The following is a 57,671-nucleotide window of genomic DNA, read 5'->3' on the forward strand; positions in this document are numbered from 1 at the left end:
ATTGCTTAAAGAAAATGAGCTAATCGGACAGATTCAACAACTCCGCGATCAGATCGATGTAGAGTTTATGAAGGCCCAAGGTGGTGAAGGTGAAAATACACCCGACGAGGCCTTATTAGCCGACTATCAGCAACAGCTCAAAACATTAACTGCGGACTTGGAAGTTATCCAGGGGGATACCCCGTTAATGCAGCCAGCTGTTGATGAACAGGCTATTGCCGCAGTAGTTGCCAACTGGACTGGAATTCCTGTCGGTAAGATGGTTAGCGATGAAATCATTGCTGTGAAGACTTTGGCAGAGCGCCTTAATAAGCGTGTTATTGGCCAACCTCATGCTATTGAGGCTGTATCTCAGGCAATTCGCACTTCTCGAGCAGGCTTGACAGACCCGCGTAAACCGGTGGGTGTGTTTATGTTCTGTGGTACCAGTGGTGTAGGTAAAACAGAGACTGCCCTTGCCTTGGCTGACGAGCTGTTTGGTGGAGAGCAAAATATCACGACCATCAATATGGCTGAATTCAAGGAAGAGCATAAAGTATCTATGCTGTTGGGCTCTCCTCCCGGCTATGTAGGCTACGGAGAGGGCGGAGTTCTTACCGAAGCTGCACGCCGTAAGCCTTATTCAGTAATCTTATTGGATGAGATGGAAAAAGCTCACCCAGGTGTACAGGATGTTTTCTATAACCTGTTTGACAAGGGGACTATTAAAGACGGTGAAGGAAGGGATATCGACTTCAAGAATACCGTAATAATTATGACCTCCAATGCAGGGGAGGATGCAATTAGAGCTATCTTCAATCAGGTAGAAGAAAAGCCCGAGCCGGATGTATTGATGGATAATATCCGCCCACATCTGCTACAAAAATTCAAGCCTGCTTTCCTCGGTCGAGCAAATGTGATTGCTTATTACCCTCTCGATGATGAGAATCTGGTAGAGATTTGCAGAATCAATATGCGTAAGATTGAAAAGCGCGTTCACGAGCATTACGGAGCTTCCTTTAGCTATGACGAGGATGTTTTGATTAACATCGTTGCTCGTTGCCACGAAGCTGATACAGGTGCTCGTAATATTGAAGTTATTCTGAACAAAACATTATTGCCGGAATTGGCTAGTGAATGTTTGGATAAAATGGCGCGCGGTGAAGAAGTGAAAGCAATTAAAGTATCCGCAACGGAAGAAGGGGACTTTAGTTACACTGTAGAATAGAGAATTGTATATAAGCCCGGCAGTGATATTAATAAAAAATCATTGCTGGGCTTGGTACCACTAATAACCATATAGATACAACAGGTCTTAAGAAATAATTACTGGTTTGGTCTTCCTGCCCTCATTACTAAGTCAGAAACAGCGCGGTGCATACGTAGAAATACCATACGAATAAAGGAAACCGTGATATCAGTACCTTCAACAATAGTAAGTCCGATCAGTTGTGCCAGCCTACGGATAAGTCGCAAAATCCAAAAAGAGATATCCTTACTAATCTGGTAAGCTTTGTGTAGAAATATTGCAAGTCTATCTAGAAGTGTAAAGGTTGTCCCGCCGGTCACGATTAAAGAAATTCCTGCAAGATGAGTGATCTTCTTGAGCACCCAAAGCAATGCCTCCCCAGCTATCCATGCCGTATTCATAGTTAGTGAGAGAATACCATCAGATCTTAACCATGCTTCAACACTTTTTTCTAGGCTACCTTTAGGTTTTCTGAGTTTTACATCATTCCAATCCAGACCTGTTCCGTTTGGAGAAACAGACTTTATATAAGTCTTACTGCTATGGTTTGTTCCTGGGTTGAGGCTTGGGGTTGGCAGTTCAAAGTCTCCAGTCCCACCATTTGGAACGTGGATAAATGGCCAAGTAGGCACCATAGGAACAGGATCAGCACGATGATAAACGCGATAAATATTCTCAGCCTTCAGTTTCCTTTTGCAGCCACTGGCAAAGTGATCAAGTCCCACTCGAGGGCTGCCAAATGTATACAGCTTTACAGATTTACCTGTATGTGATGAAAGCCAGTCTGCAGCAAGAGTTGCTAATGCACCACCAAGACTATGTCCAACGCAATGGATCGTATGAATGTCTTTTGGAAGATTTCGAGCAAAGTTTTCCAGTTTAGGTAAAAAAGACTCAAAAGTATAAAAAAAACCTTGATGGACAGCCCCCCCAGTATGAAATCTTTTCACACCAGCATTTAGGTCAGTTAATACATCATATAGGCTATCAGTACCTAGTATGCTTACAAAAGCTTGTCCTTTATATTGTTTTTTTCCCGAAAGTACTATGCCTCTTGTGTCTGTACTTTTTATTAGGACAAGAGCGCCGGCTTCCCCATTGAATTTGCTTGACAATTCTTCATCAATTTCAAAATCATCTTTATAGGCATCAAAGAAAAGTTCCCGGGTATTAGGTTCTTTAACAAGATATGTGTCAGCAGCAAGTTTAGCGCTGTATTTTGGGCTGAGCATAGTGTTGTCATCCTTGTTTCTAAGTTTAGGTAAATTTGCAGGAGGTTTTTAAATATGAATCAAAAACCTCTTCTAGTTGTAATTCGTCTGAAAGTTCACAGGTTAAGTTAAAGGGCTTTCCATCAAGTTCTGAGTTCTCTTCCGGGTGTCTTTTTGCGTATACCCAGATTTTGTAGGAATGATCATTATGCTCAACTGTGATTTTCTGGGCAGACACAAACTCAACTGGCAATACCTGAGTTAAAGAGCTAGCAAATTTGGATGGAAGAATTGCTACTCCATCCTCATCGGATGTAAATGTATCTATCCATTCTTTTTGCCATTGTATGGAGCGTGTGATCTTAGCCCCTGATACAGGCTCGCCATTTAGTGTTAACTTGATTTTCATTTCTGAAAATGTACAAGCTTTAAAGGGGTTGAATGAAGCCATAGCGTTAGTCCCTCCAGGTGATATGGCAATTAATAAAAAAGATATTAAAAATAATTTAAATTTATGTTTCTTTTGCATGGTAAAAACCCTCTGGCCATTTTGGCTAAAGTGATTATTTTCTGGTTGGTTGTAATCTTTACTTATATTTCGGTCCTAGGCTAAGTTCTTTAATAAAGAGTCATCGAAAATATATTGTTAATGAAAATTTATTGTGTGAAATATTTTAATTAGTGATCCGTAGGTTATATAAACATATTGTTTATATTTGATTGGTAATTCTGTGCTATTTTTAGCTGAATAAAGTTGTTTAATGTTTCCGGTTCTTAGGTAGGTTTTCCTAAGCCTATGCAAGACATGCGTTAATGTACGAGTAACGATTTTTGGATTTAAAATAATTGTGCTAGATAGCTAGCTTTACCATTGCGGTCGGCTAAATATCCTAATAAAAGAGGGCGTCACTTTTAGTACACAGAAATATTGTCTTGTGTACTAGGGCCTATATTTTAAGCCGTTATCTTTATTCAGCAGATATGGTGTGGCAGAGAGATGCCCACTCGATAAGAGTGGACTTGTGTGAGTACTCTTAAGCATAGATATGGGATGATCTTAATTGGATAACACCAGTTTCCAATTTTATCTATGCCGACACACCGTACTTAGTTAGTACGCGGGATGGCCCTATTTTATCCGCCTATCAATACTGTAGGGCAACCAATAACTATTTTTCCACCATGCCCTGTGGTGTCTCCCATTCTTGCTGCAGGTTTCTTTTGCAGCATTACCGTTGTACTTCCCATGGCGACCGTATCGGGCGGTCCAACACAGGTACAAGTGCTACCTACGGTTGCTGAAGGTATCCCACCGATGATAACGGTGGGTGCTCCTGGGCTTACTACTGGGCCACCCACATGAGGTACTGTGCCGGTGACCATTGGGCATACATGCATATCACCAATACGGGAAGCTGGCTTACCCATAGTTTATCCCTCAACCCTACCGTTTCCGCCTCGTGCTAGATCGAGACCTTGCTCCATATAGCGCATGAACCTTTTATTTGGATCGACTGGGTCAGATAGCACGGCAGCAAGGGTAACACTGCCTGCGACTGCATGAGCATAAAGGTGTTCTGGCGGCTCTACTACCGGCTCACCTTCGGCTGCTAAGCTCCCATGACACCAACTCGCTGCCGTAGCTGCCCAGCTCGCTGGAGTTTTATGTTTTGTTTTATCGCCGAATAGTTTGCAGCGTAAGCGGGCTTCCTCACTGGGCTTTTTTGCCCAAGTCTCAGCTGCATTAAGCGCATTCACATTGTCATCGTCAGTTTGAGGGCCTTGGATATCTCGGGCCGCGAGGCAAGCCCACCACACGGCTTCCCGCTTTGGTAGGCCATGAGCAAGCAACTTGATCGCGTCTGGAAATAGGCCTGCTTCCACAAGGCGGTTTATGCTGACTTCTGGTGCTGTATCCGGTACCAGATGATCTTCTGCCTCGTCACTAACTTCAAAATTCTTAAGTAGCTCATCTGCGGTGAGAGCTTCTACTTTAATGAGGTCTGTCATTGATATATCCCCATCAGTTAATCATGGTTACGCCGCCTTTCAGGGTCAGCATTCCGCCACCTTTAACTTCTGCAGTAGCGTCGCCCTTACAGGAAAGCATTGTTCCTTTGATGGTGATACCAGCTGGAGTCAGTTTAATACTGCTACCGCCGACTTTTAATTCAATGGATGCTTTGGAGGAAATCTTAATTGCGCCCATTGCATCAGTAGTTTGAGAACCCTTACTGACCTTGAGTGTGTGATTTCCTGACCCGATAGTGACAACTTGATTACCTTTACTGACATTGAGTTTCTGATCACCTTTTGAGATGGTGACAACTTCACTGCCGTCGGTAACCGTAATAGTCCGGTCTTGTTTAACCTCAAGGGTTTGTTTGTTTTCTATCTTCCCTGTTTGATCATTATGGACGACAAAGTTATGGTCTTTGCCGGCTTCCATATAAAGCTCTTCGCTTCCGCCTTTATCATCAAACCGAAGTTCGTTAAAGGCGCTACCTTCATATTCAGTTTTCCAGCCACTTTGTGTCGCAGTGTAATTGGGGCCCGGATTATCACCGTTATACACGGCTCCGGTTATCAGCGGTCTATCCGGATCACCATTAATATAAGTAACAATAACTTCTTGATTGACTCTGGGGACAAAGTTTGCACCCCAGTTTTTTCCGGCAAATGACTGCATCACCCGTACCCAACAGCTGTTCTGTTGCGAATTCCATGGGAATTTCACTTTGATTTGGGTGTAGGGGTCTTGTGAACTGTCAGAAGTGGTGGCCTTAACTTCAAGAACGCGTGCGACTTGCGGAGAGTGTACCTTCTTCGCAAAAATATTTGGCTCAGGTCTTGGAGTTACTGATGATGGGATGCAACTGAAAGTATTGTGGAAATGTGTTTCCGCACTATTGCCGTCTGTAGCAGAGATATGTACGGAAGTAATCAGGTACTTCCCTTTTTCTGACGATAATGTGTGGTCAAAATTAAAGCGGCCGCCAGCTGTGAATGAGGGGCAGTCACTGCGCCCATGGCTCATATCAAATAAAGCTTCTTGCGCTTCCATTGAACGCTCGGCGAGAGCCTTATGGTAGCTATCTGTGAATTTGTGCTTATTTTCACCGTCAGCCTGGAAATGGTTTAGCCCATAAAGGCCGCGCATGTAATTACTGACATCATTCAGTTGGCTGGTAGTTTTAACTTGCTGTTTATTATCTTTTGTTGCGGTGAACTCACAATAATCTTTCAGTTCAAATCCGCCACCATGATAATTGAAATTTCGCTGCCAGCTACTTACAGTATTTTTTGTCGGATGACTGCCGCTCCCATCGTACTCTATCTGTTCGCTTTCACAGTCATAGAAGTCCTGGCTATCATCACAAAGTACAAGTTCGTGTTGCCCATTTGAGTGCTTGAAGTAATAGGAGATACCTTCTTCAGCCATAAGGCGATTGATGAATTCAAAATCGCTTTCATCAAACTGCACGCAATATTCACGAGTTATGTATTCAGCATTTAATTTAACGCTTAGCTTTATAACTTTGCTGTACTCGCCCAAAACTTCTTCAAGAATCTGTTTAGCAGATTTCTTTTCAAAAATTCTGTTGGAGCCCCCGAGGCTGGTAAACCAAAGGCCAGGTTGAATTGTGGCGCTATAACTTCGCACTCCCTCAGCGTTAACATCGCGCAGAGACAGTTGAGTAACGTAACCATTGATATAGCGAGGAGTTTCTGAGTGGTGTACAGAAACGGTAACAGCTTTGCCGACGATATCTTTCTGGCTAATTGCATGGTCATCGGATAGGAGCTGAAGTTCAAAGCGGAAGAGTTTGGATATGTGCTCTTCGCCTTGCAGGCTGGTAGCGATTACCGCATCCGTGCCGAGCGGGCTGTCGACTTTAATCAGTCTTCTATCTTGATTTAATGTAGTCATGGGCAGCCCCTACTATCCCTACGGTGCCTTGGAGAATAGTACTAGTTATTATACATTCAGTTATTTAGCTGAAAACTCAATAAGCGCTCAGCTAAATAACTGCTAAATAATGGTCTGCAGAATTTCCTGCAGACCATTGTATATGCAGATCAGATTCTGCTGGCTTACAGCGGCTTGGCTGTTTCCAGGTCGTATCCAACACGCATATTTTTGGGGTTCTTGTTGGTCTTGTCTGCGTGGTTGAGGTCCGCTTCGATTTTAGCGTAGCTCAGGGATACAGACTCAGCCGGAGCGCCACCAGCGGAAGCACCGATGCTGTAGGAGGAAATCAGGGTGTTTTCCAGTTTGTAAACAGCGTACTTCTCTACAGAGTTAGCACCGGTTTGTACTACGTGGATCTCAACGGTAACACCTTCGTCACCGGTTACAGAAGATTTGAACAGACCGCCGGAAGCAGCGTCGATGCGCTTGGTGAAGCTTACTTCGCTCAGGCTTGGGCGAGAAGCTTCGCGGTTTGACATGGCGCCAGCTTCCATGGTAATGCCGCGGCCAACACCGAAGTTGAAGCTGTCAATTTCGATCCAGTCCTCGTAGCCGGAAGCAGTAACATTGCCTTTGATGGCTTTGTTGTTGTAGTTCATGTAGATAGCCATGGGATGTCCCTCATTAGTTGGCGTGTGATGTTGGTGGTTAATCCCTTACCACCGCGATTCGCAGTAGTTCAGGTGGTCGTCGCGGTGGCAACTGTGATGATTTAAACAAAGAGAAAGCTAAAAACAAACTAATTTTCGAGTTATTTAATCGACTCTGGCACTAATTTCGAGAGGCAATTTTATGCTGTTACGATTTATGCCCGTTTGCCCTAATTGACTCTGACACTAATTTAATATCGCTAAAAAGTAACAAACCTCTAATGGGGATAAATAAGTGGTTTGAGTCATGGATATTGATTGACAGTCAAATATCTATTTGAAAGCATTTACTGGTATTTTTTTGATAAGCTTGCTTTGTAATAATATGTAATTCAGCCATATAGCGAAGTGATACTCAGTGTTTTCGGGGGCTGGATCAAAATAATAGTTTGATGGCGTGTTAAGGCAAATTTATTTGAATATTGATTCATTGTTGCCACATAGGCTGTTCGATATACTTCGCACCCTACTTTATTGCCTTGCCCATTAGATCAATAACAAAGTTTTTGCGGATTTGGATGTGTCGTAATGGTTTCCCATGGAGGCGGAATTGAACGATAAGACGCGTATTGTTCGGCCGAGTGACACTCCGCCGGGCTCAGGCCAATCAACCAGCGGGCTGACAGAAGATGGTGATATCACCGTTGTTGTGCAGCAGGATAAGACTGGAGCAAATGATCACCCCCCGGTTAAAGGTGCCCAACCGGTAATCCCTTCGGCTGCTGCCAGCTTTAGCTCAGATGCTACTGTCTTTGCGCCTTCCCCTAATTCTAATCGGATGGGAAGTGGGGCTGGGGCCAATGAAGTTTTGGGTGGGGTTTCTGCCGATTCGGCAGTAATACCTGAACCCTTTGAAGCTTCCGGCTCAAATGCAGTGACCAAAACTGTAATCAAAGGTCGATTTGAGCTTGACAAACTCCTGGGTGTTGGGGGAATGGGGGCAGTTTACAAAGCCCTTGACCGCCGTAAATTAGAAGCCAGTGACAGCGAGCCCTATGTCGCTATCAAGCTGCTTAATGATGATTTCCAAAAGCACCCCGATGCTTTTATTTCTCTCCAGCGGGAAGCGCGCAAGTCACAAACGCTTGCTCACCCTAATATCGTAACGGTTTACGATTTTGACCGCGATGGAGATCGCGTATTTATGACAATGGAGTTCCTTGAGGGTGCTCCATTGGACAAGTTGTTGCGCGATCATGCCGATGTTGGGTTGGAGCCCGAGCGTGCCCGCTCGGTATTTTGGGATATCTCCCAGGCCCTGATATATGCCCACTCCCATAAAATTGTTCACTCGGACTTTAAGCCAGGCAATATCTTTGTAACCAATAAAAAAGGTGCAAAAGTATTTGACTTCGGTATTGCCCGAGCTGTTTCTGAAGGGGGAATTGCAAATAAAGCTGGCGAAACGACAGTATTTGACGCTGGCACTCTTGGAGCCCTAACTCCGGCATATGCGAGCCTTGAGATGCTCAAGGGAGCCGAACCGGCACCGAGTGATGATGTATTTGCGTTAGGTTGTGTTGCCTACGAGCTCTTCTGCGGGCGCCACCCTTATGACAAGACACCTGCCGATAAAGCCATGGAGCAGGGCCTACGGCCCAAGCGAATCAAAGGGCTTAATCGCAGGCAGTGGCGCGCACTTGAGTCAGCGCTTGAGCTAAAACGAGAAAACCGCACTAGTACTGTAGAAAAGTTTGTACAGGCGTTCTTTGTCAGCCATACCTGGAAGTGGGTACTAGGCAGTGCGTTTGTCATTTTGTTGGGCGGTGCTGTAGTGGGCTATGGACACCTTCAGCAGCAAAATGCTGTAGAGCAAGAGCGAGTCAGAATCGAGCTCGAGCGCAAGCACGAACAGGAGCTATTGGCCAGGCGTATTGCTGATAAGAAAGAGGCTATCACCCGGTTGATTGGCCTGAGTATTTTGACTCCAGCCTGGGAGCGAGATCTTCAACTGGAGTTGGAGGAGTATTCTGAGCTGAACCCTGCGGATAAAGAGTTCTTGGATGCCTCCCGTCGCCAGGTATCAGAGCTTTTCCTGGCTGCTGCAACCGGTCAGTTAAACCTGGGTAACCTCGATCAGGCCGATGTCATGCTGGCGGGGGTTGCCAACTGGTATGGTGAGTCTAAAGAAGCTGAGGCTATCAAAACTCAGCTGGCGAATGATAGAGAGAACCTGCGCGCTCGCCTTGAAGCGGAGCGGATCGCTGAAGAGCGTGAAGCCGAGCGTATCCGCCTGGCGGAAGAGCGGGCGGAGCGTCGCCGCCTGGCTGCGCAAAAGCAACAGCAGATTGATGCTGTGCTCGATGATATGGAAGTAGCACTCACCTGCAGCTTTTCCATGAGTGCCACTGCGATAGGTTCACAGTTGTCCAGCCTGGCAAAGCTGGACAGTGCAAAAGCCTTGAAGATCCGCCCAGTGGTGGGCGAAGAGCTGGTAAATTGCGCATCCAATCTTGGAACCAAGGATCCGATTCAGACGGAAGCCCTGGTTGATCAATTCAGGGCTCTACTGCCCGCATACCAACCATTGAAAGACTTTAAGCTGGATTTTTGTGGGCACCTGGTTCCAGGCAGCGGTCGGCGTGGTGATCGCTACACCTGTCGTGACCGTCTTGCGGATGGCAGCAAGGGGCCGGCAATGGTGGTGATTAAAGGTTTGAGTGGCAGGCCACTGGCTGTGGGTAAATATGAGGTGAGCAGTACTGAGTTGGCTCAATTCTGCCGCATTGCTGGTCAGTGCGGAGAGCAGACTCCAGAAACAACGGACTTGCCGGTAAATAACTTATCCCTGGCAACTGCAGAGGCTTATTTAAGTTGGCTCAGTGATGAGACCGGCTACCGCTACCGCCTACCTTCTGAGCAGGAGTGGTTTGCTGCTGCAAGTGCCAGGGGGGAAGACGAAGTAGCGGATCGAAACTGTCATTTGAAGTATGGCGGTATTGAAAAAGGTGCTGAGTTAGTACCTGCCCGAGCTGGCTCCTCTAACGGATTTGGGTTACTTAATGCTGTAGGTAATGTCCAGGAGTGGGGATTAGGCACAGAGGGCGAGTTGCTCGCTTTGGGAGGTAGCCGCATTGATCCAATGAGCCGTTGTCTGGCAACAACCAAGAAGCTTCATAATGGCCAGCCCGATGAGTTTACCGGTTTCCGTGTCGTTAGAGATGTTAACTAGATTAAACAATTACCAGCGAATATCGATACGATAGTTGAGTTGGTTAGATTAAAGATTAAGAGATTAAAACTGGGGGAAATATGCTTGGGCTAGGAAAAAGTAAGTTGGCATTATTTATAGGTGCTGGCTTTCTTGTATCGCAAGTGCCGGCTTTTGCCCAGGAAGATGGATCTAATTTTCGCAACCGAGTGCGGGAAGCCTTTAATCAGGATACATCTACTATTAATGAAGTGGATGTAACCCAAGACTTTCTTCAGCGTACTTATGAATCTGAAGACCCCAACTTAAATACAGAAATTCCTGAAATCTCCCAGAGAAATCAGGGGCCGCGGATTACTGTAAAAGAATTTAAGTTTCATCGTTTAGAAGAATATCCCGAATTTGGTATTTCCCGAGAAACCGTAGAGGAAATGGCAGAGGAACTACGGGCTAAATTCATGAAAGAGGATCAAATCCTCGCTAGCGGTTATACCGTAGACAACCTGGAAGAGCTGGCAATATTGCTGGGTAATATGAATGCTCAATTTAATCCTGGTGGCTTGGGGCCTGCTGAGCTTAAGAAGCTGGTAAGTGTAATTGAAAAACAAAATAAAGAGAGGGGCTTAAGTTATGGCGATCTCGAAGAGATTGCTGCTGAACTGACAAGCTTCTATCGTCGGCAAGGGCTGTTTTTGGCCCAAGTGCAAATTCCCGCTCAAGATGTGGAAAATGGAGTGGTCACTCTTACGGTACAAGAGGGGCTTCTAGGGCAGGTTGTTGCCGAAGATAACGAAGAGTACACAGACGAAAAGCTGGCAGAGCCCTTTGAAGACCAGCGTGGCCATCTGGTAAATCATGAGAATATCGAGGAAGGGTTATATTTACTTAATGACCTGCCAGGATTAAACGTTACCGGCTACTTTAGTGCGGGTGACAACCCTGGTGAAACCAAGCTTAATTTAAAAGTTCGTGAGTCGGATTCCTGGCGCGCTTCATTTAGGGCCGATAATCACGGTTCTCTCTATACCGGTAGTGAAAGGGTTTATGCGACTGTTGACTGGTTGAACCCCCTAGGGATCGGTGATGCTTTAACTTTAGGGTACTTAAAGTCAAACCCAGGGTCTAACAGCTATTATGGCTCTGATCTCGGGCAGTTCAGATACAGCTTCCCTCTGTTCGGCCCTCGCACCCGCCTGGAAATATCGGCAGATCACAATGACTTTAATCTTTTTGATGAAGAAGATGAAGGTAACGTAATTAACTTGCTTGAAATTTCAGGTGTGAACAAAAGTTATGCGCTGTCTTTAGATCATAAGTTTCGACGCTCTAGGGATTTTAACTTCACCGGATCCTTCGGTCTGACAGAAAAGAAATCAGATCTTGAGGGTATTATTGAGTTTACCAGTGACCACGTTTATGGCGGGGAAGTTGGCATCTATATGGATAGCCTTTCTAATGGCTTCCTTTCAATGCTGAATATAGTAAGTGCTACCGCACAGTACGGTGAGCATCAAAATACGGTTGAACCGGGAAGGGGAGATGACTTCAATAAGCTGGCCATTAACACCAGTTCTCTCATCTTCCTGCCTATGCCTTTTACCGATGACCACTCAAGGCTGATAGTAAAAGGAAGAGCCCAATATAGTGAGAGCAACCTGCCTGGATTTGAGCAATTGTCACTGGGTGGAGCCAGTGGTGTGCGTGCTTTCTCCGCAAGAGATTTTTCTGCAGATATGGGTGCAGTTGTTTCCGCAGAGTGGTATGTAAACTTCCCTGAATTTATGAACCCCATCCTGTTTAATCAGCGTTTAAATGACATTTTCCAAGTAGCACTGATTGCCGATGTTGGATATGGCTATGTGAATAACTATGAGGATACCGTGGAGGATGACTGGGCTCGATTCTCCGGTGGCGGAATGCTGTTTAAGATGAATTGGAGTGACAGTTTCTCGAGTAAAGTCTCTGTTGCTTGGCCAATTATGTCTAGCTCCTCGATAGTAAATACTGGAGTTGGTGAAGACGAGCCCACCGTCTACGCTGACTTTTCGATTTTTTATAACTGAATAATTACTGTTTCCTGAATACTTAAAAGTAGCAAGGTTCCTCTTCGCAAGGTGCTGGTATGAAAGCCAAAAATAAAAAGCTTGAGTTAAGAAAATTAGCAAGTGCCATTAAGGTGTCAAGTTTTGCCTATGCCGGCCTGTTTGCAGGGCTGATTAGTCCCATGGTTCATGCTGGACCTGAAGGCGGAGTGGTAACCGGCGGTATCGGCACTATTGATGTTGACGGGGCTACAACCACAGTCGACCAGGTAACAGACCTGTTATCAATCGACTGGGATTCTTTTAATTTAAGTGAAGAAGAGCTGGTCCAATTCCTGCAGCCAGACTCGTCTTCTATCGTGCTTAACCGAATCTTGGACCAGGATGTCACTACCATCCAAGGTGCGATAGAGGCCAATGGCCACGTTATCCTGGTGAACCCGCGAGGAGTTCTTTTTACTGAGACAGCCACGGTTAATGTCGGCGCCATAACCGCGTCCGGGCTCGATATGAGTCCAGAAGACTTTATGAATGGTGATTTTGCCTTTAAAGGCGAGTCGGGTTCTTCAGGGGTTGTTGTTAACCGAGGTGTGATTAATGCATCCAGCGCGGTTCTGGTAGGTAAGCAGGTTACAAATGCCTCTACCGGCTTGATCAGCGCTGAACTCGTCAGCCTGGCAGCAGCCGATGAAGCCTTATTAACTTTTGATGCCGATGGAATGATTGGCGTTAAGGTCACCAAAGAGGTTATGGAGAATGACCTCGGCCTAGATAGTGCTGTGCTAAATGAAGGGGCCATCGAAGGCGCTCAGGTTTTGATGGAAGCCAGCGTTTCCGGTGACCTGTTTACTGCTGCAGTAAATAATGAAGGCACAGTAACTGCACGCGGTATTGATACCAGCGGGGGCAAAATCCGCCTGTTTGGCTCGGGTTCCGGAGTTGTGAATAGCGGAACTTTGGATGCATCCGGCAGTGCCGGTGGTGAGGTTGTCCTGGAGGGCGATTTTGCCGAGCACAGCGGAGATATTTCAGTAGCAGCTGACTCTGGCAGTGGCGGTTACGTTGCTGTTTTGGGTGATGAAGTTGTTGTCAGCGGGAATATTGATGCCCGCGGCACTTCTGCCGGTGGCGAAGTTCTTATCGGCGGTGACTACCGGGGGAGTAACGAGGATATTCGCAATGCCGAAACCACCACGGTTACGGCGGAATCTACAATCGATGCCAGTGGTGTCGGCGATTCTGATGGTGGTACCGTTATTGTTTGGGCCGATGAAACCACCAATTTTGGCGGTACGATTCTCGCCGAGTCAGGCAAGGATGGTGGTGATGGAGGGCTGATAGAAACTTCCGGTAAGCGTTATCTGATCCTGGATAATGATAGCTTGTCTGTCTCCACTTTGAGTTACGGCGATGGAGAGTCAGGTCTTTGGTTATTAGATCCAGAGTGGATGGAAATCCTGGAGGATTGCACAGGTGTAGTAAGCAACTGTACAGAAACTGGAACATTAACTGGTGCTTTGGCTGGTGGATCAATCACCATAGAGCTATCTGACTCCGATGTTGCTTCGGAGGGTATTTTTGTTGGTGGCGACTTAGCATGGAGTAGTGGAAAGTCATTAACGTTAGCGTCTTTTAATGGTGTAAAAGTCGGTGAGGATGTCAGTATTAATGCCACTAATAATGGCAGTAATCTCATTGTTAATACAGGCGGAGCTTTTACTAATTTAGGCTCAATCAGTGTTAATGTATTCGAATTGTCTGTTGGATATTTCGAATCGAGTGATATGTCAGTTATTATCCAAGCTGATGCAACAGACAATATTTTGGGTGATATTACTGTAGCTGATTACGGCACTATTACAGGCAACAGTGATGCAGACTCTTTTTTATTTTCAGATGGTGATGATGCAATAAGCATTACTGGAGATAACAGTTTTACCCTCAATGCAATCTCCTTCTCGGGTATTGAAGAGGTCGATCTGGGAGGTGGTGAAAATAGTATCACAGCAATCAACACTGCGACCCTTACTGACACAGATAACAAGGCCGTAACGAACTTAATCACGTTTAGCAATATTAGCAGTATGGCTGCTGATAGCCTTGAAGGCTCTGATTCAGCCGATAGCTTCGAGGTGACCGGTGATAACAGTCTAACTGCTAATGGTATCAGCTTTAGTGATGTGGACACGGTTGATGCAGGAGGTGAAGGAACAGGCAGTGATGAAGTCACAGGCACCAGTGGCGAAAAGTGGACCCTGACCGCTAGGGATAACGAAGCGATAAATAGCGGGATTACTTTCAGCGATGTGGAAAGCCTAGTTACCGTCAATGCCAACCTTGAGGGTACTACCAGTGCAGAAGAGTTCGTCCTAACCTCCGACGGAGATGTTGAAGTCAATGAGATGACGATTTCCGGCATGTCAGCGGTGGTTGGTAACGGTAATGACAGCCTGGATGCCACCAACTTTGACGATGGCCTGACTCTAACAGGGAATAACAATGAAGTCAGCGCCGACACCTTAGTTTTTTCCGGTATTACGGATGCCGAGACCACAAAACTGACCGGTACCAGCGATGCGGATAGTTTCACCGTCACCGGTAATAATGCCTTGGATGCTGCAGATATCAGCTTTACTAGCGTGGCTACGGTCGATGCTGGGGATGCGGGAACAGGTAGTGACAGCGTTTCCGCGATCGGCACCGTGACCCTGACCGACAATGACTATGAAGCTGAAACGAATTTAATTACGTTTAGTGATATTGAAAGTGTCACTGCTGATAGCCTTGAAGGTTCTGACTCAGCAGATACCTTTATCATAACCGGTGATAATAGCCTGACCGCCAATAGCATCAGCTTTAGTAGTGTAGATACCGTCGATGCTGGAGATGAAGGAACAGGCAGTGATAGCGTTACTGCGATCAGCACAGTGACCCTGACCGATAGTGACTATGAGGCGACTTCAAGCTCCATAACCTTTAGCGATATTGAAAGTGTTACTGCTGCTGGCAGCCTTGTAGGCTCTGTAAATGACGATACTTTTGTAGTGGTGAGCGATACAGAAGTCACAGCCAATGGAATCAGTGTGACTGGGTTTGGCACCTCGATTGATGCAGGAAGCGGTGATGATAGTGTTACTGGCGCTAGTGGTGAAGACTGGACCCTGACGTCCAACGATGAAGAAGCCAAAAATAGCGATATTACTTTCACCGAGGTTGAAATCCTGGTTGCCACCAGCGCTAACCTTCAAGGCACTGCCGGTGTAGAAGATTTCGTCCTGACCTCCACAGGTGATGTCGAAGTGAATGACATGACGGTTTCCGGCATGTCAGAGGTGTATGGCAACGACGGCGATGACAGCCTGGATGCCACGGACTTTTCCAATGGCCTGACGCTCACCGATACAGATAATAAAGTCACCGCCGACACCCTGGCGTTTTACAACATTACGGATGCAGTGACCTTAACGCTGACCGGCACCAGTGACGACGAAAGTTTCACCGTGAACGGGGACAATGCAGTCACGGCAAATGGTATTGCCTTTACCAAGGTTGACGATGTTACCACAGGCGGCGGTAGCGATACGGTGACTGGTGCCAGTGGAGCGGATTGGACTCTGACGTCCAACGATAAGGAAGCCGAAAGTAGCGAAATTACTTTCAGCGGTGTAGAAACCCTGGTTGCCACCAGCGCTAACCTTCAAGGCACTGCCGGTGTAGAAGATTTCGTCCTGACCTCCACAGGTGATGTCGAAGTGAATGGCATGACGGTTTCCGGCATGTCAGAGGTGTATGGCAACGACGGCGATGACAGCCTGGATGCCACGGACTTTGCCAATGGCCTGACGCTCACCGATACAGATAATAAAGTCACCGCCGACACCTTGGCGTTTTACAACATTACGGATGCAGTGACCTTAACGTTGACCGGCACCAGTGACGACGAAAGTTTCACCGTGAACGGGGACAATGCAGTCACGGCAAATGGTATTGCCTTTACCAAGGTTGACGATGTTGCCACAGGCGGCGGTAGCGATACGGTGACTGGTGCCAGTGGAGCGGATTGGACTCTGACGTCCAACGATAAGGAAGCCGAAAGTAGCGAAATTACTTTCACCGGTGTAGAAACCCTGGTTGCCACCAGCGCTAACCTTCAAGGCACTGCCGGTGTAGAAGATTTCGTCCTGACCTCCACAGGTGATGTCGAAGTGAATGGCATGACGGTTTCCGGCATGTCAGAGGTGTATGGCAACGACGGCGATGACAGCCTGGATGCCACGGACTTTTCCAATGGCCTGACGCTCACCGATACAGATAATAAAGTCACCGCCGACACCCTGGCGTTTTACAACATTACGGATGCAGCGACCTCCGCGCTGACTGGTACCAGTGACGCGGATAGTTTCACAATCACTGGTGATAAGGCTCTGGATGCTGCAGGTATCAGCTTCACAGAGGTAGATACGGTCGATGCTGGAGATGAAGGAACTGGCAGTGACAGCGTTACCGCGATCAGCACAGTGGCCCTGACCGACACTGACTATGAAGCGATTTCAAACTTAATAACTTTCAGTGATATTGAGAGTGTCAGCGGAGGTAACCTGGTGGCTTCATCAGGGGACGATACGTTTGAGGTAACAGGGTTTGAAGCCTTAAAGGCGAATCAGATTGCATTCAGCGATATTGATAGTGTTGATGCCATGGGTGGCACAGACGATGTAACTGGGGCCAGCGGTGAAGACTGGCTACTAGGAAGCAGTGCTAAGGAAGGGACTAATAACGGCATCACCTTTACCGGTGTAGAAATTCTGGTAGCCAGCAACGCTAACCTTCAAGGCACTGCCGGTGTAGAAGATTTCGTCCTGACCTCCACAGGTGATGTCGAAGTGAATGGCATGACGGTTTCCGGCATGTCAGAGGTGTATGGCAACGACGGCGATGACAGCCTGGATGCCACGGACTTTGTCAATGGCCTGACGCTTACCGATACCAACAACAAAGTCACCGCCGACACCCTGGCATTTTACAACATTACGGATGCAGTGACCTCCGCGCTGACTGGTACCAGTGACGCGGATAGTTTCACAATCACTGGTGATAAGGCTCTGGATACTGCAGGTATCAGCTTCACAGAGGTAGATACGGTCGATGCAGGAGGTGCAGGAACAGGCAGCGATAGCGTTACTGCGATCAGCACAGTGACCCTGACCGATAGTGACTATGAGGCGACTTCAAGCTCCATAACCTTTAGCGATATTGAAAGTGTTACTGCTGCTGGCAGCCTTGTAGGCTCTGTAAATGACGATACTTTTGTAGTGGTGAGCGATACAGAAGTCACAGCCAATGGAATCAGTGTGACTGGGTTTGGCACCTCGATTGATGCAGGAAGCGGTGATGATAGTGTTACTGGCGCTAGTGGTGAAGACTGGACCCTGACGTCCAACGATGAAGAAGCCAAAAATAGCGATATTACTTTCACCGAGGTTGAAATCCTGGTTGCCACCAGCGCTAACCTTCAAGGCACTGCCGGTGTAGAAGATTTCGTCCTGACCTCCACAGGTGATGTCGAAGTGAATGGCATGACGGTTTCCGGCATGTCAGAAGTGTATGGCAACGACGGCGATGACAGCCTGGATGCCACGGACTTTGCCAATGGCCTGACGCTCACCGATACAGATAATAAAGTCACCGCCGACACCCTGGCGTTTTACAACATTACGGATGCAGTGACCTTAACGCTGACCGGCACCAGTGACGACGAAAGTTTCACCGTGAACGGGGACAATGCAGTCACGGCAAATGGTATTGCCTTTACCAAGGTTGACGATGTTGCCACAGGCGGCGGTAGTGATACGGTGACTGGTGCCAGTGGAGCGGATTGGACTCTGACGTCCAACGATAAGGAAGCCGAAAGTAGCGAAATTACTTTCAGCGGTGTAGAAACCCTGGTTGCCACCAGCGCTAACCTTCAAGGCACTGCCGGTGTAGAAGATTTCGTCCTGACCTCCACAGGTGATGTCGAAGTGAATGGCATGACGGTTTCCGGCATGTCAGAGGTGTATGGCAACGACGGCGATGACAGCCTGGATGCCACGGACTTTTCCAATGGCCTGACGCTCACCGATACAGATAATAAAGTCACCGCCGACACCCTGGCGTTTTACAACATTACGGATGCAGTGACCTTAACGTTGACCGGCACCAGTGACGACGAAAGTTTCACCGTGAACGGGGACAATGCAGTCACGGCAAATGGTATTGCCTTTACCAAGGTTGACGATGTTGCCACAGGCGGCGGTAGCGATACGGTGACTGGTGCCAGTGGAGCGGATTGGACTCTGACGTCCAACGATAAGGAAGCCGAAAGTAGCGAAATTAGCTTTACCGGTGTAGAAACCCTGGTTGCCACCAGCGCTAACCTTCAAGGCACTGCCGGTGTAGAAGATTTCGTCCTGACCTCCACAGGTGATGTCGAAGTGAATGGCATGACGGTTTCCGGCATGTCAGAGGTGTATGGCAACGACGGCGATGACAGCCTGGATGCCACGGACTTTTCCAATGGCCTGACGCTCACCGATACAGATAATAAAGTCACCGCCGACACCCTGGCGTTTTACAACATTACGGATGCAGCGACCTCCGCGCTGACTGGTACCAGTGACGCGGATAGTTTCACAATCACTGGTGATAAGGCTCTGGATGCTGCAGGTATCAGCTTCACAGAGGTAGATACGGTCGATGCTGGAGATGAAGGAACTGGCAGTGACAGCGTTACCGCGATCAGCACAGTGGCCCTCACCGACACTGACTATGAAGCGATTTCAAACTTAATAACTTTCAGTGATATTGAGAGTGTCAGCGGAGGTAACCTGGTGGCTTCATCAGGGGACGATACGTTTGAGGTAACAGGGTTTGAAGCCTTAAAGGCGAATCAGATTGCATTCAGCGATATTGATAGTGTTGATGCCATGGGTGGCACAGACGATGTAACTGGGGCCAGCGGTGAAGACTGGCTACTAGGAAGCAGTGCTAAGGAAGGGACTAATAACGGCATCACCTTTACCGGTGTAGAAATTCTGGTAGCCAGCAACGCTAACCTTCAAGGCACTGCCGGTGTAGAAGATTTCGTCCTGACCTCCACAGGTGATGTCGAAGTGAATGGCATGACGGTTTCCGGCATGTCAGAGGTGTATGGCAACGACGGCGATGACAGCCTGGATGCCACGGACTTTGTCAATGGCCTGACGCTTACCGATACCAACAACAAAGTCACCGCCGACACCCTGGCATTTTACAACATTACGGATGCAGTGACCTCCGCGCTGACTGGTACCAGTGACGCGGATAGTTTCACAATCACTGGTGATAAGGCTCTGGATGCTGCAGGTATCAGCTTCACAGAGGTAGATACGGTCGATGCAGGAGGTGCAGGAACAGGCAGCGATAGCGTTACTGCGATCAGCACAGTGACCCTGACCGATAGTGACTATGAGGCGACTTCAAGCTCCATAACCTTTAGCGATATTGAAAGTGTTACTGCTGCTGGCAGCCTTGTAGGCTCTGTAAATGACGATACTTTTGTAGTGGTGAGCGATACAGAAGTCACAGCCAATGGAATCAGTGTGACTGGGTTTGGCACCTCGATTGATGCAGGAAGCGGTGATGATAGTGTTACTGGCGCTAGTGGTGAAGACTGGACCCTGACGTCTAACGATGAAGAAGCCAAAAATAGCGATATTACTTTCACCGAGGTTGAAATCCTGGTTGCCACCAGCGCTAACCTTCAAGGCACTGCCGGTGTAGAAGATTTCGTCCTGACCTCCACAGGTGATGTCGAAGTGAATGACATGACGGTTTCCGGCATGTCAGAGGTGTATGGCAACGACGGCGATGACAGCCTGGATGCCACGGACTTTTCCAATGGCCTGACGCTCACCGATACAGATAATAAAGTCACCGCCGACACCCTGGCGTTTTACAACATTACGGATGCAGTGACCTTAACGCTGACCGGCACCAGTGACGACGAAAGTTTCACCGTGAACGGGGACAATGCAGTCACGGCAAATGGTATTGCCTTTACCAAGGTTGACGATGTTACCACAGGCGGCGGTAGTGATACGGTGACTGGTGCCAGTGGAGAGGATTGGACTCTGACGTCCAACGATAAGGAAGCCGAAAGTAGCGAAATTACTTTCACCGGTGTAGAAACCCTGGTTGCCACCAGCGCTAACCTGCAAGGCACTGCCGGTGTAGAAGATTTCGTCCTGACCTCCACAGGTGATGTCGAAGTGAATGGCATGACGGTTTCCGGCATGTCAGAGGTGTATGGCAACGACGGCGATGACAGCCTGGATGCCACGGACTTTGCCAATGGCCTGACGCTCACCGATACAGATAATAAAGTCACCGCCGACACCCTGGCGTTTTACAACATTACGGATGCAGCGACCTTAACGCTGACCGGCACCAGTGACGACGAAAGTTTCACCGTGAACGGGGACAATGCAGTCACGGCAAATGGTATTGCCTTTACCAAGGTTGACGATGTTGCCACAGGCGGCGGTAGCGATACGGTGACTGGTGCCAGTGGAGCGGATTGGACTCTGACGTCCAACGATAAGGAAGCCGAAAGTAGCGAAATTACTTTCAGCGGTGTAGAAACCCTGGTTGCCACCAGCGCTAACCTTCAAGGCACTGCCGGTGTAGAAGATTTCGTCCTGACCTCCACAGGTGATGTCGAAGTGAATGGCATGACGGTTTCCGGCATGTCAGAGGTGTATGGCAACGACGGCGATGACAGCCTGGATGCCACGGACTTTTCCAATGGCCTGACGCTCACCGATACAGATAATAAAGTCACCGCCGACACCCTGGCGTTTTACAACATTACGGATGCAGCGACCTCCGCGCTGACTGGTACCAGTGACGCGGATAGTTTCACAATCACTGGTGATAAGGCTCTGGATGCTGCAGGTATCAGCTTCACAGAGGTAGATATGGTCGATGCTGGAGATGAAGGAACTGGCAGTGACAGCGTTACCGCGATCAGCACAGTGGCCCTGACCGACACTGACTATGAAGCGATTTCAAACTTAATAACTTTCAGTGATATTGAGAGTGTCAGCGGAGGTAACCTGGTGGCTTCATCAGGGGACGATACGTTTGAGGTAACAGGGTTTGAAGCCTTAAAGGCGAATCAGATTGCATTCAGCGATATTGATAGTGTTGATGCCATGGGTGGCACAGACGATGTAACTGGGGCCAGCGGTGAAGACTGGCTACTAGGAAGCAGTGCTAAGGAAGCGACTAATAACGGCATCACCTTTACCGGTGTAGAAATTCTGGTAGCCAGCAACGCTAACCTTCAAGGCACTGCCGGTGTAGAAGATTTCGTCCTGACCTCCACAGGTGATGTCGAAGTGAATGGCATGACGGTTTCCGGCATGTCAGAGGTGTATGGCAACGACGGCGATGACAGCCTGGATGCCACGGACTTTGTCAATGGCCTGACGCTTACCGATACAGATAATAAAGTCACCGCCGACACCCTGGCATTTTACAACATTACGGATGCAGTGACCTCCGCGCTGACTGGTACCAGTGACGCGGATAGTTTCACAATCACTGGTGATAAGGCTCTGGATACTGCAGGTATCAGCTTCACAGAGGTAGATACGGTCGATGCAGGAGGTGCAGGAACAGGCAGCGATAGCGTTACTGCGATCAGCACAGTGACCCTGACCGATAGTGACTATGAGGCGACTTCAAGCTCCATAACCTTTAGCGATATTGAAAGTGTTACTGCTGCTGGCAGCCTTGTAGGCTCTGTAAATGACGATACTTTTGTAGTGGTGAGCGATACAGAAGTCACAGCCAATGGAATCAGTGTGACTGGGTTTGGCACCTCGATTGATGCAGGAAGCGGTGATGATAGTGTTACTGGCGCTAGTGGTGAAGACTGGACCCTGACGTCCAACGATGAAGAAGCCAAAAATAGCGATATTACTTTCACCGAGGTTGAAATCCTGGTTGCCACCAGCGCTAACCTTCAAGGCACTGCCGGTGTAGAAGATTTCGTCCTGACCTCCACAGGTGATGTCGAAGTGAATGGCATGACGGTTTCCGGCATGTCAGAAGTGTATGGCAACGACGGCGATGACAGCCTGGATGCCACGGACTTTGCCAATGGCCTGACGCTCACCGATACAGATAATAAAGTCACCGCCGACACCCTGGCGTTTTACAACATTACGGATGCAGCGACCTTAACGCTGACCGGCACCAGTGACGACGAAAGTTTCACCGTGAACGGGGACAATGCAGTCACGGCAAATGGTATTGCCTTTACCAAGGTTGACGATGTTGCCACAGGCGGCGGTAGCGATACGGTGACTGGTGCCAGTGGAGCGGATTGGACTCTGACGTCCAACGATAAGGAAGCCGAAAGTAGCGAAATTACTTTCACCGGTGTAGAAACCCTGGTTGCCACCAGCGCTAACCTGCAAGGCACTGCCGGTGTAGAAGATTTCGTCCTGACCTCCACAGGTGATGTCGAAGTGAATGGCATGACGGTTTCCGGCATGTCAGAGGTGTATGGCAACGACGGCGATGACAGCCTGGATGCCACGGACTTTGCCAATGGCCTGACGCTCACCGATACAGATAATAAAGTCACCGCCGACACCCTGGCGTTTTACAACATTACGGATGCAGCGACCTTAACGCTGACCGGCACCAGTGACGACGAAAGTTTCACCGTGAACGGGGACAATGCAGTCACGGCAAATGGTATTGCCTTTACCAAGGTTGACGATGTTGCCACAGGCGGCGGTAGCGATACGGTGACTGGTGCCAGTGGAGCGGATTGGACTCTGACGTCCAACGATAAGGAAGCCGAAAGTAGCGAAATTACTTTCAGCGGTGTAGAAACCCTGGTTGCCACCAGCGCTAACCTTCAAGGCACTGCCGGTGTAGAAGATTTCGTCCTGACCTCCACAGGTGATGTCGAAGTGAATGGCATGACGGTTTCCGGCATGTCAGAGGTGTATGGCAACGACGGCGATGACAGCCTGGATGCCACGGACTTTGCCAATGGCCTGACGCTCACCGATACAGATAATAAAGTCACCGCCGACACCCTGGCGTTTTACAACATTACGGATGCAGCGACCTTAACGCTGACCGGCACCAGTGACGACGAAAGTTTCACCGTGAACGGGGACAATGCAGTCACGGCAAATGGTATTGCCTTTACCAAGGTTGACGATGTTGCCACAGGCGGCGGTAGCGATACGGTGACTGGTGCCAGTGGAGCGGATTGGACTCTGACGTCCAACGATAAGGAAGCCGAAAGTAGCGAAATTACTTTCAGCGGTGTAGAAACCCTGGTTGCCACCAGCGCTAACCTTCAAGGCACTGCCGGTGTAGAAGATTTCGTCCTGACCTCCACAGGTGATGTCGAAGTGAATGGCATGACGGTTTCCGGCATGTCAGAGGTGTATGGCAACGACGGCGATGACAGCCTGGATGCCACGGACTTTGCCAATGGCCTGACGCTCACCGATACAGATAATAAAGTCACCGCCGACACCCTGGCGTTTTACAACATTACGGATGCAGCGACCTTAACGCTGACCGGCACCAGTGACGACGAAAGTTTCACCGTGAACGGGGACAATGCAGTCACGGCAAATGGTATTGCCTTTACCAAGGTTGACGATGTTGCCACAGGCGGCGGTAGCGATACGGTGACTGGTGCCAGTGGAGCGGATTGGACTCTGACGTCCAACGATAAGGAAGCCGAAAGTAGCGAAATTACTTTCAGCGGTGTAGAAACCCTGGTTGCCACCAGCGCTAACCTTCAAGGCACTGCCGGTGTAGAAGATTTCGTCCTGACCTCCACAGGTGATGTCGAAGTGAATGGCATGACGGTTTCCGGCATGTCAGAGGTGTATGGCAACGACGGCGATGACAGCCTGGATGCCACGGACTTTGCCAATGGCCTGACGCTCACCGATACAGATAATAAAGTCACCGCCGACACCCTGGCGTTTTACAACATTACGGATGCAGCGACCTTAACGCTGACCGGCACCAGTGACGACGAAAGTTTCACCGTGAACGGGGATAATGCAGTCACGGCAAATGGTATTGCCTTTACCAAGGTTGACGATGTTGCCACAGGCGGCGGTAGCGATACGGTGACTGGTGCCAGTGGAGCGGATTGGACTCTGACGTCCAACGATGAAGAAGCCAAAAATAGCGATATTACTTTCACCGAGGTTGAAATCCTGGTTGCCACCAGCGCTAACCTTCAAGGCACTGCCGGTGTAGAAGATTTCGTCCTGACCTCCACAGGTGATGTCGAAGTGAATGGCATGACGGTTTCCGGCATGTCAGAAGTGTATGGCAACGACGGCGATGACAGCCTGGATGCCACGGACTTTGCCAATGGCCTGACGCTCACCGATACAGATAATAAAGTCACCGCCGACACCCTGGCGTTTTACAACATTACGGATGCAGTGACCTTAACGCTGACCGGCACCAGTGACGACGAAAGTTTCACCGTGAACGGGGACAATGCAGTCACGGCAAATGGTATTGCCTTTACCAAGGTTGACGATGTTGCCACAGGCGGCGGTAGTGATACGGTGACTGGTGCCAGTGGAGCGGATTGGACTCTGACGTCCAACGATAAGGAAGCCGAAAGTAGCGAAATTACTTTCAGCGGTGTAGAAACCCTGGTTGCCACCAGCGCTAACCTTCAAGGCACTGCCGGTGTAGAAGATTTCGTCCTGACCTCCACAGGTGATGTCGAAGTGAATGGCATGACGGTTTCCGGCATGTCAGAGGTGTATGGCAACGACGGCGATGACAGCCTGGATGCCACGGACTTTGCCAATGGCCTGACGCTCACCGATACAGATAATAAAGTCACCGCCGACACCCTGGCGTTTTACAACATTACGGATGCAGTGACCTTAACGCTGACCGGCACCAGTGACGACGAAAGTTTCACCGTGAACGGGGACAATGCAGTCACGGCAAATGGTATTGCCTTTACCAAGGTTGACGATGTTGCCACAGGCGGCGGTAGTGATACGGTGACTGGTGCCAGTGGAGCGGATTGGACTCTGACGTCCAACGATAAGGAAGCCGAAAGTAGCGAAATTACTTTCACCGAGGTTGAAATCCTGGTTGCCACCAGCGCTAACCTTCAAGGCACTGCCGGTGTAGAAGATTTCGTCCTGACCTCCACAGGTGATGTCGAAGTGAATGGCATGACGGTTTCCGGCATGTCAGAGGTGTATGGCAACGACGGCGATGACAGCCTGGATGCCACGGACTTTGCCAATGGCCTGACGCTCACCGATACAGATAATAAAGTCACCGCCGACACCCTGGCGTTTTACAACATTACGGATGCAGTGACCTTAACGTTGACCGGCACCAGTGACGACGAAAGTTTCACCGTGAACGGGGACAATGCAGTCACGGCAAATGGTATTGCCTTTACCAAGGTTGACGATGTTGCCACAGGCGGCGGTAGCGATACGGTGACTGGTGCCAGTGGAGCGGATTGGACTCTGACGTCCAACGATAAGGAAGCCGAAAGTAGCGAAATTACTTTCACCGGTGTAGAAACCCTGGTTGCCACCAGCGCTAACCTTCAAGGCACTGCCGGTGTAGAAGATTTCGTCCTGACCTCCACAGGTGATGTCGAAGTGAATGACATGACGGTTTCCGGCATGTCAGAGGTGTATGGCAACGACGGCGATGACAGCCTGGATGCCACGGACTTTGCCAATGGCCTGACGCTCACCGATACAGATAATAAAGTCACCGCCGACACCCTGGCGTTTTACAACATTACGGATGCAGCGACCTCCGCGCTGACTGGTACCAGTGACGCGGATAGTTTCACAATCACTGGTGATAAGGCTCTGGATGCTGCAGGTATCAGCTTCACAGAGGTAGATACGGTCGATGCTGGAGATGAAGGAACTGGCAGTGACAGCGTTACCGCGATCAGCACAGTGGCCCTGACCGACACTGACTATGAAGCGATTTCAAACTTAATAACTTTCAGTGATATTGAGAGTGTCAGCGGAGGTAACCTGGTGGCTTCATCAGGGGACGATACGTTTGAGGTAACAGGGTTTGAAGCCTTAAAGGCGAATCAGATTGCATTCAGCGATATTGATAGTGTTGATGCCATGGGTGGCACAGACGATGTAACTGGGGCCAGCGGTGAAGACTGGCTACTAGGAAGCAGTGCTAAGGAAGCGACTAATAACGGCATCACCTTTACCGGTGTAGAAATTCTGGTAGCCAGCAACGCTAACCTTCAAGGCACTGCCGGTGTAGAAGATTTCGTCCTGACCTCCACAGGTGATGTCGAAGTGAATGGCATGACGGTTTCCGGCATGTCAGAGGTGTATGGCAACGACGGCGATGACAGCCTGGATGCCACGGACTTTGTCAATGGCCTGACGCTTACCGATACAGATAATAAAGTCACCGCCGACACCCTGGCGTTTTACAACATTACGGATGCAGCGACCTTAACGCTGACCGGCACCAGTGACGACGAAAGTTTCACCGTGAACGGGGACAATGCAGTCACGGCAAATGGTATTGCCTTTACCAAGGTTGACGATGTTGCCACAGGCGGCGGTAGCGATACGGTGACTGGTGCCAGTGGAGCGGATTGGACTCTGACGTCCAACGATAAGGAAGCCGAAAGTAGCGAAATTACTTTCACCGGTGTAGAAACCCTGGTTGCCACCAGCGCTAACCTTCAAGGCACTGCCGGTGTAGAAGATTTCGTCCTGACCTCCACAGGTGATGTCGAAGTGAATGGCATGACGGTTTCCGGCATGTCAGAGGTGTATGGCAACGACGGCGATGACAGCCTGGATGCCACGGACTTTGCCAATGGCCTGACGCTCACCGATACAGATAATAAAGTCACCGCCGACACCCTGGCGTTTTACAACATTACGGATGCAGCGACCTTAACGCTGACCGGCACCAGTGACGACGAAAGTTTCACCGTGAACGGGGACAATGCAGTCACGGCAAATGGTATTGCCTTTACCAAGGTTGACGATGTTGCCACAGGCGGCGGTAGCGATACGGTGACTGGTGCCAGTGGAGCGGATTGGACTCTGACGTCCAACGATAAGGAAGCCGAAAGTAGCGAAATTACTTTCACCGGTGTAGAAACCCTGGTTGCCACCAGCGCTAACCTGCAAGGCACTGCCGGTGTAGAAGATTTCGTCCTGACCTCCACAGGTGATGTCGAAGTGAATGGCATGACGGTTTCCGGCATGTCAGAGGTGTATGGCAACGACGGCGATGACAGCCTGGATGCCACGGACTTTGCCAATGGCCTGACGCTCACCGATACAGATAATAAAGTCACCGCCGACACCCTGGCGTTTTACAACATTACGGATGCAGCGACCTTAACGCTGACCGGCACCAGTGACGACGAAAGTTTCACCGTGAACGGGGACAATGCAGTCACGGCAAATGGTATTGCCTTTACCAAGGTTGACGATGTTGCCACAGGCGGCGGTAGCGATACGGTGACTGGTGCCAGTGGAGCGGATTGGACTCTGACGTCCAACGATAAGGAAGCCGAAAGTAGCGAAATTACTTTCAGCGGTGTAGAAACCCTGGTTGCCACCAGCGCTAACCTTCAAGGCACTGCCGGTGTAGAAGATTTCGTCCTGACCTCCACAGGTGATGTCGAAGTGAATGGCATGACGGTTTCCGGCATGTCAGAAGTGTATGGCAACGACGGCGATGACAGCCTGGATGCCACGGACTTTGCCAATGGCCTGACGCTCACCGATACAGATAATAAAGTCACCGCCGACACCCTGGCGTTTTACAACATTACGGATGCAGCGACCTTAACGCTGACCGGCACCAGTGACGACGAAAGTTTCACCGTGAACGGGGACAATGCAGTCACGGCAAATGGTATTGCCTTTACCAAGGTTGACGATGTTGCCACAGGCGGCGGTAGCGATACGGTGACTGGTGCCAGTGGAGCGGATTGGACTCTGACGTCCAACGATAAGGAAGCCGAAAGTAGCGAAATTACTTTCACCGGTGTAGAAACCCTGGTTGCCACCAGCGCTAACCTGCAAGGCACTGCCGGTGTAGAAGATTTCGTCCTGACCTCCACAGGTGATGTCGAAGTGAATGGCATGACGGTTTCCGGCATGTCAGAGGTGTATGGCAACGACGGCGATGACAGCCTGGATGCCACGGACTTTGCCAATGGCCTGACGCTCACCGATACAGATAATAAAGTCACCGCCGACACCCTGGCGTTTTACAACATTACGGATGCAGCGACCTTAACGCTGACCGGCACCAGTGACGACGAAAGTTTCACCGTGAACGGGGACAATGCAGTCACGGCAAATGGTATTGCCTTTACCAAGGTTGACGATGTTGCCACAGGCGGCGGTAGCGATACGGTGACTGGTGCCAGTGGAGCGGATTGGACTCTGACGTCCAACGATAAGGAAGCCGAAAGTAGCGAAATTACTTTCAGCGGTGTAGAAACCCTGGTTGCCACCAGCGCTAACCTTCAAGGCACTGCCGGTGTAGAAGATTTCGTCCTGACCTCCACAGGTGATGTCGAAGTGAATGGCATGACGGTTTCCGGCATGTCAGAGGTGTATGGCAACGACGGCGATGACAGCCTGGATGCCACGGACTTTGCCAATGGCCTGACGCTCACCGATACAGATAATAAAGTCACCGCCGACACCCTGGCGTTTTACAACATTACGGATGCAGCGACCTTAACGCTGACCGGCACCAGTGACGACGAAAGTTTCACCGTGAACGGGGACAATGCAGTCACGGCAAATGGTATTGCCTTTACCAAGGTTGACGATGTTGCCACAGGCGGCGGTAGCGATACGGTGACTGGTGCCAGTGGAGCGGATTGGACTCTGACGTCCAACGATAAGGAAGCCGAAAGTAGCGAAATTACTTTCAGCGGTGTAGAAACCCTGGTTGCCACCAGCGCTAACCTTCAAGGCACTGCCGGTGTAGAAGATTTCGTCCTGACCTCCACAGGTGATGTCGAAGTGAATGGCATGACGGTTTCCGGCATGTCAGAGGTGTATGGCAACGACGGCGATGACAGCCTGGATGCCACGGACTTTGCCAATGGCCTGACGCTCACCGATACAGATAATAAAGTCACCGCCGACACCCTGGCGTTTTACAACATTACGGATGCAGCGACCTTAACGCTGACCGGCACCAGTGACGACGAAAGTTTCACCGTGAACGGGGACAATGCAGTCACGGCAAATGGTATTGCCTTTACCAAGGTTGACGATGTTGCCACAGGCGGCGGTAGCGATACGGTGACTGGTGCCAGTGGAGCGGATTGGACTCTGACGTCCAACGATAAGGAAGCCGAAAGTAGCGAAATTACTTTCAGCGGTGTAGAAACCCTGGTTGCCACCAGCGCTAACCTTCAAGGCACTGCCGGTGTAGAAGATTTCGTCCTGACCTCCACAGGTGATGTCGAAGTGAATGGCATGACCGTATCCGGCATGTCTGCAGTCGATGGTAATGGCGGTGACGACAGCTTGGATGCCAGTGCCTACAGCGATGGGCTTTCTTTAACTGGTGTTGATAATCAAGTCGATGCCGGCTCACTGTCTTTCTATAGCATTTCCAGTGCGGCCACTTCTATCCTGACAAACACCCATGATTCTGCTCAGTTCGAATTGCAGGGTGACCAGGCATTAGCAACGGCAGGTATCAGTTTTACTGGCCTTGAAGAAGTGAATACTTCGGGCAGTAATGACACCTTGGTGGCTACAGACAGTGATGATAACTTTACCCTCAATTCCGATGGTGATATCAGCGTTGCAGGCATCGACTTCAGTGGGCTGGAAACTGTGGATGGCGCAGGTGGTAGCGATACGGTTAGTGCAGATGGAGCTACCTGGACCTCGACCAGCTCCGGTACCTCCCTTGTTGAAGGCAGTGTGGAGGCTGAAGTTAATGGCCTGACCGTCTACTTTGATAACCTCGAACTCGTAGAGGGGGCGGGAAGTTATACTGGCCAGGATATCGATGGTGAATATGAGTTTAGTGCTCTGGATACCATGACGATTGGCGGAGTAACTTTTGCCGACCTGGATAGTGTTGCTGCGGGTTCTGGCACAGATACCGTTTATGGTGCAGATATTGATGCTGTCTGGGATATCAATGACTCTGAACACACTGTTTCCAGTGGTGGAGCATCACTCACGATTACTGGTATCGAGTCTATTACTGCCGGTTCAGGTGCTGATGAGTTTAATTTAAATGGTGGTGAACTCGCAGGGATTGATACTGGAGCTGGCAGCGATACCGTCACCTTCTCTGGCACTGTGATTGACAGTATTTCCCTTGGTGCTGGCAATGATTTCTTGACGGTAGAAACTGATATTGGCCAGGAGGTAGAGCTTGCTGGTGGTGACGGATCTGATGATTTCCAATACAACTTGTCCGGTACGACCTGGGAGCTTTATAGCAGTGGCAATCAGGTAGGTAACTTCAGTTTTGCTGGTTTCGAATACCTGGACAACACCTCTGACAGTATTACCGTCCTGACCGATCTGGCATTTGATTTTGAAGATGGTGGAAGTAGATCTGAAAGCTTCAATAAAAATGGTGCCGGGCTCCAGTTCAGCGATATGCGGCTGGGCTACGATGGCGAGGGCGATATTTATGTTACCAGCAACTCAACAGATACTATCGGTGGCAGCCTGACCGCTGATCGTGCCGAATTGGTTGTTGGTGGCGATGTAGATATTGAGACAGATGTGAGTGTCTTGGCTGTTGCCACCTCGGGTGCGGATATCAATATCAGTGTGCAGGCTGCAGGGGATCTCGTTATCGATGAGATCGATGCAGGGCGGGGCACAGTTTCCTTGGCCAGCTCCAGCTTTGGCACCCTGACTGCTGAAACTTATGGAGATACCCATATCACAGCATCCGCTGTGACCTTGGGAACGGAAACTGAGCTGTGGACCATCATTGGTGAGGCGACTAACCCTCTCCGCATGGATGTCACCAATACAGTGGATATCTATTCCGTCAGTTACTATGAGCCTGACTTTATTGGCCAGATCCCGACGGTTACCAGCACTGGTGACGAGCTGCAGTCAGTTGCCGGTGCTCAGGCATCCCAGGGCCTCAAGTCAGCAGTTCAAAATGCGGTAGAGGATTTCAGCCATGTGGACCCCGCGATCTTTAGCGCTGTGAAGCCCTACAGTAGTGGCGTCGATGCAGTGAACTCCCCTGAGATGCGTCTCAGGTCTGGGGAATTGAGCCCGGCTGTAGCTTCAGCTGCTGAGGAGGTTGAAGCTGCACCTAAGTTTGACGCTGAACTCGAACTGGGCACCAGCGATGCGCCCAGCGACATTACTGTAGATCTTGGGGAGTTTAATGGAGGTAGTGCAGGACACTAAAGTAAACTCCCTTTGCAAAAAAGCCGGTCTTTAGGGGCCGGCTTTTTTTATGTCCGGAATTTTTTTGGCTGGGTTTTAGAAGGAAAGAGTTAAAAGCGAGGGCTGGAAAATTAAATCACCCAAACGAAAAAAGGCCGACTCTTGCGAGTCAGCCTTTTTGGAATTGGTGCCCAGGAGAGGACTTGAACCTCCACGACCGTAAGGTCACTAGCACCTGAAGCTAGCGCGTCTACCAATTCCGCCACCTGGGCAAATCAACGTGTGCTCCGTTGAGGACGCGAACTATAGAGATCTGCCCCCCCTGTGTCAACGGCTGCGTTGCGCTTTTTTCATCATTTTTTTCTTAGGTCGGGAAAATTGGCGAAATCGCTTATAATGCGTGCAGTAGCGGCGAATTATTGACCAGGAATCCACCACCAACGCCGCCTTTCTTTATGGCCGGATAATCTCCGGAGGTTGCCAAACTTGGCAACTGCCCAACAACGGATGCTGTTTTGACTCAAAAAAATACCTCAGACCCCTTCAATATTGACCCTCATGCCCAGCGCGAGGCGGAGAAATATGAAAAGCCCGTGCCCAGTCGGGAGTACTTGTTACAAGTTCTTGAGAATCAGGCGGAACCTGTGCCCTGGGAAGCGGTGGCCGATTTACTGGAAATAGCCGATGAGGATCGTCGCGAAGGGGTAAGGCGCCGTTTGATCGCCATGTCCCGGGATGGGCAGATTGCCAGCAACCGCGCCGGTGATTTTGGTGTACTGGATAAAATGAGCCTGATACGCGGCCGGGTTATGGGGCACCGGGATGGCTTTGGTTTTGTTATCCCCAGTGATGGTGGCACCGATCTATTTTTATCCCATCGACAGATGCGTAAAGTCTTTGATGGTGACGAGGTATTAGTGCGGGAAACCCCCGGAGGTTTTCGCGGTAAACGCGAGGGCGCTGTTGTCAGGGTGATCAAGCACAATACCGAGCAGCTGGCCGGGCGCCTGTACCGGGAAAACGGCATTTGTTTTGTGCGCCCGGATAATCCGCGCATTAATCTGGATATTATGGTGGCCTCTGAGGACACCGCCGGAGCTGATCACGGCCAGTATGTTGTAGTAAAAATAGTTACCCAACCGGGCCGGGATAAAGTGCCGCAAGGTAAGGTTAGCGAAATTCTCGGTGACCACCTTGCACCGGGTATGGAGATCGATGTTGCGATCCGCAACCACGGAATTCCCCACACCTGGCCCAGTGCACTGACGGCTGAGGTCAATGAAATCGCCGATGAAGTACTTGAGGATCACAAAAAATCCCGGGTGGATCTTCGCCAGCTGCCGCTGGTTACTATTGATGGTGAAGACGCGCGGGATTTTGATGATGCGGTCTACTGCGAACTTTTACCCGACGGCAACTGGAAATTACTGGTAGCCATTGCCGATGTTTCTCACTATGTGCGCCCGGGTAGTGCGTTGGATGAGGAGGCGCACGGCCGTGGAAACTCGGTTTATTTTCCGGATTTCGTTGTACCCATGTTGCCGGAGAAATTGTCCAACGGCCTTTGCTCCCTAAACCCCGATGTTGATCGGCTGTGTATGGTGTGCGAAATGCACATCAACCGAAGCGGTGAAATTCAGGACTATCGTTTCTTTGAGGCGGTTATGCGCAGCCACGCGCGCCTGACTTACACCCAGGTAGGGCAAATACTCGATGAGCGGGATAACCGCGACAGTGGTGCCCGCAAGCAATTTGCGACCCTGACTCCGCACCTGGACAACCTGCACGATCTTTACCAGGCGTTGCGCGAAGCGCGGGAGCGCCGGGGTGCTATTGATTTTGAAACGACTGAGACCCGGATAATATTTGACGCCCAGCGAAAAATTGAGCGGATTATCCCGGTGGTGCGCAACGATGCTCACAAGCTGATCGAAGAGTGTATGCTCGCGGCCAATGTCTGCGCGGCGAGTCTGATGGAGCTATCGGAACTGCCCGCACTCTACCGGGTGCACGATGCACCCAAAGAGGAAAAGCTCAGTAATTTGCGCGAGTACCTGGGTGAATTGGGGCTGCGCCTTCCCGGTGGTGGTGAGCCACAGCCCAAAGATTTCCAGGACCTGATGGAGCAGATCGAGGGCCGTGCAGATGCGCATATTATTCAGGTGATGCTGCTGCGTTCTATGAACCAAGCGGTTTACCAGCCGGAGAATCGCGGACACTTCGGTTTGGATTACCCGGCCTATGCCCATTTCACCTCCCCGATTCGCCGCTATCCGGATTTGCTCCTGCACCGGGCGTTGCGCTGGTTGATACGCAACGGCAGTGCCAACCAAGCTGCGGTGGTAAAAAAAGTTCACTCGGTGCCCGGTGCCAAACCGATAGCTCGCGAGCAGATTTTGCCCTACGACATGCCGGCCATGTTGCAACTTGGGGAGCAGTGTTCCCTGACCGAGCGGCGTGCCGATGATGCGACCCGGGATGTGCTCAGCTGGCTAAAATGTGAATACCTGCAGGATCATGTGGGTGAAACCTATTCCGGTGTTATCAGTGCGGTAACCGGCTTTGGATTATTTGTGGAGTTGGATGATCTCTACGTGGAGGGGCTGATTCATGTCACCGCCCTACCCAAAGACTATTACCGCTTTGAGCAGGCGCACCAGCGTCTTATCGGGGAGCGCAGTGGCAAGCGTTACCATTTGGGTGACTCTGTCACCGTGCAGGTTGCACGGGTGGATCTCGAAGAGCGCAAGGTGGATTTCACCTTGAATGAACTGGTCCCACGCGCCAAGCGTGAGTCGAAGAAAAAGAAAGAGAGTACGCGGGTGAGTGCCCGGGCAATGGAAATGGCAGTAGAACATCAGTTGGAACGCGAGCGCCGGGGCCGCGATAAAAAAGAAAAGCCCAGCAATACCAGTGCTAACCCCTGGGCCAAGCATACAGAGACCACAGCCAAGCCCTCGCCTTTCCGCAAGCGCAAGGTAGGCTCAGATGAGGCTGTGCCAGTAGAGACCAGTGTTGAAGCCCCTGTAGCAAAACCGGAAAAAGAGCTGCTCAATAGGCGAGGTGAAGGCGGGCAAGGCGAAGATGCCCAACCCAAACGCAAGATTAAAAAGCGTACCCCGACACGCAAGGGCGGAAAGCGGCCTGCAGTGGCGGCTCGTAAAGCCGCGCAAAAGGCTGAAAAGACCAAAACCCGTTCGGGTAAATTAAAAAAGAAGAAAAAGGTTTCTTCTAGCAGTAAAAAGAAAAAGTGATCGAGGAATAAATTGAGTCAGGAAGTTATCTATGGCCTGCACGCGGTGCAGGCCCTCCTAAAAGGTTCTCCGCAGAATGTATCGGAGCTTCTATTACTGCGTGGCCGCAAGGATCAGCGCCTGCAAAAAATAATCCAGCAGGCGGAAAAAAATGATATTGCTGTGCGCTTTATTGACCGGAGAGCGCTGGATGAAAAGGTTGAGGATGGCGCTAACCACCAGGGTGTTGTTGCCATCTGTTCTGGCAAAACAAAGGTACACGATGAAAAATTCCTGTTCGACCTGCTAAAACAACTGGATCAGCGCGGCGAAGTGCCTTTCTTATTGGTGCTGGATGGCGTCACTGACCCCCATAATCTGGGAGCCTGCCTGCGCTCGGCAGAGGCTGCCGGAGTCCATGCGGTGATTGCACCAAAAGATAAATCCGCCGGACTGACACCAACAGCCCGAAAAGTGGCCTGCGGCGCTGCCGAAGTATTGCCCTTTGTTACCGTGACTAACCTGGCTCGCGCATTACAGCAGCTGCAACAGGCGGGAGTGTGGATATATGGCGCAGCCGGTGAGGCGAAACAGGATGTATACCAAAGCCAATTAACTGGCCCCCTGGCGCTGGTTATGGGGGCCGAGGGCAGTGGCTTGCGGCGCCTGACTAGGGAACACTGCGATCATTTGATCAAAATTCCTATGGCGGGAGAGGTAAGTAGCTTAAATGTTTCTGTTGCCACGGGTGTTTGCCTGTTTGAGGCTGTGCGTCAGCGCAACGGCTAAGGGGCCTGTATGACCTGTACTGGCTGGGGAGAATTTATCTCTGGGCGTACAGGTCGGTGCTTATTATATCCATAACGTTATTTCCAGATAGCCTCTGACGGGCTATCGATAAGTTCCCCTAATTCTTCCTGTCACTAAATCGAATTGCAAAAAGCAAAGTTTTGCAACGTTGCTGCGATAATAGCTTTCGCTATATTTTTAATCTGCAGTAATAATTTGGTTTTAGTATGGAGCATCGGGTTTTTGCTTTATTCTCATATTCGATGGCTTTGTTTAATCAAAGCAACCATAAAGCCAGTTACAATTAACTTGTTGCCGTTAAAGCGCGGAAGTGTCCTCTAAATAATTGGACCTAAAGCCCACTTGATCTGCTGGCGCGAATGATCATTTAAGTTTTATCGGTCTTGTAAGGTAACCGTTTTTTTGTAGTGTTTAGAACGATGAGAGTTTAAATATAAGTAATTGGATATGTTGCAATTGCTGATGATAAAAATCCCTAGCAGAGCTATAAACTCAAAAGTGGATTTAAGGGTGTCTGCTGATTGAAAAGATAAGTATATCTTCACCGAGTTTTAGGTCTGGTTCATTTTAATTAGTACTCATGTATCTAAATGTTTTGTTCGTTTTTATTTAAATAATATTAGGTCTTATTCATTGGTGAGTCGTATTTTAATACCTTTATAGATTTGGAGTCGGCTGAAATATTTGTAATTTGAAGGCCATTTGAATTGCTATATGGTACTTGGCTTTTTATTATGTCGGCTTTACTGGAGGGGGGTTTATATGAACGGAGTTACGGGCCAATATCAATCTTGGCATTTGCACATTTTGCACATTTTGCACATTTTACGTTTCGGGTTATTCACGCTCACTATTGGCCTGCTCAGTGCTTGTGGCGGAGGGGGTAGCAGTAGTAATAACGGCAACAGTGATGGTGATGGCAGTGGTAGTGGTGGGACAGATACCGTAACGCTGGAAAGTGTAGGGCTGGAACAAGATAGCACCAATGAATACCAGTATTTCTTAACGGCCTATTACAGTGACGACTCTTCTGCCGATGTTACTGAGGATGCGGACTGGTCTGTGAGTGATAGTAATCTGGCCACTGTTGATGCTGGGGTAATCACACAACTGAAAGCAGGCTCACTCACCCTAACAGCAGTTTATGAAGGGATGAGTTCAGAAGTAGATATTGAGTTGCCCGTCCTTCTTGAAAGTTTGCAGATGAGTAGGGATTCCACTAATTTTGATCAATATTATCTCACGGCCCACTATAACGATGACACCTCAGTGGATGTTACCGAAGAGGCCGAGTGGTCGATCAGTGAAACCAGTTTGGCAACCGTAGAGCTTGGCCTTATTACCGCCCTGCAGAGTGGCTCAGCAACTCTGAGCGCCTCATTTGAGGGCGAAATTGCGGAAATGGAGATTGAGCACCTTGTCTATGTGCGTGAGGTTGTTTCCACAGCATTTAGTTTTGTAGCTTTAAAAAATAATGGCTCGGTCGTGTCATGGCCTGATGACGGTTTTGCTGCGCATACTTTTGATGCGGTGAGTGCCAACTTGACCGGCGGTGTAGTAGAAATTTTTACTACAGAGGGTGCTTTTGCTGCATTGAAATCTGATGGTTCTGTTATTACTTGGGGGGGGACTTATGGTGGGGACAGTAGCTCCGTGAGTGCCTACTTGGCGGATGGTGTCGTTAAGGTTTATCCAAGCGCGAAGGCATTCGCTGCATTGAAGTCTGATGGATCTATTGTGACTTGGGGGGATAGTAATTGGGGAGGTGATAGCAGTGATGTTAGTGCTCAGTTAGCCAGTGGAGTTGAGGCTGTCTATGCAACTAAATCAGCTTTTGCTGCGCAAAAATCGGATGGTTCCTTAGTGACCTGGGGGGATTCTTCTGACGGAGGCGATAGCAGTGCTGTAAGTGAAGAAATTTCCAGTGATGTGGATACTGTTTATTCAACAAGCACATCTTTTGCCGCACTCAAGTCCGATGGTTCGGTTGTCACTTGGGGGTCTTCTGCCACTGGTGGGGATAGTAGTGCGGTAAGCACAGAAATCTCCAGTGATGTGGAAACTGTTTTTTCATCAAGATCAGTATTTGTCGCACTCAAGTCAGATGGCTCTGCTGTGGTTTGGGGAGGTAGTAATTGGGGTGGCGATAGCAGTGAGGTTAGTGCAGAAATTGCCAGCGGTGTTGTGGAGGTCTTTGGGAGTGGCGGGGCTTTTGCTGCCCTGAAATCTGATGGTTCGGTTGTTACCTGGGGCAATGCTGACTGGGGTGGTGATAGCAGTAGTGTGAGTGACCAGCTTGTGAGTGATGTAGATACCATCTCTGCATCGAGCCGTGCTTTTGCTGCTGTTAAATCCGATGGTTCTGTTGTCACCTGGGGGGATAGTGAATTTGGAGGCGATAGTAGCGAGGTCAGCTCTGAGTTAACTGGTAATGTAGAAGCGGTCTACTCCCTTAATGAGGGCTTTGCGGCATTAACGACGAGTGGATCTTTAATCACCTGGGGTGGGGGCAGAACTGATAGCAGTAGTGTTAGTGAACAACTGGAGAGTGGTGTATTAACAGTTTCTGCATTGGTAGAAGATTTTACAATTTACATTCCTTCCAGGGGTGATGGAGCCTTTGTGGTGCTAAAAGACGACAAGTCTGTCGTAACCTGGGGCGATGAGCTTAATGGAGGTGATAGCAGTGGTATCGACTTTTATTAAGTGATAAGTATATCGGCAAGAGCGAGAAATATTTATCCATCGCTGATGTAAATACCACTTGTTGACCTGGTAGATATTGCAGCGTAGGTAAATCTTGAGCCGTCAATCAAAGCAAGTCTTGGTTGTCGGCTCTTACCTTAATAAATGCGTGGATTTTCCAATACTCACCTTTTGTATTAAGTGCACTTCAGCACTATTGCTTTACAATTTAACACCTAAGCAACTATTTTATATTTCTTTATTGGGCATTCCAGTATTAGCTATTTAAGCAGTGGTGGTTTTTCTGGAGCCCTACTGAACTTTTTTATTTTAATTTCATGTTGGGTTTTTCTTATCTCAATATTTTTTCTGGTCTATGCTTGTTTTTTTATAAGAGTCACTCAAAAGGTTTGCCTGCGGAACTTTCGTAGATGGCAACAAGGCGGGCATCGATATGCCCCGGCTATATTGCCTCTCTCTATGCCTCTTTAATAAAGGCTGATTTCAGTGTGCCGTAGTCCAACGCCTTACTAAACAAATTAGTGTCAATTTTAACCGCTGCCAGCTGTTTTAATGATTTGTTTAAATGGCCGTAGACTGACTGGAATAATGCTGGTCCGGTACTAAAGCGCTTTATGCCTGCAGCAAAAAACTCCGATATAGGGGCTATTCCCGGAAGCAGCATAATATTGATTGGCAGATTGATATCCGCTGCTAGACTCCTTGCCTCCTCAACTGAAGAGAGCCCAGGCACAAAGCCGCAGTCAGCTCCGGCACTTTTATAAAGCTCTAACCTCTCTATACACATATTGATCGCTTGTTCACCGCTGGCGAGTGCATTGAGATAAACATCGGTACGGGCATTAATAAAAAGCGGGCGGCCGTTTAGTGCTTGGCGAATAGCGCCGATCTTTTCGCCGAGAGATTCGGGGGCGTCGTTACCATCTTCAATATTGATGCCTGCAACTCCCAGCGCGACCATTTTACAGGCCAGCTCCGCTACCTGTTCGGGGTTTTGGGAGTAACCATCCTCAATATCCACGGTTAGCGGTAATGAGGTTACGCGGGCAATCCGTGCGATAGCGTTCAAGTGTTCCTCAACGGGTAGCGCGCCGCCATCGGCATAACCCAGTGACCAGGCGACGGCGGCACTGCTGGTACCTACCGCTTGGGCGCCTGTGTTTTGGCAGATTAAAGCGCTGGCAGCATCCCAGGCATTTGGCAGGATCAATGGGGCGTCAGTTTGGTGCAACTTGGTGAAGGTATTGAATGGGCTGTTGTTCATCGGGATAACCTACTTGAGCGATGTCGTTTGAGTGGTGACTTTACCGCTCAAGAGATTGGTTCACTGGCCACAATCGGAACTGAACCGTGAAAACCGGAAAGACAAATAAGATTGTTGGCTGCGATGTGGTAGAAAGGTAGAGCGGACAGGTTCTATCAATACATGGCTAAGAAAGCTGTGAATTGCTTTCTTAGCCATACAGGAAAGACAGAAAAAGAAAAATCAGTTGAGAGCGGGATCTTTATGTAGCCACTGCTGTACCGCCTCAACTACGGGGGCGGGATTCTTGATCCAGCTGAGGTGAGGGTTGCCCTTGGGATAAGTGGGTTTCATCTCACGGGTTTCACCGCCGACGATCGCCGCTAATTTACGGGCGGCCTGAATAGGGGCGAAGGGGTCGCCGTCCAGCGCAATATGCAGGGTGGGCTGTCTTGTCTTTTCCATTTGCCCAAAGCGATCCTCCGGTGCAAAGCGGCCACTAAATATGGATCGGGCCCAGTCTTTCATCAGCCTGCGCGCTTCGCGCCAGCCGAATCCCATGCGCGCACCGGGGAAATAACCCAGCAGGCTTGAGGTCACACTGGCAATTGAGGCGAAGAGCAGGATGGCGTACTTGTGCAGGCCACTCCAGCTGCGGTGGTCCACATGGCCGGAGGCGATGCTGACAACCTTGGCGTTACCAGTGAGGCCGGCGCGGGCTGCCAGGGTGCTGGTTTGACCGCCGATACTGTGGCCGAGAATCAGTGCTGGCCCCTGGGGGAATTGCTGTTCCAGCAGTTGGATTAACTGCGGGATAAACGAAAACACCAGATCGTTGTAACCGTAGTCGGCATTTCGGTGCGGGCGCGGCAGGCTCTCCCCGGTGCCGGGCAGCTCGCTGATAGCGGTGCTGTAACCGAGCTTTTGCAGCTCTTCCAGAAGCAGGCGGTAGCGGTTGGCCGGTACGCCCATCGCAGGAAGTACCAATACCAGGGGGCCTTCGCCGTTGTGTACTGTGGTTACTGGTACCTGGAAGGCGCCAAATTCTAATTGGTGGGTTTGTTGGGGCATGGTACTTCTCCCTTTAACAGTCCGGCATCATAGGCGAAGCCAGCTTGCCAAACCCATGACCAGACCGCGCAGTGCTGTGTCCCAATCCGCCAAATCCCAGAGACAAGGCGAGTGGCAGGGTAGTCATTTTGATCAGCTTGCAACCGGGTGGGCGAAGGCATTGGGCTGAAGTAATTGATCAACTTGCAACCGGGTAGGCGAAGGCACAGGGCCTGATGTAACTGGTTAACTTGCAACCAATCCCACAACTGCCTAGAATACGCCGCCCGCAATGGGCCCGGTTTATCCGTGCCCGTTGTACTCCTTGCCTCATCGGACTGTCCGAGAGGCTGATTAACCCGTAAGGAGCTAAAATGCGTCATTACGAAATTGTATTCCTGGTTCACCCGGACCAGAGCGAGCAGGTACCTGGCATGGTGGAGCGCTACACTGCGTCCATCAAGGAGAGCGGTGGACAGGTTCACCGTCTGGAAGACTGGGGCCGTCGCCGTCTGGCTTACCCGATCAACAAGATCCACAAGGCTCACTACATTCTGATGAACGTAGAATGTTCTGAAGAAGCCCTTGAGGAACTGACTACCAACTTCCGTTACAACGATGCGGTTATCCGTAATCTGGTAATTCGTGAAGACGAGGCGATCACTGAAGAGAGCCCGATCATGAAAGCGGAAAAAGAAAGCCGTGAGCGCAAAGCTGCCCGTGCAGAGCGCACCGAGCGTCGCGAGCGCGCCGGAGAAGAGAAAGCTTCTTCCGACGCTGCAGAAGCTTCTTCCGATAACGCTGAAAGCGAAGAGTAAGGGGATTATCAGATGGCACGTTTTTTCCGTCGTCGCAAGTTCTGCCGTTTCACCGCTGAAGGTGTTAAGCGTATCGACTACAAAGATCTCGATACCCTGAAAGCCTACATCTCCGAGACTGGCAAAATTGTTCCTAGCCGTATTACCGGTACCAAAGCCAAGTATCAGCGTCAGCTGGCCTCTGCGGTCAAGCGCGCTCGCTACCTGGCCCTGCTGCCGTACACGGACAGCCACGAAGCCTAAGCCGCAGTTTGCTTAGACTCATTAATAGAGAAGCTATCTAGATATGCGCGCCGTAGCTGAATTTATTATGCGCGGACGCGTCAGGGCGGTAATCCTCACCATGTTGGGGATTCCGCTGATAAGCCCGGCAATTCTCGCTCTGGTGAGTTTGCGCCGAGGCAGCAGTGACGGCCTGATGGTTTTGGCCTGGGCTCTGTTGCCGATTGTCGTTATGGGTATGAGTGGTCATGTACCACCACTGGTGACTGGTATATCCGCAGGCCATTTTGTTGCAGTTTTTTGCGGCGCCATGGCATTGCGCAGCAGTCGCTCCTGGGCCGCTGGCCTGGTGGCTGTAACGGCGGCATCAGCAGCAGGCATATTGCTGACCTCTCTCTTCAGTGGAGGACTGATGCAAGGGTTCTTGCAGGCAGTCGAGAATGCAGCGGAACAGCCCAATACTGTTCCAATGGATGAACTGAAGCAGATATTTTCGGGTGAATTGCAAATTACCGGTTACCTGGGCCTGATATCGGCGATGAGCGCCACATTGGCTCTGGTACTGGGGCGTTACTGGCAGGCCCTGCTGTACAACCCCGGCGGTTTCCGCCAGGAGTTCCACCAGCTGCGCCTGCCCCTGTGGCTGTCAGCGACAAGTATGTTGTTGTGGGTAGTCAGCTTGGTAACCCCAGGCTACGCATTTTGGGGAGCGGTGATTGCGTTCCCGATGGTGGTAGCTGGTATTGCCCTGGTCCACTGGCTGGTTGCCAGTCGCGGTTGGGGAGTAGGTCCCCTGGTGGCGATGTACATCATGCTGGTGATTGGAGGGCTGCCCCTGGCGGGCTTCCTCTGCGGCCTGGCCCTGGTAGATAGCTGGATAGATATTCGCGGACGCTCTTCCAAATAAGCGCGCCCGCACAATACAGAAATTGAGGAAACCGAGATGGAAGTTATTCTGCTCGATAAAGTAGGCAAACTGGGCAACGTGGGTGACCGCGTTGATGTTAAAGCCGGTTTTGGCCGCAATTTCCTGCTGCCGACTGGTAAGGCAATTGCTGCTACCGCCGCAAACATTGCTGAGTTCGAAGCTAAGCGCGCTGAACTGGAAGCCGCTGCTGCCGCTAAGCTGGCTGAAGCTGAAAGCCGCGCTACCAAGCTGGCCGATCTGGTTGTTACCATCGCTGCTAACGCTGGCGACGAAGGCAAGCTGTTCGGTTCTATCGGCACTCGCGACATCGCTGAAGCGATCTCCGCTGGTGGCGTTGAAGTAGCTAAAGCTGAAGTTAAGCTGCCGGAAGGCGCGCTGCGCGAAGTGGGCGAGTACGACGTAGACGTACAGCTGCACTCCGACGTAATTGCTGCAGTTAAAGTCGTTATCGAAGCCGAGTAAGGTTTTGCTGACGAACGGTTGGTGCTTCGGGCGCCAGCCGCGCTACAATCGGGCGCTGCACCCTATCGGGTCCAGCGCCTGTTTTGTTTTTACTATCCAGTAAAGTTCCATGATCGACGAATACGCCGCCCCTGAAGAAGAGATCCACAGCGAAGAGAGTTCACCCCTGCCGCATTCGGTAGAGGCGGAGCAGTCTGTGCTCGGCGGCCTGATGCTGGACCCGGGCCGTATTGACGCCGTTGCCGAACAGCTGAGTGAAGAGGATTTCTTCAGCGCCAGTCACCGCAAGATCTTTGCGGTTATGGGCGAGCTGAGTAATGGCGAACAGCCCCTGGATATCGTTACCCTCGCCGAAGGCCTCGCCAGCCGCGACCTGCTCGGTGAAGTGGGTGGCCCTGCCTACCTGGCGGAATTGGCCGAAAACACTCCCTCCGCAGCGAATATCGTCGCCTACGCCAAGATTGTGCGTGAGCGCTCCATGCTGCGCCAGTTGATCGCCGCCGCAGGTGAGATCAGCCGCACCAGTTTTAATCCCGGTGGCCTTGCCTCCGCCGACCTGCTGCAGATGGCTGAGCGCCGCGTGGCGGAAATCGCCGAGGGGCGCGCCAAAGAGGGCGGCTTTGTCGGCGTGGATACGCTGCTAAAAAAGACTGTCGAGCGCATCGACGAGTTGTTCAAGACCGAGGGTGATATCACCGGTATCAGCACTGGTCTTACCGAACTGGACCAGCGCACCTCCGGCTGGCAGCCGGGCGAACTGGTTATTCTCGCCGCACGTCCCTCCATGGGTAAGACCGCACTGGCATTGAATTTTATCGAGAGCGCCATGCTCTGCCAGGAGAGCCCGACTCTGGTCTTTAGTATGGAGATGCCCTCGGACAGCCTGGTGATGCGGATGTTGTCCTCTATTGGTCGTATCGACCAGGGGCGTATCAGGAATGGCAAGCTGCAGGAAGAGGATTGGCCCAAGCTGTCCAGCGCCGTGCAGAAGATGAAGGGCAAGGCCCTGTATATCGATGATACGCCGGCACTGAGTCCCAGTGAGGTGCGCGCCCGTACCAAGCGCACGGTGCGCGATCACATCAACAAATTGATGCGCGAGAACCCCAAGTTAAGCCGCGAAGACGCCGAGGCCAAGAGTATGCCCGCCATGATTATGGTGGACTACCTGCAGCTGATGCAGGTGAAGGGGTCTACTGAGGGCCGCACCCAGGAGATCTCCGAGATCTCCCGCTCTCTCAAGGCGCTGGCGAAAGAATACGAATGCCCGGTGATTGCCCTGTCGCAGCTCAACCGGGGAGTAGAGCAGCGCCCCAACAAACGGCCGATGAACTCGGACCTGCGGGAATCCGGGGCGATCGAGCAGGATGCTGACGTGATCCTGTTTATCTACCGTGATGAATACTACAACGAGGACAGCCCGGATAAAGGGATGGCCGAGTTGATTATCGGCAAGCAGCGTAACGGTGAGATCGGCACCTGCCGCGCAGCGTTTGTAGGCAAATACACTCGCTTCGATAATCTGGCGCCGGAATACTACCAGGGCGAATAAGCCTTTCTGCTAGGTTTGCGGCTGTCGAATATCCGAGCCTAGGGGAGCCACTTCTTGTTATCCGAGCAAAAGATCCGCGCACTGGTGTTGCAACGCCAATTTATCCACAGCTCCTGGACTGAAGGATTGTCGGAGTTGTTGCAACATCTTGGCGCCCTACAGTTGGATGCTATCCAGCGAATTACCCGGGCCCACCACCACCAGCTCTACAATCGCCTGCCCCGTTACCGCGAGTCACACCTGGCTGAAGCTGAAGAGCGCCGCGAAATTTTCGAGTACTGGTCCCACGCCGCTGCCTACCTGCCAATGGCCCACTACCCCTATGCGCGGGTGCGTATGGATCGTATCCGCGCCGGTCAGCGCCACTGGTTTGAAAAGAATGCCAAGCTGTGTCGCTATGTTCTCGATCGTGTGCGAGAGGAGGGCGCCCTGCGGGCCAGTGATTTTGTGCGCACCAAGAGTGGATGGTGGGAGTGGTCTGATGAAAAGAAAGCCCTGGAGCAGCTGTTTCATGAAGGTGAGCTGATGGTCAGCCACCGGGAGGGCTTTCAAAAAGTCTTCGATCTCCCGGAGCGGATACTGCCAGCAAGAATCTCGACCAATGCTGCCTCGGAAATTGAATACGGTAGCCATCTGGTGCGCACTTTTCTGGGGTGCCAGGGGATTGGCCGAGCGGAGGAAATTGCTTACCTGCGCAGGGACGACAAACCCCTTATCCAGCTGGCAATTAAGCGCATGTTGGCAACCGGTGAGCTCACTCAGTGGGGGAAAGAGCTGATGCTCACCGAGCACCTGGACTGGGAGCCAGTACGACCATCGCGCAAAGTGCGCCTGTTATCCCCATTCGACCCAGTGATATTGCAGCGCAAACGCCTGCGCCGGCTGTTCGATTTTGAATATCAATTGGAGTGCTATGTACCGGCGGCCAAGCGCCGCTATGGCTATTTTTGCCTGCCGATTTTATACGGCGATCAATTCGTGGGGCAGGTGGATTTGAAGGCTGATCGGGATGCGGGTGTATTGCGGGTAGAGGCCCTGCACTGGGACAAGAAACCCGGTGTCTCGCTGGAGGCGAGTTACCACCGGGCTCTGGGGCAGTTTGCCCGTTTTCACGGGCTGGAAAGCGAAGCCGCGCTTACAGCTTGACGACTACGTAGACTTCCTGGCCATTGCGCTGGGTCGGCATAAAGTAATTGCCGCCATAGCGGTAGTACTGGATGCCATTGATAATTTCAGCGGCGTAGCCATTGGGTAGGGTTTCCACCACTTGTCCGGGCTGGAAACCCTCAGGGCCCGGGTTCGGGGTTGCTGGCACAGTAGCGGAAGCTGCTGCCGTTGCAACAGGAACGGCGACAGCCGGCGCAGGCGCTGGAACAACAGCCACGGGTGCTGGAGCTACAGCCACTGCAGGTGGTGCTACCACGACATAAGTTCGGGTAGCCGGGTGCCACTGATAGTAGGCATCGGCGTACTGGTAATAAGTAATTCCGCCTACATGGACTCTGACAGCACTAGTTGGCAGGGTGACTACCGAGGCGCCCAGAGGGGCGGCGACAACGACGTAACCACGGGGACCGTGGCGGTAGAAGTGTCCGCCATGGTAGTAAAAGGGACGTCCGCCAACTGCGACACGCACATGGCCAACGGGTAGTACGGGCGCAACAAATCCGATCGAAACACGTGGTCCGCGATAAACACCGCCACGGTGGTGGTGGCGATGATCTCCCCCGCGCTCATAACCGCGCGCATCGGCCGGTGGGCTAAAGGCAAAAGCGGCCAGCGCCAGGAACGCACTGGCGCCAATTACGACATTCAGTTTATTCACAGTCTCTCCAGCGAAGTGATTACTCACATTTGACATACTAACCCTTATCCTGACATTAAAGACAGGTTAATTGGTTAAGAATTGTCAAAGTGCCGGAGGCTGGATCAGTGGTCAGCGGTTGCGCTGAATGATTCCCATCAGCTTATACATCAGCTGTGCGGCGGCAAAATCATAGGCGTGAAAGCCCTCGATCGGTGCAAATTCCAGCAGATCGAAGCCGATAATCTCTCTTTGTCGCGCAACGGATTCGAATAAGTTGAGGGTCTGGTACCAGCCGAGACCACCGGGTACCGGGGTGCCGGTGGAAGGGAAGACCGATGGGTCCATACCGTCCACGTCCAGTGTAAAGAAGACTTTCTTGGGGAAATTCTCCGGTAACTGGAATTCCTGCACATTGTTGGGCACCAGTTGGTGGGCATCCAGATAGCCCACGTTGTGGTCCTTGCGGGCTTGAACTTCCTCTTCGCAATAGGCGCGGATACCCAGCTGAAATAGGGGAACACCGGCTTCTACCACTAGACGCATCACGCTGGCGTGGCTGTGTTTGTGGCCCTCATAGCGATCGCGAAGGTCGGCGTGGGCATCGATCTGCACCACGCCAAAATCGGTTTCACCGGCGTCCAGTAGCCCTTTGATAATACCCCAGGTCACCGAATGCTCACCGCCGATACCCACCGGCATCTTGCCAAGCGCCAACACTTCTTTGGTGGCTGCGGCGATATTCTCCATCACCTGTTCTGCAGGGCCGGAAACCGAGACCGGCGAGCGGGTGTAGATGCCCAGGTCACAGGGGTTGGAGAAGTTGTCAAAAGTTTCCAGTTGCCAGGATGCTTCCAGGATGGAGGCCGGGCCCTTGCCGGTGCCGCCACCGTAGGAGACGGTTTCCTCATAGGGGATGGGGATAATGTGAAAGAGGGCGTCTTCCGGCTTCGGCTGCTCGATTTCGGAGCCGAGAAAAATGGGGTATTCGTTTTCTGACAACATCTACTGGTCCTCTGGCGGAGGCAATAACTCATTGCCTGCCGCATCTATCTCTATCGGCACTGTTTAGGAGAGGCGTTCCTTAAAATCTTCGTAGCCGAAAGTTTTGATCATCTTCAGGTCGTCGGTATCCGAATTCCACAGGGCGATAGCCGGTAGGGGGATACCGTTAAAAGTATTGGTTTTCACCATGGTGTAGTAGGCCATTTCCTCGAACACCAGTCGCTCGCCAATCCGCAGTGGTTGACTGAAACTGTATTCGCCGATGCTGTCGCCGGCCAGGCAACTCTGTCCGCCCAGGCGATAGGTGTGGGGTAAGTCACCGGGGCGAGCGGCACCGGTAATTTCCGGTCGGTAGGGCATTTCCAGCACATCGGGCATATGGCAGGTGGCAGAGGCGTCGAGGATGGCTTGGTTTTCACCATTCCAGGCGATATCCACTACTTCAGCCACAAGGACTCCTGCGAACAGGGAGATGGCCTCACCGGGTTCCAGGTAGACCTGTACATTGTGCTTGTCGGAAAAGCTGCGCACCGCTTCGACCAGCTCATCCACCTGGTAATCCCGGCGAGTAATATGGTGGCCGCCGCCGAAATTAATCCACTCCATTTGTGGTATCAGATCGCCAAACTTCTCCTCCACGGCAGCGATTGTGCGCTGCAGAGGTTTGAAATCCTGTTCACATAACGTGTGGAAGTGCAGGCCACTGATGCCTTCGAGGGACTCTCCTTCAAACAGCGAGCGCACGATGCCCAGGCGCGAACAAGGGGCGCAGGGGTCGTAGAGATCGGTGTGGCCCTCGGAGTGCTCGGGGTTGATACGCAGGCCAAAACGCAGCTCTGGCCGCTGCTGTTGCATATCCAGGCACAACTCCCGAAAACTCTTCCACTGGGAGAAGGAATTGAAAATTACATGGTGGGCAAATTGCAGTATTTCCCGTAGTTCCTCATCCTTGTAAGCGGCACTGAAGACATGAACTTCCTTGCCTTTGTCGCGACCGCCGTACTCTTCGAACCCCAGTTTGGCTTCGTGCAGGCCACTGGCACAGGTCCCGGATAGATATTCAGCCACGATGGGCCCGGTGCTGAACATGGAAAAGGCCTTGAGCGCTGCCAGTACCTTGGCACCGCTGCGTTCCTGTACATCGGCGAGCAGTGCCAAATTATTGCGCAGGGCAATTTCATCGATCACAAAACAGGGAGAGGGAACGCGGTAGGGATCGAAGCTGCCGAAATAGTCAACGGGGGGAGTGAGGTCCATGGTGCGTTATATCCTGGTGCGGCGGGGCGGGCACTGGAGTCCGCCCCGCTAGGTCGGGAAAGAAGCGATTTACTGGAAGGGCTTATCCAACCAGGTTTCCTGCCAGGGCAGGCCGTACTTGTTCAGGTCATCCATAAAGGGATCCGGGTCCATCTGCTCCATATTCCACACGCCGGGCTTCATCCACTTGCCTTCCAGCATCATCTTGGCACCGATCATGGCCGGTACGCCGGTGGTGTAGGAGATCGCCTGGGATTGAACTTCCTGGTAGCAGTCCTGGTGGTCGCAGGTGTTGTAGACGTAGTAGATTTTCTCTTCGCCGTCTTTGGTGCCCCGAATAATGTTGCCGATGCAGGTCTTGCCCTTGGTCAGCGGGCCGAGGCTGGCGGGATCTGGCAGCAGCTCTTTAAGGAACTGGATAGGTACAATTTGCTGGCCTTGGAATTCCACCGGCTCAATGCCAGTCATTCCGACGTTCTGCAGAACTTCCAGGTGTTTCAGGTAGCTCTCGCCAAAGGTCATCCAGAAACGCGCGCGCTCAATTTCCGGGAAGTGCTTGGACAGGGATTCCAGCTCTTCGTGGTAGAGCAGGTAGATGTCCTTATCGCCAATGCCTTCAGGGAAGTTGAATACGCGCTTCTCTTCCATCGGCTTGGTGGTAACCCACTGGCCATTTTCCCAGTAGCGACCGTTGGCGGTGATCTCGCGGATATTAATTTCCGGGTTGAAGTTGGTGGCGAACGGCAGGCCGTGGTCGCCGGCATTACAGTCGAGAATATCCAGGGTGTGGATGCGATCGAAGTGATGCTTCTTGGCGTAGGCGGTAAATACACTGGTGACACCGGGATCGAAGCCGCTGCCCAGTAGTGCCATCAGGCCGGCTTTCTCAAATTTCTCCTGGTAGGCCCACTGCCACTTGTACTCGAACTTGGCCTCTTCCGGCGGCTCGTAATTGGCGGTATCCAGGTAGTGCACGCCGGTTTCCAGGCAGGCATCCATAATATGCAGATCCTGGTAGGGCAGGGCCACATTGATGACCAGGTCCGGCTTCACTTTTTCGATCAGCTTTACCAATTCAGGCACATTGTCCGCATCTACTTCAGCGGTGTTGATTTTGCGCGGCAGCATAGCGGCAACCTTGTCGCACTTGCTTTTGGTGCGGCTTGCCAGGGTGATATTTTCAAATACCTCAGCAACCTGTGCGCACTTGTGCGCAACCACCTGGCCGACACCGCCGGCGCCGATGATCAGTACGTTGGCCATAAAGATCTCCTTAAATCTGCGGCTAATGTTACCGCTATATTCTCAAAGGCGTTGGCGCCTCATTTTTAAAATTTATTTTTCAAAGTAGGTGTAACCGCTCATGCTGGCGGTATAGGTTTGCAAAATCTGTTTGCGTTGGGCGGCGGTAATCAACCCCTGCTTGACGGCGCGTTCTGCCAGGCGGCGGAAGCGCTCAAACAGCGCCTTGGGCTGGTATTCCACGTAGCTTAACACGTCAGAAATACTGTCACCGTGAATCTCGTGGCTGAAGTCTATGCTCCCGTCTTCCTGGATGCGCACACTCACAACATTAGTGTCCCCAAACAGGTTGTGCAGGTCACCCAGGGTCTCCTGGTAGGCGCCAATTAAGAAGGTGCCGAGAATATAGTCCTCGCCATCCTTTAGCTCGTGTAAAGGCAGGGTTTTCTGCTCTTTTTCCCGGCCAATAAAGCGGTCGATCTTACCATCACAGTCACAGGTGATGTCGGCGATGATGGCGGAGCGCGTCGGCGCTTCGTCCAGGCGGTGGATCGGCAGCAGTGGGAATACCTGATCGATAGCCCAGATGTCCGGTACCGATTGGAATACGCTCACATTGGCGTAGTAGATATCCGACAGTACCTCCGGCAGAGCTTGCAGGTCTGCGGGAATCTCTTCGGCTTCATCGAGTAATTTGCGAATATCCTGGGCGCTCTGCAGGAACAGGTTTTCCGCATTGGCGCGTTCGCGCAGGCTCACCTGGCCGTGCAGATACAGAGAGCGCACTTCATCGCGGTAGTAGAGTGCGTCGTTGTAACTCTCTTGCAAGTTTTTGGGGGTGATACTGCGCACTGCGTCCTGCAGGTTGAGCAGCATCTGGTGGTCGCCTTCGCTGATCTTGGTGTGCTCCAGCTCCACCGGCTCGAAACGGGTAGTGTCGAGAATATCGAATAGCAGTACAGAGGAGTAGGCTACAGTGGCGCGGCCGGATTCGGTGATAATCACCGGATGTTCGACTCCCTCGCTATCGAGGGTGCCCATAATGGCTTCCACTACATCGACACAGTACTCGTCCAGGGAGTAATTCTTTGAGTGGGTGTAATTGGTCTTGCTGCCATCGTAATCCACCGCCAGGCCACCGCCCAGATCCAGGTAGCCCATGGGTGCGCCTTCTTCCACCAGATCGGCGTAGTAGCGGCAGGCTTCCAAAACTCCGGTGCGGATGTCGCGGATATTCGGTACCTGCGAGCCCAGGTGATAGTGCAACAACTTGAGACAGTCGAGCATATCGTGGTTGCGCAGTTGATCGACCATGGCGATCAGGTCGTTACTGCCCAGACCGAAAATACTGCGGTCGCCACTGGTCGCATTCCAGTAGCCGCCCACCTTGGAGGCGAGTTTTACCCGTGCGCCGATATTTGGGCGCACCTGCTCGCGCTCGGCGCAGCGGATAATGGTCTCCACTTCCGAGGGCGTTTCCACGACGAAGAAAACCTGTACGCCCAGGCGTTGGGCCTGCAGTCCGAGGTTAATAAATTCCTCGTCCTTATAGCCGTTGCAAACGATCAGGGATTCGGTGTTATCCAGAATGGACAGGGCAGCGATAAGTTCTGCTTTACTGCCCGCCTCCAGGCCGTGGTTAAAGCGGCGGCCGGCATTGGCAATTTCTTCAATGACCTGACACTGCTGGTTCACCTTAATGGGGAACACGCCGCGAAAAACATTGCCGTAGCCGCAATCGTCGATAGCGCGAGCAAAGGATTCGTTAATCCGGGCGATCTGCGCTTCGAGTAAATTCTCAATACGCAATAGCAGGGGCATACCCAGGCCGCGCTCGGTGGCGCCTCGGGCAATGTCCATCAGCGAAACACTGTGTGTTACCCCGTTGGGGCCGTCGACTTGCAGTGAAACTTCACCATCTTCGTTCAAATCGAAATATCCGGCGCCCCAATTGCGGATGCCGTAGAGCTCGGCCGAATCTTCGCAAGTCCAGTCTTTTACTTGTTGCTTTTTCATGGCGCCTTTCTGTTGATATTGGCGGGCGCGAATCTTGGGCCCAGCAGGGCCGGAAAGCAATAACTATAGATAAAAAAACGCTAATTTTTGCGCACTGAAAAGTAAATGGGGAGCGAGTGGATGGCCAGCTCTTTTGCACTCTGCGACAGGGGGCTTAAGAAGGTGATTGATCTGCGCAAATTTGAGTAAAAAAAGGCGGCCCGAGGGCCGCAGGGAGGGGGGGATTGGGTAATCAGTAATAGGTCGGCTTGGGGACAACCCGGTAGCCGCGGTGGCTATGGTCCCACAGGTAGTAGGTGTCATAAGCCACGTAGTAATTGTGTCCACCGGCTACCACGGTCAGTGCTGATGCTGGCAGGCTGTGCACGATGGCGCCGTGGGGGGCCTGGGCTACTACGTAGCCGTGAGAAGCCGGGCGATAAAAAATTCCATCGCTATAGTAGAAGCCCGCTGTACCGATACTGATACTGACGAAATTACGCGGCAAGTGGCGCCAGCGGTAGCCATAACCGTAGTGCGAGGGGCGGTAGTGGGGGCGGTGGCCGCGATAACCGTGGCGGTAAACCGGTCTGTGTGCCGCGCGGTATTCGTGGCGGTGGCCCTGCTTGTGGCCTTTTCTATGCCCTTTGTTATAGCCCTCTTTATAGGCGTGGCGAACTTCGCGGCGGTGCTGGCGCTCCTCTCTGCGTTCACGTCTGCGCTCTTCTTTCTTGCGCTCTTGTCTGCGGCGTTTCTTTTCCTGCTGGCGGTCGTGATGCTTGTCGTGCTGTTTCTTTAAGTGGCGCTGCTCGCGTTCGGCTCTTCCATATTTGTGGTGGTCGTCCATGGCGCGCTGGTGCCCGCGATGTGACTCGGACAGGGCGGGTGCTGCGATCAGCAGCAGGCTTAGGGTGGCGATGGCAGTAGTGAGGTGTTTCATAACATCTCTCCCGAGCGTGGGGCTCTTTTCTTTCAGATCAGGTCTTTTGTGTATCTTGGCGTGAAGTTTGCCCTGGCGGGTCTGAACACTTCCTGAACTGAATGGGGTAAAATTCGGCGGCAATCGACGGCGTCGATAGTGACTAGCAGTTCAGGTATGGGCAGAGATTGTCTGGCGGGGCCACAGGCTGGATTCTGCGGCGAAATCTTATTGAGAGCGGCAATTTTGCTATGTTGAGACACCTGGTCTCAGCGAGTATGATGCCGCGCTGATTCATAGTGAGCGGTAGCAAGATGCAAGTCTTCCACCACGTAGCAAGTCTGCGCGAGGCGCTGGCCCAGGCCCGCAAAGACGGCAAGACCGTCGGCTTTGTGCCAACCATGGGCAATCTGCACGATGCCCATATAGAGCTGGTCAAAATCGCCCAGCAACACTGCGACCTGGTTGTGGTATCTATCTTCGTCAACCGACTGCAATTCGGTTTGAATGAGGATTGGGATAAGTATCCGCGCACTATGGAGCGGGATATGGCCCGCCTGCGGGAAGCGGACTGTGACTTCTTGTTCCATCCGGATGAGAGTGAGATTTACCCCAACGGCATGGACCAGCAGACCCGCGTGGTTTGTCCGGCGATGACCGATGTCCTGTGCGGCGCGAGCCGACCGGGTCACTTTGAAGGGGTCACCACCGTAGTTTCGAAGCTTTTCAACATTGTGCAGCCGGATAAGGCTATTTTCGGGATTAAGGATTTCCAGCAGTTAGCAGTGATCCGCCGTATGGTGGAAGACCTGTGTATGCCGGTGGAAATTGTGGCGGCGCCGGTGCACCGTGAGGAAGATGGCTTGGCAATGAGCTCTCGGAATGGTTATATCACTGCGGAAGAGCGACCGAAGGTTGCCGTGCTCAACCAGTTACTTAACTGGGCCAAGGATGAAATTGTGGCTGGACGCCGGGATTTCGCCGACCTCGAGACAGAGGCGCGCAAGCGAATTGAAGAGAGTGGCTTTCGAGTTGACTACTTCTCCATCTGTTACAGCAAGGATTTACAGCCAGCGGCAGATGACGATAAAGAAATCACGATCCTGGGAGCTATGTACACCAGTGCAGCGCGCCTGATCGACAATGTTTCCCTGGAACTCTGAGGGGCATCCAACTATGCAAATTGAAATGTTGAAGTGCAAGTTGCACATGGCCGCAGTGACTCAGGCCGAACTCTGGTATGACGGTTCCTGTGCAATTGATGAGGACCTGGTAGAACTGGCTGGCCTGCGTGAATTCGAGAAAATCGATATTTACAATGTGAGCAATGGCGAGCGCTTCCACACCTATGTGATCCTCGCCGAGCGCGGTTCCGGTATTATCTCCATGAACGGCGCCGCTGCACGCAGAGTGCAGGTGGGTGACCGCATTATTATCGCTTCCTATGCGCAGATGACAGAGGGCGAAGCCGATAACCACAAGCCCAAGTTGGTCTACCTGGATGAGAACAACAAGGTAGAGCGCAGCACTAATACGATTCCGGTTCAGCTAGCCGAAGCCTGATTCTTTTCGCTACAGGGCGTTGTGCCCTGTAGCATCCCCGCCGCTTATTGATCAGACATTAATAACACTTCCTGATTAAACCTCTTTTCCAGGTAGGACTCGTCCAGGGTGTAGTGCCAGAGATTTTTCTTTTGTCCTTTAGCTAGAGCGATTTCGCCGATTCTTCCAGGGTTATATTTAATCGGTTGGGCGTGTTGGTATTTGGCGATAGGGTCCCGATAGGCCTCCTCTAAAGGAATTATCTCCCAGCCTTCCTTCCTCAGTCTTTCAGCCAGATCACCAATAAACAGGGCTGAAATATCCATTTCATGCAACAGTATGACGTGCTTTGGGGAGCGCCCGAGATATTTAATTGCCATATCGTCGTAGTACTTAATGCTCGCCATAAGAACGTCGACATAAAAGTTGGAGAGTCTTTCCATATCAACTGGTTTTCCGTCTTTCACTGCTGTCTGGAAAAGTTCTTCGATATACCAGTCGTAGTTATTTAAGGTGATATAGGCGTTTTGATAGTTATTTTTCTGTAGTAGATCCCGGATACCATCGCGCTTTTCGACAGTTTCGCCCTCGCGCAGATAGGGAAAGCGAAAATAGGTTTTAAAGTTGTCAAATTGCTGAAGCAGCTGGTGGGCCTGCAAAAAATCTGCTTGATAAGTGGATAGCCCTGTTTCCAGAAAATTGGGATGGCTATGGGTGTGATTGCCAATAATATCCCAGCCCTATCGTAGCGGAGCATCCGCTCCAACCCTTCCTTATCGAAGGATTGAGTATTGGAAAAGAAGGCTACTTTGCCAACTTTATATTCTTCTATGTTTTCAATTAATGTTTTGGCCCGGGTTGGTCCATCAAAATAACCATCGGCTTTACGGGGGGCATCATCGAAAGTAATTGCCAGTTGTTTGGCGTTAGCGACTGGGATTGCCAACAAGTAAATTATCAATAATATGAATGAACGCTGCATGGTTTATTACTCTAATGAGTTTATTTACGAGCTGTTCGTCAGGCTAGGATTTAGTTGTCCTTCTATTCAGGTTTTCTGTCTTAATTTACTGGTCAGAAAACCTGCGTTGTCCAGTAGCCTAGGCTCAGTTGCGGTAGAGTACGGCTTCCTATTGTGTCCACTATAGCTTCAGATGTATATGGCCAAAATACTTGTTAGTTCCTGCCTTTTGAACTGCGCCGTGCGCTATGACGGTAGTAGTGTTGAGGCCAATATCGATGATTTTGAGTGGCTTGTGGATACTCAGGGAATTGTCTCCTTGTGTCCGGAAGTGGCGGCGGGATTGCCTATTCCGAGGGTGCCGGCTGAGATCTGTGGCGCAAATGGAACAGAGGTGTTAGACAGAACTACTGGGGTTATAGGTAGTGATAGAACGGATCTAACTGAGCAATTTATGCTGGGGGCCAAACTGGCTCTGGAATTATGCAGGAAACACAATATCCAGTATGCAGTGCTTACGGAAAATAGTCCCTCTTGCGGAAGTAACTATGTTTACGATGGCAGTTTTTCAGGAACAAAAATAATGGGCTCTGGTGTTGTGTCTGCGCTTCTTCAAAGGATGGGAATAATAGTTTTTAGTCAACATACTGTTGGGCAACTTAGAGACTTGATAAGTGTATCCAGAGCTAACTAAGTTGTTAGCATCAATAAAATTAGATCGGTAAAAAGGGCATTGTCACAGTTAGGCCCGATAGGTTGATTAATACCAGCGAAGCCGGTGGCTCCCAGATGTCAGTACGATTAGCGCAGTATCCCTGAAAATTCTCCTTTTGTGACGCAGCACCCAGCCTGTTAGGTTTTGTCATTTTTAGGGTCCAGATTGGCAGTGACTGCTGTGGCAATAAACAGGTAAGACTGAATACCCTGTCGGCTATTTAAATGGCTGCAGGAGGCAGTGGTGGAAGGCAAGTTTTTTAAAGCCGATAGCAAGTTTATCAAAACCGCATTGGTACTGGCGATCAGTTCCGCGTTTTATGGCTGCAGCGGTGGCAGCGGTGGCAGCGGTGGTGGTGAAGATCCTGCGCCTGTGGATACCACTCCGCCGAGCCTGACACTGACTCCCGCCAGCGGGGCCTCTATTGCAGCAACCGACACCCTACTGCTGGATTTTAGCGAAGCGGTGGCATTGGAGGATGTGTCCCTAAGTGGCGCCATGCAGGAAATGGGAGAGCTCTCTCAAGTCGATCAGGACACCCTGATCTTAACCCCGATAGCGGAGTGGGCAAAGGGGCTAGAACTCTCCCTGACAATTGCCGCGCAGGATGCAGCCGGCAACCAGATGGCAGAGGTTGATGCTCACTATACCGTGGATGAAAATGCCCCTTCCGTAGTCAGTGTATCTCCAGCACAGGAGCGTTTGGAGAAGGATGGCGCAATCACGGTACAGTTTTCCGAGTCGATAGATCGCGACAGCCTGCAAATTAGCGGTTCCTTGCTGGATGATGAATACACTCTGACCTGGTCCCAGTCGCGCTTTAATGACGACACCTTGGTGATAGCTCCCAAGAGCCGCTGGCTGTCCGGGCAGGATCGCAGCCTGCACCTTGAAGCCAAAGACCCCGCTGGCCTGGATCTCCCCGCTGAACAGCACAATTTTACTGTGCCATTGTACTTTGAGAATTTTGACAGCGCGCAGGTCGTGATCGGCCAGGATGATTTTTCCAGTACTTTGACCGCCATCAATGCAAAGAATCTTGGCGAGGGCCCCCGGGGTTCCGCTGCCGTTACTGGTGAGGGGAAGTTGTTCGTACCCGATTTTACAAATGATCGGGTGTTAATTTTTAATTCGATCCCCGCAAGTAATGGAGCACCGGCCAATGCAGCGCTCAATGAAGATAGTCTCGACGAAAGCAGCGTGGGAGATTTTGGTCGCGGGCCAACAAATATCAGTTTTGATAGCGGAAAACTTTTAATAAATTATTTTTTGGGCCCCGAGTACCACAGTATTTATGTTTACGATACTATTCCCGAAGATGGTCGGGCATTGCCTAGTGCCAAACTATCGAAGGACAACTGCCAGGGTAACCACTCCATATATACCAGTGCGATGATTGCGGAGGGGCGCGTATTCGCGGCCTCGTGGTCTAAGGCTCGAGTGGTGGTATGGGATGACTTGC

At 51.0% G+C, this 57,671-nt stretch carries 32 protein-coding genes and 1 tRNA gene (2 of these 33 running past the window's edge); 17 read left to right on the plus strand and 16 right to left on the minus strand.

Features of this window, described 5'->3' with window-relative positions:
- A protein-coding gene (tssH, locus tag ACJJI8_RS07670; protein WP_444934704.1) for a type VI secretion system ATPase TssH crosses the window boundary here: on the plus strand, nucleotides 1-1,207 show its 3' portion. The gene continues 1,463 nt to the left of window position 1, outside the view; 1,207 of the gene's 2,670 nt are visible here — the last part of the coding sequence; its start codon lies beyond the left edge, outside the window; it ends in the stop codon at nucleotides 1,205-1,207.
- A gap of 98 nt (nucleotides 1,208-1,305) precedes the next feature.
- Here tssH and ACJJI8_RS07675 read toward each other — a convergent pair whose 3' ends face one another.
- The 6 genes from ACJJI8_RS07675 to ACJJI8_RS07700 form a co-directional block, all read right to left on the minus strand.
- Entirely contained in the window at nucleotides 1,306-2,460 is a 1,155-nt protein-coding gene (locus ACJJI8_RS07675; protein ID WP_444911963.1) for a lipase family protein, read from the minus strand.
- Nucleotides 2,461-2,485: 25 nt separating this feature from the next.
- Nucleotides 2,486-2,968: a DUF6795 domain-containing protein gene (locus ACJJI8_RS07680; RefSeq protein WP_413664123.1), complete on the minus strand. Its 483-nt coding sequence runs from the start codon at nucleotides 2,966-2,968 to the stop codon at nucleotides 2,486-2,488.
- Between the two features lie 605 nt (nucleotides 2,969-3,573).
- A complete protein-coding gene (locus ACJJI8_RS07685; RefSeq protein WP_444934705.1) occupies nucleotides 3,574-3,867 on the minus strand; it encodes a PAAR domain-containing contractile injection system baseplate protein in 294 nt (97 codons plus the stop codon).
- Between the two features lie 3 nt (nucleotides 3,868-3,870).
- A complete protein-coding gene (locus tag ACJJI8_RS07690) occupies nucleotides 3,871-4,449 on the minus strand; it encodes a DUF6931 family protein (RefSeq protein ID WP_413664125.1) in 579 nt (192 codons plus the stop codon).
- 13 nt (nucleotides 4,450-4,462) lie between these two features.
- The gene (locus ACJJI8_RS07695; RefSeq protein ID WP_444934706.1) at nucleotides 4,463-6,370 is read right to left on the minus strand and encodes a type VI secretion system Vgr family protein; all 1,908 of its coding nucleotides are present in this window, start codon (nucleotides 6,368-6,370) and stop codon (nucleotides 4,463-4,465) included.
- 164 nt (nucleotides 6,371-6,534) lie between these two features.
- Complete coding sequence (locus ACJJI8_RS07700; protein WP_413664127.1) at nucleotides 6,535-7,023, minus strand: Hcp family type VI secretion system effector; 489 nt, start codon at nucleotides 7,021-7,023, stop codon at nucleotides 6,535-6,537.
- Nucleotides 7,024-7,612: 589 nt separating this feature from the next.
- Here ACJJI8_RS07700 and ACJJI8_RS07705 point away from each other — a divergent pair.
- The 3 genes from ACJJI8_RS07705 (at nucleotide 7,613) to ACJJI8_RS07715 (ending at nucleotide 31,766) form a co-directional block, all read left to right on the plus strand.
- Nucleotides 7,613-10,234, plus strand: a complete 2,622-nt coding sequence (locus ACJJI8_RS07705) for a bifunctional serine/threonine-protein kinase/formylglycine-generating enzyme family protein (protein ID WP_444934707.1) — start codon at nucleotides 7,613-7,615, stop codon at nucleotides 10,232-10,234.
- A 104-nt stretch (nucleotides 10,235-10,338) separates the two neighbouring features.
- Nucleotides 10,339-12,276 (plus strand): ShlB/FhaC/HecB family hemolysin secretion/activation protein, encoded by a 1,938-nt coding sequence (locus ACJJI8_RS07710; protein ID WP_444934708.1) that lies wholly within the window; start codon nucleotides 10,339-10,341, stop codon nucleotides 12,274-12,276.
- Nucleotides 12,277-12,335: 59 nt separating this feature from the next.
- Nucleotides 12,336-31,766 carry a filamentous hemagglutinin N-terminal domain-containing protein gene (locus ACJJI8_RS07715; protein WP_444934709.1) on the plus strand — a complete coding sequence of 6,477 codons (19,431 nt, stop codon included), beginning with the start codon at nucleotides 12,336-12,338 and terminating at the stop codon, nucleotides 31,764-31,766.
- 164 nt (nucleotides 31,767-31,930) lie between these two features.
- Here the strand turns inward: ACJJI8_RS07715 and ACJJI8_RS07720 are convergent.
- Nucleotides 31,931-32,017 (minus strand) — tRNA-Leu (locus ACJJI8_RS07720).
- A 243-nt stretch (nucleotides 32,018-32,260) separates the two neighbouring features.
- Here ACJJI8_RS07720 and rnr point away from each other — a divergent pair.
- The 3 genes from rnr to ACJJI8_RS07735 all read left to right on the plus strand — a co-directional run bounded on the left by rnr (nucleotide 32,261) and on the right by ACJJI8_RS07735 (nucleotide 38,494).
- Nucleotides 32,261-34,999 carry a ribonuclease R gene (gene rnr, locus ACJJI8_RS07725; RefSeq protein ID WP_444934710.1) on the plus strand — a complete coding sequence of 913 codons (2,739 nt, stop codon included), beginning with the start codon at nucleotides 32,261-32,263 and terminating at the stop codon, nucleotides 34,997-34,999.
- 12 nt (nucleotides 35,000-35,011) lie between these two features.
- The gene (rlmB, locus tag ACJJI8_RS07730; RefSeq protein ID WP_444934711.1) at nucleotides 35,012-35,767 is read left to right on the plus strand and encodes a 23S rRNA (guanosine(2251)-2'-O)-methyltransferase RlmB; all 756 of its coding nucleotides are present in this window, start codon (nucleotides 35,012-35,014) and stop codon (nucleotides 35,765-35,767) included.
- A 783-nt stretch (nucleotides 35,768-36,550) separates the two neighbouring features.
- Entirely contained in the window at nucleotides 36,551-38,494 is a 1,944-nt protein-coding gene (locus tag ACJJI8_RS07735) for an RCC1 domain-containing protein (protein WP_444934712.1), read from the plus strand.
- Between the two features lie 457 nt (nucleotides 38,495-38,951).
- On the opposite strand, the gene ACJJI8_RS07740 is transcribed toward ACJJI8_RS07735, so the two are convergent.
- Nucleotides 38,952-39,758: an isocitrate lyase/PEP mutase family protein gene (locus tag ACJJI8_RS07740; RefSeq protein ID WP_444934713.1), complete on the minus strand. Its 807-nt coding sequence runs from the start codon at nucleotides 39,756-39,758 to the stop codon at nucleotides 38,952-38,954.
- Between the two features lie 222 nt (nucleotides 39,759-39,980).
- Nucleotides 39,981-40,808, minus strand: coding sequence for an alpha/beta fold hydrolase (locus ACJJI8_RS07745; RefSeq protein WP_444934714.1), 828 nt, complete (start codon nucleotides 40,806-40,808; stop codon nucleotides 39,981-39,983).
- A gap of 353 nt (nucleotides 40,809-41,161) precedes the next feature.
- On the opposite strand from ACJJI8_RS07745, the gene rpsF reads away from it, so the two are divergent.
- The 6 genes from rpsF (at nucleotide 41,162) to ACJJI8_RS07775 (ending at nucleotide 45,915) form a co-directional block, all read left to right on the plus strand.
- Nucleotides 41,162-41,605, plus strand: a complete 444-nt coding sequence (gene rpsF / locus ACJJI8_RS07750; RefSeq protein ID WP_282930240.1) for a 30S ribosomal protein S6 — start codon at nucleotides 41,162-41,164, stop codon at nucleotides 41,603-41,605.
- A 12-nt stretch (nucleotides 41,606-41,617) separates the two neighbouring features.
- Nucleotides 41,618-41,848, plus strand: a complete 231-nt coding sequence (gene rpsR / locus ACJJI8_RS07755; protein ID WP_108731487.1) for a 30S ribosomal protein S18 — start codon at nucleotides 41,618-41,620, stop codon at nucleotides 41,846-41,848.
- A 43-nt stretch (nucleotides 41,849-41,891) separates the two neighbouring features.
- Nucleotides 41,892-42,734, plus strand: a complete 843-nt coding sequence (locus ACJJI8_RS07760) for a YybS family protein (RefSeq protein ID WP_413664135.1) — start codon at nucleotides 41,892-41,894, stop codon at nucleotides 42,732-42,734.
- A 36-nt stretch (nucleotides 42,735-42,770) separates the two neighbouring features.
- The gene (gene rplI / locus ACJJI8_RS07765) at nucleotides 42,771-43,217 is read left to right on the plus strand and encodes a 50S ribosomal protein L9 (RefSeq protein ID WP_282930238.1); all 447 of its coding nucleotides are present in this window, start codon (nucleotides 42,771-42,773) and stop codon (nucleotides 43,215-43,217) included.
- A gap of 109 nt (nucleotides 43,218-43,326) precedes the next feature.
- Nucleotides 43,327-44,769 carry a replicative DNA helicase gene (gene dnaB / locus ACJJI8_RS07770; protein WP_108731490.1) on the plus strand — a complete coding sequence of 481 codons (1,443 nt, stop codon included), beginning with the start codon at nucleotides 43,327-43,329 and terminating at the stop codon, nucleotides 44,767-44,769.
- A gap of 54 nt (nucleotides 44,770-44,823) precedes the next feature.
- Nucleotides 44,824-45,915, plus strand: coding sequence for a winged helix-turn-helix domain-containing protein (locus ACJJI8_RS07775; RefSeq protein ID WP_444934715.1), 1,092 nt, complete (start codon nucleotides 44,824-44,826; stop codon nucleotides 45,913-45,915).
- Here the strand turns inward: ACJJI8_RS07775 and ACJJI8_RS07780 are convergent.
- The 6 genes from ACJJI8_RS07780 to ACJJI8_RS07805 form a co-directional block, all read right to left on the minus strand.
- Entirely contained in the window at nucleotides 45,905-46,594 is a 690-nt protein-coding gene (locus ACJJI8_RS07780; protein WP_444934716.1) for a DUF6515 family protein, read from the minus strand. The genes ACJJI8_RS07775 and ACJJI8_RS07780 overlap by 11 nt on opposite strands.
- 111 nt (nucleotides 46,595-46,705) lie before the next feature.
- Entirely contained in the window at nucleotides 46,706-47,578 is an 873-nt protein-coding gene (gene speB / locus ACJJI8_RS07785; RefSeq protein WP_413664138.1) for an agmatinase, read from the minus strand.
- 63 nt (nucleotides 47,579-47,641) lie between these two features.
- Nucleotides 47,642-48,835, minus strand: coding sequence for a carboxynorspermidine decarboxylase (nspC, locus tag ACJJI8_RS07790; protein WP_444934717.1), 1,194 nt, complete (start codon nucleotides 48,833-48,835; stop codon nucleotides 47,642-47,644).
- 69 nt (nucleotides 48,836-48,904) lie between these two features.
- Nucleotides 48,905-50,098 (minus strand): saccharopine dehydrogenase family protein, encoded by a 1,194-nt coding sequence (locus ACJJI8_RS07795; protein ID WP_444934718.1) that lies wholly within the window; start codon nucleotides 50,096-50,098, stop codon nucleotides 48,905-48,907.
- A 72-nt stretch (nucleotides 50,099-50,170) separates the two neighbouring features.
- Nucleotides 50,171-52,093, minus strand: coding sequence for a biosynthetic arginine decarboxylase (speA, locus tag ACJJI8_RS07800; protein ID WP_444934719.1), 1,923 nt, complete (start codon nucleotides 52,091-52,093; stop codon nucleotides 50,171-50,173).
- Between the two features lie 232 nt (nucleotides 52,094-52,325).
- Nucleotides 52,326-53,012: a DUF6515 family protein gene (locus tag ACJJI8_RS07805; RefSeq protein ID WP_444934720.1), complete on the minus strand. Its 687-nt coding sequence runs from the start codon at nucleotides 53,010-53,012 to the stop codon at nucleotides 52,326-52,328.
- Between the two features lie 293 nt (nucleotides 53,013-53,305).
- Between ACJJI8_RS07805 and panC the strand changes: the two genes are divergently transcribed.
- Together panC and panD are read left to right on the plus strand one after the other, a co-directional pair.
- Nucleotides 53,306-54,154 (plus strand): pantoate--beta-alanine ligase, encoded by an 849-nt coding sequence (gene panC / locus ACJJI8_RS07810; RefSeq protein ID WP_444914939.1) that lies wholly within the window; start codon nucleotides 53,306-53,308, stop codon nucleotides 54,152-54,154.
- Nucleotides 54,155-54,167: 13 nt separating this feature from the next.
- Nucleotides 54,168-54,554: an aspartate 1-decarboxylase gene (gene panD, locus ACJJI8_RS07815; protein WP_413664143.1), complete on the plus strand. Its 387-nt coding sequence runs from the start codon at nucleotides 54,168-54,170 to the stop codon at nucleotides 54,552-54,554.
- 44 nt (nucleotides 54,555-54,598) lie between these two features.
- On the opposite strand, the gene ACJJI8_RS07820 is transcribed toward panD, so the two are convergent.
- The gene (locus ACJJI8_RS07820; RefSeq protein ID WP_444935154.1) at nucleotides 54,599-55,264 is read right to left on the minus strand and encodes a polysaccharide deacetylase family protein; all 666 of its coding nucleotides are present in this window, start codon (nucleotides 55,262-55,264) and stop codon (nucleotides 54,599-54,601) included.
- Between the two features lie 429 nt (nucleotides 55,265-55,693).
- On the opposite strand from ACJJI8_RS07820, the gene ACJJI8_RS07825 reads away from it, so the two are divergent.
- Together ACJJI8_RS07825 and ACJJI8_RS07830 are read left to right on the plus strand one after the other, a co-directional pair.
- The gene (locus ACJJI8_RS07825) at nucleotides 55,694-56,188 is read left to right on the plus strand and encodes a 2-thiouracil desulfurase family protein (RefSeq protein WP_444934721.1); all 495 of its coding nucleotides are present in this window, start codon (nucleotides 55,694-55,696) and stop codon (nucleotides 56,186-56,188) included.
- A 264-nt stretch (nucleotides 56,189-56,452) separates the two neighbouring features.
- A protein-coding gene (locus ACJJI8_RS07830; RefSeq protein WP_444934722.1) for an Ig-like domain-containing protein crosses the window boundary here: on the plus strand, nucleotides 56,453-57,671 show its 5' portion. The gene runs 599 nt beyond the window's last position; only the first 1,219 of its 1,818 coding nucleotides appear in the window; its start codon is at nucleotides 56,453-56,455; its stop codon lies off the right edge, out of view.

This window comes from Microbulbifer maximicatervae (SeqCode), assembly GCF_052467695.1.

What these genes read in the sequence shown, in the direction of transcription:
- ACJJI8_RS07675 (WP_444911963.1), bottom strand. Translation starts at nt 2,460, where the DNA reads ATGCTCAGCCCAAAATACAGCGCTAAACTTGCTGCTGACACATATCTT.
- ACJJI8_RS07680 (WP_413664123.1), bottom strand. Translation starts at nt 2,968, where the DNA reads ATGCAAAAGAAACATAAATTTAAATTATTTTTAATATCTTTTTTATTA.
- ACJJI8_RS07685 (WP_444934705.1), bottom strand. Translation starts at nt 3,867, where the DNA reads ATGGGTAAGCCAGCTTCCCGTATTGGTGATATGCATGTATGCCCAATG.
- ACJJI8_RS07690 (WP_413664125.1), bottom strand. Translation starts at nt 4,449, where the DNA reads ATGACAGACCTCATTAAAGTAGAAGCTCTCACCGCAGATGAGCTACTT.
- ACJJI8_RS07695 (WP_444934706.1), bottom strand. Translation starts at nt 6,370, where the DNA reads ATGACTACATTAAATCAAGATAGAAGACTGATTAAAGTCGACAGCCCG.
- ACJJI8_RS07700 (WP_413664127.1), bottom strand. Translation starts at nt 7,023, where the DNA reads ATGGCTATCTACATGAACTACAACAACAAAGCCATCAAAGGCAATGTT.
- ACJJI8_RS07715 (WP_444934709.1), top strand. Translation starts at nt 12,336, where the DNA reads ATGAAAGCCAAAAATAAAAAGCTTGAGTTAAGAAAATTAGCAAGTGCC.
- ACJJI8_RS07735 (WP_444934712.1), top strand. Translation starts at nt 36,551, where the DNA reads ATGAACGGAGTTACGGGCCAATATCAATCTTGGCATTTGCACATTTTG.
- ACJJI8_RS07740 (WP_444934713.1), bottom strand. Translation starts at nt 39,758, where the DNA reads ATGAACAACAGCCCATTCAATACCTTCACCAAGTTGCACCAAACTGAC.
- ACJJI8_RS07745 (WP_444934714.1), bottom strand. Translation starts at nt 40,808, where the DNA reads ATGCCCCAACAAACCCACCAATTAGAATTTGGCGCCTTCCAGGTACCA.
- rpsF (WP_282930240.1), top strand. Translation starts at nt 41,162, where the DNA reads ATGCGTCATTACGAAATTGTATTCCTGGTTCACCCGGACCAGAGCGAG.
- rpsR (WP_108731487.1), top strand. Translation starts at nt 41,618, where the DNA reads ATGGCACGTTTTTTCCGTCGTCGCAAGTTCTGCCGTTTCACCGCTGAA.
- ACJJI8_RS07760 (WP_413664135.1), top strand. Translation starts at nt 41,892, where the DNA reads ATGCGCGCCGTAGCTGAATTTATTATGCGCGGACGCGTCAGGGCGGTA.
- rplI (WP_282930238.1), top strand. Translation starts at nt 42,771, where the DNA reads ATGGAAGTTATTCTGCTCGATAAAGTAGGCAAACTGGGCAACGTGGGT.
- dnaB (WP_108731490.1), top strand. Translation starts at nt 43,327, where the DNA reads ATGATCGACGAATACGCCGCCCCTGAAGAAGAGATCCACAGCGAAGAG.
- speB (WP_413664138.1), bottom strand. Translation starts at nt 47,578, where the DNA reads ATGTTGTCAGAAAACGAATACCCCATTTTTCTCGGCTCCGAAATCGAG.
- nspC (WP_444934717.1), bottom strand. Translation starts at nt 48,835, where the DNA reads ATGGACCTCACTCCCCCCGTTGACTATTTCGGCAGCTTCGATCCCTAC.
- ACJJI8_RS07795 (WP_444934718.1), bottom strand. Translation starts at nt 50,098, where the DNA reads ATGGCCAACGTACTGATCATCGGCGCCGGCGGTGTCGGCCAGGTGGTT.
- speA (WP_444934719.1), bottom strand. Translation starts at nt 52,093, where the DNA reads ATGAAAAAGCAACAAGTAAAAGACTGGACTTGCGAAGATTCGGCCGAG.
- ACJJI8_RS07805 (WP_444934720.1), bottom strand. Translation starts at nt 53,012, where the DNA reads ATGAAACACCTCACTACTGCCATCGCCACCCTAAGCCTGCTGCTGATC.
- panC (WP_444914939.1), top strand. Translation starts at nt 53,306, where the DNA reads ATGCAAGTCTTCCACCACGTAGCAAGTCTGCGCGAGGCGCTGGCCCAG.
- panD (WP_413664143.1), top strand. Translation starts at nt 54,168, where the DNA reads ATGCAAATTGAAATGTTGAAGTGCAAGTTGCACATGGCCGCAGTGACT.
- ACJJI8_RS07825 (WP_444934721.1), top strand. Translation starts at nt 55,694, where the DNA reads ATGGCCAAAATACTTGTTAGTTCCTGCCTTTTGAACTGCGCCGTGCGC.